The sequence below is a fragment of the Pseudomonas sp. NFR16 genome, assembly GCF_900108875.1.
Taxonomy (GTDB): domain Bacteria; phylum Pseudomonadota; class Gammaproteobacteria; order Pseudomonadales; family Pseudomonadaceae; genus Aquipseudomonas.
The window spans coordinates 421425-475752 of sequence record NZ_FNYJ01000006.1 but is presented as its reverse complement, the minus strand read 5'-3'; the positions used below and the strand labels follow the sequence as shown (position 1 = coordinate 475752).

General features: G+C 61.4%; 55 protein-coding genes and 1 riboswitch. Of the genes, 28 read left to right on the top strand and 27 right to left on the bottom strand.

Going from position 1 to position 54328, the window contains the following annotated elements; all coding sequences use genetic code 11:
• Positions 1-73 precede the first annotated feature (73 nt).
• A complete protein-coding gene (locus tag BMZ10_RS23340; protein WP_093467867.1) occupies positions 74-619 on the bottom strand; it encodes a VOC family protein in 546 nt (181 codons plus the stop codon).
• 58 nt (positions 620-677) lie between these two features.
• Positions 678-1430 carry an SDR family NAD(P)-dependent oxidoreductase gene (locus BMZ10_RS23335; protein WP_093467864.1) on the bottom strand — a complete coding sequence of 251 codons (753 nt, stop codon included), beginning with the start codon at positions 1428-1430 and terminating at the stop codon, positions 678-680.
• 109 nt (positions 1431-1539) lie between these two features.
• Here BMZ10_RS23335 and BMZ10_RS23330 point away from each other — a divergent pair, with 109 nt between their 5' ends.
• The 3 genes from BMZ10_RS23330 (at position 1540) to BMZ10_RS23320 (ending at position 3564) form a co-directional block, all read left to right on the top strand.
• Entirely contained in the window at positions 1540-2457 is a 918-nt protein-coding gene (locus BMZ10_RS23330; protein ID WP_093467861.1) for a LysR family transcriptional regulator, read from the top strand.
• A gap of 154 nt (positions 2458-2611) precedes the next feature.
• Positions 2612-3034, top strand: a complete 423-nt coding sequence (locus tag BMZ10_RS23325) for a nuclear transport factor 2 family protein (protein WP_093467858.1) — start codon at positions 2612-2614, stop codon at positions 3032-3034.
• A gap of 266 nt (positions 3035-3300) precedes the next feature.
• A complete protein-coding gene (locus BMZ10_RS23320) occupies positions 3301-3564 on the top strand; it encodes a putative quinol monooxygenase (protein WP_093467855.1) in 264 nt (87 codons plus the stop codon).
• A gap of 92 nt (positions 3565-3656) precedes the next feature.
• Here the strand turns inward: BMZ10_RS23320 and BMZ10_RS23315 are convergent, their stop codons facing one another.
• Together BMZ10_RS23315 and BMZ10_RS23310 are read right to left on the bottom strand one after the other, a co-directional pair.
• The gene (locus BMZ10_RS23315; protein WP_093467852.1) at positions 3657-3983 is read right to left on the bottom strand and encodes a hypothetical protein; all 327 of its coding nucleotides are present in this window, start codon (positions 3981-3983) and stop codon (positions 3657-3659) included.
• A 159-nt stretch (positions 3984-4142) separates the two neighbouring features.
• Positions 4143-4448: a DUF1883 domain-containing protein gene (locus BMZ10_RS23310; RefSeq protein ID WP_256214568.1), complete on the bottom strand. Its 306-nt coding sequence runs from the start codon at positions 4446-4448 to the stop codon at positions 4143-4145.
• A 292-nt stretch (positions 4449-4740) separates the two neighbouring features.
• Here BMZ10_RS23310 and proP point away from each other — a divergent pair, with 292 nt between their 5' ends.
• Positions 4741-6243 (top strand): glycine betaine/L-proline transporter ProP, encoded by a 1503-nt coding sequence (gene proP / locus BMZ10_RS23305; RefSeq protein WP_093467846.1) that lies wholly within the window; start codon positions 4741-4743, stop codon positions 6241-6243.
• Positions 6244-6274: 31 nt separating this feature from the next.
• On the opposite strand, the gene BMZ10_RS23300 is transcribed toward proP, so the two are convergent.
• Positions 6275-6970 (bottom strand): tRNA (adenine(22)-N(1))-methyltransferase, encoded by a 696-nt coding sequence (locus tag BMZ10_RS23300; RefSeq protein ID WP_093467843.1) that lies wholly within the window; start codon positions 6968-6970, stop codon positions 6275-6277.
• A gap of 390 nt (positions 6971-7360) precedes the next feature.
• Between BMZ10_RS23300 and BMZ10_RS23295 the strand changes: the two genes are divergently transcribed.
• Both BMZ10_RS23295 and BMZ10_RS23290 read left to right on the top strand, forming a co-directional pair.
• Entirely contained in the window at positions 7361-8215 is an 855-nt protein-coding gene (locus BMZ10_RS23295; protein WP_093467840.1) for an alpha/beta fold hydrolase, read from the top strand.
• Positions 8216-8224: 9 nt separating this feature from the next.
• On the top strand, positions 8225-9259 hold the full coding sequence (locus tag BMZ10_RS23290) for an alcohol dehydrogenase (RefSeq protein WP_093467837.1): 1035 nt from the start codon (positions 8225-8227) through the stop codon (positions 9257-9259).
• Between the two features lie 87 nt (positions 9260-9346).
• Here BMZ10_RS23290 and mntP read toward each other — a convergent pair whose 3' ends face one another.
• Both mntP and BMZ10_RS23280 read right to left on the bottom strand, forming a co-directional pair.
• The gene (mntP, locus tag BMZ10_RS23285) at positions 9347-9913 is read right to left on the bottom strand and encodes a manganese efflux pump MntP (protein ID WP_093467834.1); all 567 of its coding nucleotides are present in this window, start codon (positions 9911-9913) and stop codon (positions 9347-9349) included.
• Positions 9912-10085, bottom strand: a riboswitch (yybP-ykoY riboswitch). It overlaps the preceding gene by 2 nt.
• Positions 10086-10258: 173 nt before the next feature.
• Positions 10259-10738 (bottom strand): VOC family protein, encoded by a 480-nt coding sequence (locus BMZ10_RS23280; protein WP_093467831.1) that lies wholly within the window; start codon positions 10736-10738, stop codon positions 10259-10261.
• Positions 10739-10891: 153 nt separating this feature from the next.
• Between BMZ10_RS23280 and BMZ10_RS23275 the strand changes: the two genes are divergently transcribed.
• A complete protein-coding gene (locus tag BMZ10_RS23275; RefSeq protein WP_093467828.1) occupies positions 10892-11251 on the top strand; it encodes a hypothetical protein in 360 nt (119 codons plus the stop codon).
• Positions 11252-11446: 195 nt separating this feature from the next.
• A complete protein-coding gene (locus tag BMZ10_RS23270; RefSeq protein WP_093467825.1) occupies positions 11447-12844 on the top strand; it encodes a sugar porter family MFS transporter in 1398 nt (465 codons plus the stop codon).
• A 65-nt stretch (positions 12845-12909) separates the two neighbouring features.
• Here the strand turns inward: BMZ10_RS23270 and proB are convergent, their stop codons facing one another.
• The 6 genes from proB to BMZ10_RS23240 are packed head-to-tail and all read right to left on the bottom strand — an operon-like array spanning position 12910 to position 19361.
• Complete coding sequence (gene proB / locus BMZ10_RS23265; RefSeq protein ID WP_093467822.1) at positions 12910-14013, bottom strand: glutamate 5-kinase; 1104 nt, start codon at positions 14011-14013, stop codon at positions 12910-12912.
• A 49-nt stretch (positions 14014-14062) separates the two neighbouring features.
• Positions 14063-16108, bottom strand: a complete 2046-nt coding sequence (phnN, locus tag BMZ10_RS23260) for a phosphonate metabolism protein/1,5-bisphosphokinase (PRPP-forming) PhnN (protein ID WP_093467820.1) — start codon at positions 16106-16108, stop codon at positions 14063-14065.
• Between the two features lie 5 nt (positions 16109-16113).
• Complete coding sequence (nadC, locus tag BMZ10_RS23255; protein WP_093467817.1) at positions 16114-16950, bottom strand: carboxylating nicotinate-nucleotide diphosphorylase; 837 nt, start codon at positions 16948-16950, stop codon at positions 16114-16116.
• Between the two features lie 44 nt (positions 16951-16994).
• Positions 16995-17726 (bottom strand): ABC transporter permease, encoded by a 732-nt coding sequence (locus BMZ10_RS23250; RefSeq protein ID WP_093467814.1) that lies wholly within the window; start codon positions 17724-17726, stop codon positions 16995-16997.
• Between the two features lie 5 nt (positions 17727-17731).
• Complete coding sequence (locus BMZ10_RS23245) at positions 17732-18481, bottom strand: ABC transporter permease (RefSeq protein ID WP_177182202.1); 750 nt, start codon at positions 18479-18481, stop codon at positions 17732-17734.
• 31 nt (positions 18482-18512) lie between these two features.
• The gene (locus BMZ10_RS23240; protein ID WP_093467809.1) at positions 18513-19361 is read right to left on the bottom strand and encodes an ABC transporter ATP-binding protein; all 849 of its coding nucleotides are present in this window, start codon (positions 19359-19361) and stop codon (positions 18513-18515) included.
• Positions 19362-19965: 604 nt separating this feature from the next.
• Here BMZ10_RS23240 and BMZ10_RS23235 point away from each other — a divergent pair.
• The 4 genes from BMZ10_RS23235 (at position 19966) to BMZ10_RS23220 (ending at position 23837) form a co-directional block, all read left to right on the top strand.
• Positions 19966-20952: an ABC transporter substrate-binding protein gene (locus tag BMZ10_RS23235; protein WP_093467807.1), complete on the top strand. Its 987-nt coding sequence runs from the start codon at positions 19966-19968 to the stop codon at positions 20950-20952.
• 169 nt (positions 20953-21121) lie between these two features.
• On the top strand, positions 21122-22498 hold the full coding sequence (locus tag BMZ10_RS23230; RefSeq protein ID WP_093467804.1) for an iron-containing redox enzyme family protein: 1377 nt from the start codon (positions 21122-21124) through the stop codon (positions 22496-22498).
• A gap of 44 nt (positions 22499-22542) precedes the next feature.
• Positions 22543-23496 (top strand): methyltransferase, encoded by a 954-nt coding sequence (locus tag BMZ10_RS23225; RefSeq protein ID WP_371266149.1) that lies wholly within the window; start codon positions 22543-22545, stop codon positions 23494-23496.
• Positions 23497-23510: 14 nt separating this feature from the next.
• Positions 23511-23837 (top strand): hypothetical protein, encoded by a 327-nt coding sequence (locus BMZ10_RS23220; protein WP_093467797.1) that lies wholly within the window; start codon positions 23511-23513, stop codon positions 23835-23837.
• 307 nt (positions 23838-24144) lie between these two features.
• On the opposite strand, the gene BMZ10_RS23215 is transcribed toward BMZ10_RS23220, so the two are convergent.
• Both BMZ10_RS23215 and BMZ10_RS23210 read right to left on the bottom strand, forming a co-directional pair.
• A complete protein-coding gene (locus BMZ10_RS23215; protein ID WP_093467794.1) occupies positions 24145-25047 on the bottom strand; it encodes a manganese catalase family protein in 903 nt (300 codons plus the stop codon).
• A gap of 323 nt (positions 25048-25370) precedes the next feature.
• Entirely contained in the window at positions 25371-25871 is a 501-nt protein-coding gene (locus tag BMZ10_RS23210) for a YciE/YciF ferroxidase family protein (RefSeq protein ID WP_093467791.1), read from the bottom strand.
• A 331-nt stretch (positions 25872-26202) separates the two neighbouring features.
• Between BMZ10_RS23210 and ligD the strand changes: the two genes are divergently transcribed.
• The 3 genes from ligD to BMZ10_RS23195 all read left to right on the top strand — a co-directional run bounded on the left by ligD (position 26203) and on the right by BMZ10_RS23195 (position 30692).
• Entirely contained in the window at positions 26203-28806 is a 2604-nt protein-coding gene (ligD, locus tag BMZ10_RS23205) for a DNA ligase D (RefSeq protein ID WP_093467788.1), read from the top strand.
• Between the two features lie 198 nt (positions 28807-29004).
• Positions 29005-29487 carry a DUF2938 domain-containing protein gene (locus BMZ10_RS23200; RefSeq protein WP_093467785.1) on the top strand — a complete coding sequence of 161 codons (483 nt, stop codon included), beginning with the start codon at positions 29005-29007 and terminating at the stop codon, positions 29485-29487.
• Between the two features lie 143 nt (positions 29488-29630).
• Complete coding sequence (locus tag BMZ10_RS23195) at positions 29631-30692, top strand: SDR family oxidoreductase (RefSeq protein ID WP_093467782.1); 1062 nt, start codon at positions 29631-29633, stop codon at positions 30690-30692.
• Between the two features lie 48 nt (positions 30693-30740).
• Here BMZ10_RS23195 and bla read toward each other — a convergent pair whose 3' ends face one another.
• The 4 genes from bla to BMZ10_RS23175 form a co-directional block, all read right to left on the bottom strand.
• A complete protein-coding gene (bla, locus tag BMZ10_RS23190) occupies positions 30741-31613 on the bottom strand; it encodes a class A beta-lactamase (protein WP_256214564.1) in 873 nt (290 codons plus the stop codon).
• A 213-nt stretch (positions 31614-31826) separates the two neighbouring features.
• The gene (locus BMZ10_RS23185) at positions 31827-32033 is read right to left on the bottom strand and encodes a hypothetical protein (RefSeq protein ID WP_093467779.1); all 207 of its coding nucleotides are present in this window, start codon (positions 32031-32033) and stop codon (positions 31827-31829) included.
• Positions 32034-32074: 41 nt separating this feature from the next.
• Positions 32075-34132, bottom strand: coding sequence for a 2Fe-2S iron-sulfur cluster-binding protein (locus BMZ10_RS23180; protein WP_093467776.1), 2058 nt, complete (start codon positions 34130-34132; stop codon positions 32075-32077).
• 64 nt (positions 34133-34196) lie between these two features.
• Positions 34197-34820 (bottom strand): glutathione S-transferase family protein, encoded by a 624-nt coding sequence (locus BMZ10_RS23175; RefSeq protein ID WP_093467773.1) that lies wholly within the window; start codon positions 34818-34820, stop codon positions 34197-34199.
• 23 nt (positions 34821-34843) lie between these two features.
• On the opposite strand from BMZ10_RS23175, the gene BMZ10_RS27790 reads away from it, so the two are divergent.
• Both BMZ10_RS27790 and BMZ10_RS23170 read left to right on the top strand, forming a co-directional pair.
• Entirely contained in the window at positions 34844-34984 is a 141-nt protein-coding gene (locus BMZ10_RS27790) for a hypothetical protein (protein WP_177182201.1), read from the top strand.
• Positions 34985-35119: 135 nt separating this feature from the next.
• Positions 35120-36412, top strand: coding sequence for an MFS transporter (locus BMZ10_RS23170; RefSeq protein ID WP_093467770.1), 1293 nt, complete (start codon positions 35120-35122; stop codon positions 36410-36412).
• Here BMZ10_RS23170 and BMZ10_RS23165 read toward each other — a convergent pair.
• Genes BMZ10_RS23165 through cydP form a run of 5 tightly spaced genes read right to left on the bottom strand, consistent with a single transcriptional unit; the run spans position 36400 to position 39777 of the window.
• On the bottom strand, positions 36400-36702 hold the full coding sequence (locus tag BMZ10_RS23165) for a cyd operon YbgE family protein (RefSeq protein ID WP_177182184.1): 303 nt from the start codon (positions 36700-36702) through the stop codon (positions 36400-36402). The two genes, BMZ10_RS23170 and BMZ10_RS23165, sit on opposite strands and share 13 nt — an antisense overlap.
• Complete coding sequence (cydX, locus tag BMZ10_RS23160) at positions 36692-36808, bottom strand: cytochrome bd-I oxidase subunit CydX (protein WP_093467764.1); 117 nt, start codon at positions 36806-36808, stop codon at positions 36692-36694. The genes BMZ10_RS23165 and cydX overlap by 11 nt, the downstream gene beginning before the upstream one ends.
• 29 nt (positions 36809-36837) lie before the next feature.
• Positions 36838-37980 carry a cytochrome d ubiquinol oxidase subunit II gene (gene cydB, locus BMZ10_RS23155; protein ID WP_093467761.1) on the bottom strand — a complete coding sequence of 381 codons (1143 nt, stop codon included), beginning with the start codon at positions 37978-37980 and terminating at the stop codon, positions 36838-36840.
• Positions 37981-37990: 10 nt separating this feature from the next.
• Complete coding sequence (locus tag BMZ10_RS23150; protein ID WP_093467758.1) at positions 37991-39583, bottom strand: cytochrome ubiquinol oxidase subunit I; 1593 nt, start codon at positions 39581-39583, stop codon at positions 37991-37993.
• Positions 39580-39777 (bottom strand): cytochrome oxidase putative small subunit CydP, encoded by a 198-nt coding sequence (gene cydP, locus BMZ10_RS23145; RefSeq protein ID WP_093467755.1) that lies wholly within the window; start codon positions 39775-39777, stop codon positions 39580-39582. Before cydP ends, BMZ10_RS23150 begins: the two co-directional genes overlap by 4 nt.
• 326 nt (positions 39778-40103) lie before the next feature.
• Between cydP and BMZ10_RS23140 the strand changes: the two genes are divergently transcribed.
• The 9 genes from BMZ10_RS23140 (at position 40104) to BMZ10_RS23100 (ending at position 48339) form a co-directional block, all read left to right on the top strand.
• Complete coding sequence (locus BMZ10_RS23140; RefSeq protein ID WP_093467752.1) at positions 40104-40580, top strand: PAAR domain-containing protein; 477 nt, start codon at positions 40104-40106, stop codon at positions 40578-40580.
• Positions 40581-40678: 98 nt separating this feature from the next.
• On the top strand, positions 40679-42514 hold the full coding sequence (locus BMZ10_RS23135) for a PAAR domain-containing protein (RefSeq protein ID WP_093467749.1): 1836 nt from the start codon (positions 40679-40681) through the stop codon (positions 42512-42514).
• The gene (locus BMZ10_RS23130; protein ID WP_093467746.1) at positions 42507-43178 is read left to right on the top strand and encodes a DUF2931 family protein; all 672 of its coding nucleotides are present in this window, start codon (positions 42507-42509) and stop codon (positions 43176-43178) included. Before BMZ10_RS23135 ends, BMZ10_RS23130 begins: the two co-directional genes overlap by 8 nt.
• An 8-nt stretch (positions 43179-43186) precedes the next feature.
• Positions 43187-43858 (top strand): DUF2931 family protein, encoded by a 672-nt coding sequence (locus BMZ10_RS23125; RefSeq protein WP_093467743.1) that lies wholly within the window; start codon positions 43187-43189, stop codon positions 43856-43858.
• An 8-nt stretch (positions 43859-43866) separates the two neighbouring features.
• Positions 43867-44538 (top strand): DUF2931 family protein, encoded by a 672-nt coding sequence (locus tag BMZ10_RS23120; RefSeq protein ID WP_093467740.1) that lies wholly within the window; start codon positions 43867-43869, stop codon positions 44536-44538.
• 8 nt (positions 44539-44546) lie between these two features.
• Positions 44547-45218: a DUF2931 family protein gene (locus BMZ10_RS23115; protein WP_093467737.1), complete on the top strand. Its 672-nt coding sequence runs from the start codon at positions 44547-44549 to the stop codon at positions 45216-45218.
• A gap of 233 nt (positions 45219-45451) precedes the next feature.
• Positions 45452-46234: a substrate-binding periplasmic protein gene (locus BMZ10_RS23110; RefSeq protein ID WP_093467734.1), complete on the top strand. Its 783-nt coding sequence runs from the start codon at positions 45452-45454 to the stop codon at positions 46232-46234.
• A 2-nt stretch (positions 46235-46236) separates the two neighbouring features.
• On the top strand, positions 46237-47583 hold the full coding sequence (locus tag BMZ10_RS23105) for a GGDEF domain-containing protein (protein ID WP_093467731.1): 1347 nt from the start codon (positions 46237-46239) through the stop codon (positions 47581-47583).
• A gap of 18 nt (positions 47584-47601) precedes the next feature.
• Positions 47602-48339, top strand: coding sequence for a substrate-binding periplasmic protein (locus BMZ10_RS23100; protein ID WP_093467728.1), 738 nt, complete (start codon positions 47602-47604; stop codon positions 48337-48339).
• Between the two features lie 2 nt (positions 48340-48341).
• Here BMZ10_RS23100 and BMZ10_RS23095 read toward each other — a convergent pair whose 3' ends face one another.
• Positions 48342-48953 carry a glutathione S-transferase family protein gene (locus BMZ10_RS23095; RefSeq protein ID WP_093467725.1) on the bottom strand — a complete coding sequence of 204 codons (612 nt, stop codon included), beginning with the start codon at positions 48951-48953 and terminating at the stop codon, positions 48342-48344.
• 293 nt (positions 48954-49246) lie between these two features.
• Here BMZ10_RS23095 and BMZ10_RS23090 point away from each other — a divergent pair, with 293 nt between their 5' ends.
• On the top strand, positions 49247-50890 hold the full coding sequence (locus tag BMZ10_RS23090; protein ID WP_093467722.1) for a phosphoethanolamine transferase: 1644 nt from the start codon (positions 49247-49249) through the stop codon (positions 50888-50890).
• Positions 50891-50896: 6 nt separating this feature from the next.
• On the top strand, positions 50897-51730 hold the full coding sequence (locus tag BMZ10_RS23085; protein WP_093467719.1) for an AraC family transcriptional regulator: 834 nt from the start codon (positions 50897-50899) through the stop codon (positions 51728-51730).
• Here the strand turns inward: BMZ10_RS23085 and BMZ10_RS23080 are convergent, their stop codons facing one another.
• Both BMZ10_RS23080 and BMZ10_RS23075 read right to left on the bottom strand, forming a co-directional pair.
• The gene (locus BMZ10_RS23080; RefSeq protein ID WP_093467716.1) at positions 51731-52318 is read right to left on the bottom strand and encodes a LysE family translocator; all 588 of its coding nucleotides are present in this window, start codon (positions 52316-52318) and stop codon (positions 51731-51733) included. It abuts the gene before it with no gap.
• A 201-nt stretch (positions 52319-52519) separates the two neighbouring features.
• Positions 52520-53989, bottom strand: coding sequence for an MFS transporter (locus BMZ10_RS23075; protein ID WP_093467713.1), 1470 nt, complete (start codon positions 53987-53989; stop codon positions 52520-52522).
• Between the last annotated feature and the right edge of the window lie 339 nt (positions 53990-54328).

Below are 54328 nucleotides of genomic sequence, written 5' to 3'. Positions count from 1 at the left end.
AGCGGCAGCAAACCCGGCGAACGCGGTTTTTCGGATGCACCGCAGCCAATGGGTGGGGGGCAAGCAGCCCGTTTCAGCTGGCGGCCGGAAGCGACACCAGTTCCAGTTGCGAACCCCATGGCGTCAGCACGTAGAACCAGCGGATGCCGTCGGGGTTGGTGATCGGCTCGTTGAGCACTTTAAGCCCTCGGGCTTTGACGACGGCCAGGCTGCGGTCGATGTCGGTGGTGCGCAGGGCAATGTGGGTCGCGCCGATATCGTCTTCGTGGGGTGGCTGATGATCGATCTGCGGGCCCTGATACTGGAACAGCTCGATCTTGGAGCCGCCGGCAAGCTGCAGCATGGTGAAGCGCTGCAGTTCGCTGGACTCACGCCAGTTGAAACTGGCTTTCCATTCGGCGGGAATCGCGCCCGGACGCACGTCGGAGATGACTTTCGCGCCCACCAGATCGTTGAAGAACGCCGTCGCCGCGTCGATGTCCGGCACGTTGATGCCGACGTGATCGATCACCGACGCTTGCAGCGAAGGCGTCACGGGGCTTGCGGTGGCTGGCGTCGCGGCGTGCGCGGTGGTGAAGGCAAAGGTCAACGCGAGTGCTGCAAATGCGGCTGTTTTCATGTGTGTGTCCCCCAAAAGTCTGGGCAGGACGGCGCCGGGCGCCGTCTCGCGGGTTGGCTTAGATCTGAGCCTGACCACCATCGACGAACAGCTCGATGCCATTGACGAAGCTGGCGTCGTCGGAGGCCAGGAACAGCGCGGCGCTGGCGATTTCTTCGGGGTTGCCGACTCGGCCCATCGGCACTTGCGAGGCGAGGTAATCGAGCAGGCCTTGCTGTTGGGCGGCATCGGGGCCCGCCAGGTCAACCAGGCCCGGGGTTTTGGTGGCGCCGGGGCTGATGGTGTTGACGCGGACGTTGCGGTCCTTCAGGTCCAGGATCCAGCTGCGGGCGAAGGCCCTGACAGCGGCTTTCGAAGCCGAGTAGACGCTGAACGCGGCGGTGCCTGAGCTGCCGGCGGTAGAGCCGGTCAGGATCACCGAGGCGTTCGTTGCCAGCAGCGGCAGCGCTTTCTGCACCGTGAACAGCACGCCCTTGACGTTGCGGTCGAAGGTGTCGTCGTAGTGCGCTTCGGTGATCTCGCCCAGGGGCAGCATCGAACCGCCGCCTGCGTTGGCGAACAGCACGTCGAGGCGTCCTTGCTCGGCAGAGATCTGCTCGTACAGGGCGTCGAGCTGTTCAAGACGTGTCGAGTCGACCTGTACGCCAGTGGCGTTGCCGACCAGCGCAACGGCCTTGTCGAGTTCGGCCTGGCGGCGGCCGGTGATGTAAACGTAAGCGCCTTCTGCGGCGAAGCGTTGAGCGGTGGCCAGGCCGATGCCGGTAGTGCCGCCGGTGACCAGTGCGATTTTGCCTTCGAGTTTGCGAGCCATGATGTTTCTCCAGTTTTCGTCAGTAAGTGGTTGCGATGTGGGAGAAGCTTATCGACGGCTAAAACATTTCAAAATAGAATTGTCCGAAACCCATCGTTGCAGAAATGAAATGAGCAAACTTCCTGATTTCGAAGGTTTAGCGATGTTCGCCAAGGTGGCGGAAGAAGGATCGTTCGCCGCCGCAGCCCGGCTTATGGGTGTCTCGGTGCCGACCGTGTCCAGAGCCGTGGCGCGCCTTGAGGAACGCCTGGGCGGGCGGCTGTTCAATCGCACCTCCCGGCAACTAGCGCTGACCGAGTTCGGCGCGAGCATGGCCGCCAAGGCTGGAGAGATTTACCGACAGGCCGAGGAAGTCGAAAGCGAAGCGCAGGACCTGTCGGTGCAGCCGCGCGGACTGATCCGCCTGGCGGTGCCCATGTCGTTCGGCCTGCGCTGGGTCGCGCCACTCATGCCGAAACTGGTGCGCCAGTACCCGGAACTGTCGGTGGACCTGCACCTGTCCGACGCGACGGTCGATCTGATCGCCGAAGGTTTTGATGCCGCGTTGCGCATCGCGGTGATGCCCGATTCTTCACTGGTTGCCCGTCGGCTCTGTGCCGTCACCCAATTCCTCGTGGCGTCACCTGCCTACATCAAGGCTCACGGGCGCCCTGCGCATCCGCGGGAGCTGGCAGGCCGTCCTTGTCTGAGTTATGCGTACCGGGCGCGCAGTCAGGTCTGGCGCTTCACCCATGAAGACGGTACTGAGGAAGACGTGGTGCCGAACGGTCCACTGCGAGTGACCAACTCGGACGCGCTGATTCCCATGTTGCTGGAAGGGATGGCCGTCGCCGAACTGCCGGAATTCATGGCCAGCGAATTCCTGGCCGACGGCAGACTGGAGGCGCTCTTGCCGGAATGGAGCATGACTCGCGGCGGCTTGTACTTCGTCACGCCTTCGGCGCGGACCCGTCCGGCGAAGATCAAGGCGCTGTCCGACTTTTTCGCCAAGCACCTCTCGGCACCGACGTGGCGCTGGCCCCGTTGATCACGCGCCATCGTCCAGCGCCCATTCATCATTTCATAAATGAAACGATGAGTTGCCATAGTTTCTATTTTTGTCACCTCGCATTTTCCGTACCTTGACGCCTGTCGGCGCGATTTCGCGGCCGACCTGACCCCCCTGGCTCAAGGAGATGATCATGAAAAACGCCGTGCAACTGCTGCAGATGTACCTGGAATCCATTCAAGACCCACACGCCGCCGCGGCATTTTTCGCAGACAATGGTGCGCTCGAACTGCCCTACCTTCAATCGCTGGGCATCACCCATCGCGTGCAGGGACCCGCTCAGATCGAAGCGTTCATTGCCTCGCTGCTGGCTAAAGTCCCGGATTTCCGCTTCAAGCGCGTGCGCTTTCTGATCGACACGCCTGATCAGGCCTTCGCCGAATACGACGTCGAGGCGCTGGTCCCGGCAACGGGCCGCCTGTACCTGCAGTCATACGCCGGACGGCTGGTGGCCCACGAGGGCAAGATCCAGCTGCTGCGCGAATCGCTGGACACCGTTGCTGCGGCGAAGGCTTTCGCGCCTGCCGATCCCGTGACCTCAGACGACGTCCGCTGACCCGGCCTGCCCCCTCGCCAGCCCGCGCGGCGCCATCGCGGCGTGGTCATGACCGCTGGCAGCGCGCTATCCACCCCCCTGTTTCGAGCCGGTTATACGAAGGTCTGTATCGTCTATGCGCATCGACTATGGCAGCGACAGGGCGACTGCCGGATCATGATCCCAGTCCCATCACCGTCGTGCGCCACCGTCAATCGCCCGACTCCAACCGCGCCAGCCGCCTTCAGGGGATCACCATGAATGCTCACGTGTCATCCAGAGTCGTAATGATTCAGACCCGCCCAGGTTTCTCGGCCAGCTGTGCGCAGTTGATGCAGGATTCAGTGCGGCGCGCCCGGAGCATCGAAGGGTGCGTGGACTGCCAGCTGCAGGCACATCAGCCTGATCCGGGACGCTGGACCATCCGGGGCGCGTGGAGCAGTGAAGACTCGATGCTCGCCAGTCTCGCGCAGGTGTTTCAGCCGGCGTTCGACAACCTCATCGCCAGCAACACATTGCTGTCCATCCGGATCAGCGAAGAAGATTTCTGAGCGTCCAGCACGGCCAGGATCGCCGCATCCTCGGCCCCATCACCGACGCTTGTAGCGGCTTCAGCCGGCAACCACCGTCCGGTGTTGCCGGGTCACACGCATTCCTTCGCCGCACGGCCAAAGCCGGAAGCCATCAGGCTGCGTTCGTAGACGAAAACCTTCCCGCCGGATGAGGCTTTGTAAGCCTCGATGACGTTGTCCGCAGCGACGGTACTCGGCACGGTAATCCGGTAATGCCGTTGAGGCTGGGACAGGATCGGGCTCATCGAACGACCTTGCAGTTTAGGCACGACGCACGCCGCGAACTGTTCGGGGGACTTGCTGGTTTCAAGCGTCAGCGTCGGCTCGTTGGGAGCGCTGGCACACCCTGCCAGAAGCGAGCAGGCAATCAGGGTGGCGGAGGCGAATACGGTGCGCATGGGCGGTGTCCTGTCAAAAATTCTGCCGTTCGGGCAGGGTCTTCATTTGCAGGCCATTGTCCAGTTCAGGCGCCGAAACTGAACTCGTAAAGCGTGATGCTCACTATCGATATCGCCAATGACTGCCCGCGCCAGCGCAACAGGCGCAATCCCGTTCGCTCAGCGCTGCAGACGCGAAGCGGAGCGGCGGACGATCTTGATCGAATGCTTGATGTTGGGTTTGCGCGTGACGCTGATGGCGCGCTGGGTGACGGTGTCGAGGGTGATGTTCCAGAAGCCGGTGCTCGGCACGACGATTTTCGCCGGGAAGCGATCAAACGCGCCGCCATGGTAGGTGTGTCGCCCACCATTCTTGAAACTGCGAAAATTGGCGTCGTTCATGAGGCGGATGTTGCAGGTGTTCGAACATTCGATCACCACAATGTCGTCTTCATTGAGGTGCTCGCGCTGGTGAATGAATTTCACGGGGGATTCCACAGGAGTTGTAACCGGGGCGCAAGAATACCACGGCGGGACCTGCCCTTGCCTGGCACCACCCGTCATCGTCGGACAGCGACATGACGGAGAAACCCGAATCGCTGGTCGCGGTTTCAACGCGATGAAATCTCGGCCCACAGTGAATTTTTTGCCTTGCCCTCGTATCTGATCGAAAACAGCGTGCCACCAAAACAATGGCATCGACCTGCCGGGATTTCTGACCCGGGCAGGCTCGGCACCGGCGGATTGCAGTACGACAGATCAGCGACAGAGTGTTCTCATGAAATTACGCAAGAAAAAAATCAGCCCCATCGGCTTGCAAGACATCACCATCGTCGACGACGCCAAGATGCGCAAGGCAATCACTGCCGCCGCACTGGGTAACGCGATGGAGTGGTTCGATTTCGGTGTCTACGGCTTCGTGGCCTACGTGCTTGGCAAGGTTTTCTTCCCTGGCGCCGACCCCAGCGTGCAGATGATCGCGGCACTGGCGACCTTTTCGGTGCCTTTCCTGATACGGCCGCTGGGCGGCCTTTTTTTCGGCGCATTGGGCGACAAATACGGACGACAGAAAGTCCTCGCAGCGACCATCGTGATCATGTCCCTGAGCACGACAGCCATCGGACTGATCCCCTCCTACGCATCGATCGGCATCTGGGCGCCGATTCTGCTGTTGCTCGCCAAGATGGCGCAGGGCTTTTCAGTCGGCGGCGAATACACCGGCGCTTCGATTTTCGTCGCCGAATACGCCCCGGACCGCAAGCGCGGTTTCCTCGGCAGCTGGCTGGACTTCGGCTCGATCGCGGGTTTCGTGCTCGGCGCCGGTGTGGTCGTGTTGATTTCCACCGTCATCGGTGAGGATCAATTCCAGGAATGGGGCTGGCGTCTGCCCTTCTTCCTTGCGCTGCCACTGGGCATGCTCGGCCTGTATCTGCGTAACGCGCTGGAAGAAACCCCGGCGTTCCAGCAGCATGTGGAAAAGCTGGAGCAAGGCGACCGAGAAGGTCTTTCAGGCGGTCCGAAGGTGTCGTTCAAGGAAGTGGCAACCAAGCACTGGCGCAGCCTGATCACCTGCATCGGCATCGTCGTGGCGACCAACGTCACGTATTACATGCTGCTGACTTACATGCCCAGTTATCTGTCGCACAACCTGCACTACAGCGAAAACCATGGCGTGCTGATCATCATCGCGATCATGGTCGGCATGCTCTTCGTTCAGCCGCTGATCGGCTTCGTCAGCGACAAGATCGGCCGCAAGCCTTTCATCGTGATCGGCAGCATCGCCCTGTTCATCCTGGCGGTCCCGGCATTCATGCTGATCATCAGCGGCAAGATCGGCCTGATCTTCGCCGGTTTGCTGATACTCGCCGTGGTGCTCAACTTCTTCATCGGCGTCATGGCGTCGACGCTGCCCGCGATGTTCCCGACCCACATCCGCTACAGCGCGCTGGCGAGCGCGTTCAACGTGTCGGTGCTGATCGCCGGCCTGACGCCGACAGCCGCAGCGTGGCTGGTGGAAAGCACCGACAACCTGTACATGCCCGCCTACTACCTGATGGTGATCGCGGTCATCGGCTTCGTCACCGGCATCACGATGAAAGAGACTGCCAACAAGCCGCTGCGTGGCGCTGCGCCTGCGGCCTCTGACATCGAAGAAGCGAAGGAGCTGTTGCAGGAACATCACGACAATATCGAGCAGAAAATCGAGGACATCGACGCGCAGATCGCCGAGCTCGAAGCCAAGCGCAAGGAGCTGGTCCAGCAGCACCCGCGCATCAACTGAGGCCCGCCACGGGTCGGGCCTCTTCCAGGGTTCAGCCCAGCAGCTCAGTGATCCAACGCACATGAGCCTGAAGTTCGTTGAGCTTTTCCTCGGGCACCGCCCCGCGGGCCCGGGCGAATTGCTCAAGGGTGCGTTGCCTGAGGCGCAATACGCGCCGCCATTTTTCCAGAAACGCCGGGCTGCGCGCCTGCAACTGCACAGGGCCGAAGTACAGCTCATGGGCGGTGTAGGTCACGTGGCCCTGACGCTCGGCGACGATGATTTCGTAGTCGAAGCGATTCTCCCGCAGCACTTCCTCCCATACGATTCGATAGCCGTTTTCCATCAACCAGCAGCGCAGTGGCTGCTCGCCGCCGTTAGGCTGAAGGATCAACCGTTCGCGGCCATTGAGGCGGGCTTTGCCGGCCTCGAGAATGTCGCGAATCGTCTCCCCGCCCATGCCGCACAGGCTGATCGCAGTGATCCGGTCATCCGGCTCGATCGCGGCCAGACCGTCTGCCAGACGCACCACGACCGCCGCCTCCAGCGCGTTGTCGCGCACCACGCGCCGGGCGCTGTGGAAAGGCGTTAACGCCACCTCCCCGGCCACGGCCATCGCGATGACGCCGCGCAACACCAAGGCAACCGGCAAGTAGCCGTGATCCGAGCCGATGTCGGCAAGCCGTGCACCCGCCGGTACCAGCGCCGCGACGCGCTCCAGCCGTCTGGACAATGTCTGTTCGTTCAACCGCCGCTCTCCTCACCGCTTGCGCCCGACGCCCTGCATCGGATCGGCGGCGATTCTGGCGGGCAACGCCCGTCATTTCAAATGGCACGCACGATTGCCCGACCGCTACCGACCTTGAAAAAACCTAGTCCAATGTATAGGCGAGGAGATAAATACGATGGGATAGAGTGATTGGCAGGCACTTGATTGAGAACGCGTGCAGGGCAGATAACGAACGCACTGCTGCATCGCTATGTATCGCGCTCATAAAGTTTCGCGAACGCGCGCATCGCTTAACAGATTTTCCTTTTTAATCATAGGCTTATTGAAGTAACGCTTACTGCAAGCGAAGAACCTGGCGTCATTTCCACCGCACACCCATGACATTCAACAAGAACGGACGACTTCACCATGACCGAACATTCGTTGAGCACTCAGGCCACAACCCGGTTCATCGAAATCAGCGGCAGGACACTCGCTTATCGGACCTTCGGCAGCGGTACGCCGCTGCTGCTCTGCGTGAGGTTCCGCGGGACGATGGATTCATGGGACCCGCTGTTTCTCGACTGCCTGGCGGATCAGGGTTTTCAGGTCACGGTGTTTGACTACAGCGGCCTGGGTCAGTCCACCGGTGAGCGCAGCTACAGCCCCGCGTCGCTGGCCAAGGATGCCATCGAACTGATCGCAGGGCTGGGCCTGGGCAAGGTGGTGATCGGCGGCTGGTCCGTAGGCGGCATTGCTGCGCAAATCGTCCTGGCCCAGGCACCGCAACGGGTCAGTCATCTGGTGCTGCTGGCAACCGCACCGCCCGGCCAGCTGGTCAAACCGGGCGAGGCGCTGTTCTACGAACTGGCCAAGCGAGACAACGATTTCGACGACTTCGTCAGCCTGTTTTTCGAGCCTGCATCGGCCTCCTCCAAGGCTGCCGCCGAGCGCTCCTGGGAACGTTTGTCCGCACCCCGCAAGGACGCAAGTCCGGCCGTGCCATTTGAATGGGCAGGCGCGCAACTGGGCGAAGGTCCGAAGAATCCGGTATTCCCGGTGGACGCCATCCTGCAATTGCTGAAAAGCACGACTGTGCCGGTGCTGCACATTGGCGGCGACCATGACATCGCCTTCCCGGTCGAAAACTGGCACGCGCTCAGCGGCCAGTTGCCGACCCTGCAACTCATCACTTTCCCGCGTGCCGGACACGGTCCGCAGCTCCAGTATCCCCGCGCCGTGGCACGTCACATCGGCGCATTCGTCGGCTCTGACTCTGAATAAAGGTGACCCATGACAACCTCTCTGACATACCGCGCCATCGTCGCGACCGCCCCTGGCCAACTGGAACTGGTCGAACGGCCGATACCCGATCCGGGTCCCGGTCAGGTCCGCATTCGAGTTGAGGCCTGTGGGGTCTGCCACTCCGACAGCGCGACAGTGGAAGGCCAGTTCCCCGGCATCAGCTACCCGCGTGTGCCTGGACATGAAGTCGTCGGTCGCATCGATGCACTGGGCGAAGGCGTCCAGGGCTGGAGCGTCGGCCAGCGCGTGGGCGTGGGCTTTCTGGCGGGCGAAGACGGCAGTTGCCCGTCCTGCCGACATGGCGATCCGGTGAACTGCCACAACCCGGTCATCTGCGGCATTACCATCGATGGCGGCTACGCCGAAGTGATGCTGGCCGAAGCCCGCGGTCTGGTCAGCGTTCCAGAGGAACTCGACGCAGCCGAAGCCGCGCCGTTGCTGTGCGCAGGCCTGACCACATTCAATGCGCTGCGCAATTCCAAGGCACGGCCAGGTGACGTGGTGGCGATTCAGGGTCTGGGCGGACTGGGTCATCTGGGCGTGCAGTTCGCGCGCAAAATGGGCTTCCACACGGTTGCCATCGCGCGCGGCGCGGACAAAGCGGAGCTGGCGCAGTCGCTGGGTGCACATCAGTACATCGACTCCACTCAGGAGAATGTCGCCGATGCGCTGCGCGCGCTGGGCGGCGCGAAGGTGGTGCTGGGCACCGCGCCCAGCGGCAAGGGCATGGCCGAGACGATTTCCGGACTGTCGCCACGTGGGGAACTGATCGTGGTAGCCGTGCCGCCTGATCCGATCACGGTCAACGCCACCGACCTGATCTTCGGCGCGCGCTCCGTCGTCGGCTCACTGACCGGCACGGTTTCCGACAACGAGCAGACGCTGGCCTTCGCCAGTCTTCAGGCGATCCGGCCAATGATCGAGACGTTCCCGCTCGAGCGGGCTCGCGAAGCCTACGACCTGATGATGTCGGCCAAGGTCCGCCTGCGTGCCGTGCTGGTGATGAACCCGGCCAACGCCTGAACCTCGACGCGCCCGACGCAAACGCCCCGCTCAGCATTGATCCGCTGACGGGGCGTTCTTGTTCCAGGGCCGTCGACGCGCAGGGCTTCAGACTGCCGACAGATGCTCATAAAGAATGGTGGCGCCGACCAGCATCAGCACGATGCCGCCGACGATCTCCGCGCGCTTGCCGACGACGTTGCCGAGCACGCGCCCGAGCATCACGCCGATCGTGACCATGACGGTGGTGGCAGCACCGATCGCCAGCGCGGCGACGACAATGTTCACGTTGACGAATGCCAACCCGACGCCGACCGCCAGTGCATCGATGCTGGTGGCGAATGCAGTGATTGCCAGGATGAAGAACGAGTGCTGGTCGGGTTTCTCCTCTTCGGCCTCTTCGTGCTTGAGACCGTTGTAGATCATGTGCAACCCCAGCAGGAGCAGCAGCACGAAGGCGATCCAGTGGTCCCAGTTCTCGACGAAACGGCTCGCTGCCTGGCCGATCCCCCACCCCACGATGGGCGTGATGCCTTCAATCACACCAAAGATAAGGCCGGTGCGCAGCGCTTCGGACAGGCGTGGTTCGTGCAGGCTGGAACCTTTGCCGATCGCGGCTGCGAACGCATCGGTGGACATGGCGAGCGCCAGGAATACGAGGGAAAAAGGATTCACGGTTTACGTCCGGTCGGGCTATGAGTCAACGACGCAACCACACGCCCGACCTTAGGCATGGATGCATCGTCGGTCTCGCCAACCAAACGGTGTTCGCGCCACGGCTGCTGCCGAGAATGTTGACGCGAACGCTCTGGACGGTGGGTCCAGTGCAGGCTACTCCCCAACGGGGCAGCCACTATAACCAGTCAATGTGAAAAAAGTATCAAATCGATTCGTTTATTTTATCGTGGCCTGCCCGCGCCCTTTTTTCTGTGCCCCGAGGTCCAGCTGGGTGATTCGCACGACGGGTACGCCCTCCCCGTACCCGACGTGCAAAGCGCCCACCGACTCCGCGGTGAAACGTCAGCCTTTGCGCGCGGCTTCAATGGCGGCAATGTCTATCTTGGTCATCTGCATCATCGCCTTGAAGGCACGGCTGGCCACGGCGGGATCAGGATCGGCAATGGCAGCGGTGAGCACCCGAGGCGTGATCTGCCAGGACAGCCCCCATTTATCCTTGCACCAGCCGCAGACGCTTGCCTTGCCGCCGTTGCCGACGATGGCGTCCCACAGCCGATCCGTTTCGGCCTGATCCTCGGTCGCGACCTGAAACGAAAAGGCCTCGCTGTGAGTGAAGTCCGGTCCGCCGTTGAGGCCAAGACACGGGATGTTCATCACCGTGAACTCGACGGTGAGGACGTCACCCTTTTTGCCGGCGGGAAAGTCGTCAGGCGCCAGATGCACGGCGCCGACCGCGCTGTCGGGAAAGGTCTGGGCATAGAACCGGGCGGCTTCCAGGGCGTCGCCGTTGTACCAGAGGCAGAGGGTATTTTTATTGTTCATGAGTCGATCTCCGAACAGGGTTGACCTGTCCAGTCTAGCCACGATCAGGCAGGCCGATTTACTCAACCTTTACCTGTTCCAGACCTGCCTTTACACGAATCCGGTGTTTCATACGTCCATGGCGAACCCACTTTCTCGCCAAAGGAGACACCCATGCCTTCGAAGATGACCCAAGCCCTGATCCTGTCCGGCTTACTGGTTGCCGCAGGAACGGCATCCGCGAACGAGCGCGACGTGGTCGTGCCCGTCATCGCCGGAGCAGCCGTAGGTGCAGTCCTGGCGACCGTGATTGCCAGTTCCGGCAGCCACTCATCGCACCGTCACGATTACCGGCCACAGCCGCGTTACCAACCGCGCTACCAGCCGGTTGCCTATGTGCCGGTGCAACGCGTGGAATATCGCCGTTTCGCCCCACCGCCGCCCCACGGCTACTACAACCATGGCCATGACCGCGGCTACAACAGGGGATATGACCGCGGTTACGACCACCCGCGTGGTGACGGTCGCTGGTAAATGCATGCGAGGGCCGGCGTCTGCGATGTCACCGGCCTTCGCCCGTTCTTGAATACGCCGAGCGCTGAAAAACCCCGCTGCCATCGCAACGGAACCGTTTCAGCAGGTTAATGGTCAATCCCCTCAAGGCACGCATCACCGTGCCACCATCGTCTACGCCTACTGCGCAGACGATCGCTGAGTAAAGGATGACGCATGACCACGACAGCTGACACGGCCTCCAGTACAGGCCTCAAACCGCAGACCTACATGGCCGTCATTGCGACCGTCGCCGCGATCGCCGGCGGCCTGTACGGCTATGACACGGGGATCATCTCCGGCGCCCTGCCGCAGATTGCCAATGACTTTCAGCTCGACTATCGCGCTCAGGAATGGGTGACCGCAGCGATTCTGCTGGGCGCGGTGATCGGCGCGATCTGCTCCACTCGCCTGTCGGCCAGCCGTGGCCGACGCACCACCATCATGATCGTCGCGGCGATTTACTGCATCGGCGTGCTCGCCGCCGCGCTGTCGCCCAACGTCTGGTGCCTGGCGGCGGCGCGTCTGGTGCTGGGTTTCGCGGTCGGTGGCTCGACCCAGATCGTACCGACGTACATCGCCGAACTGGCGCCTTCGGACAAGCGCGGGCGGCTGGTGACCTATTTCAACGTCTCTATCGGCGTCGGCATTCTGCTGGCGGCCATCGTCGGCGTGGCCGGCCAGAACCTGTTCGACTGGCGCTGGATGATCGGCATTGCCCTGGTGCCGTCGCTGCTGTTGCTGCTGGGCATGAGCAAGCTGCCGGGCAGCCCGCGCTGGCTGGTGGAGAACGACCGTCGCCGCGACGCGGCTGAAGCCCTGTCGCTGGTGCGCGAGACTCGCCGCGAGGTCAAGGAAGAGATCGCCGACATTCAGGAAGTCGTGGAAAAGCGTGACCAGTTGCCTAACGTCGGCTGGGCCGCGCTGAAGGAACGCTGGGTCAGGCCGGCGCTGGTCGCAGGCCTTGGCATTGCCGCGTTCACCCAGCTGAGCGGCATCGAGATGATGATCTATTACACCCCCACCTTCCTCAAGAACGCAGGCTTCGGCGCTTCGGCTGCGCTGTGGTCGGCCTTGGGGGTGGCGGTGACGTATCTGGTGATGACCTTCGTCGGCAAGATGATCGTCGATCACACCGGCCGGCGCACCCTGAGCCTGGCGATGATTCCGGGCGCGGTGGTCAGTCTGCTGGTGCTGGGTGCGGTGCTGCATTTCAATCTGGCGGGCGACAGTCAGGCCTGGTGGATCATCGGCTGCCTGATCGTGTTCATGGTCTTCAACGCCGGCGGCATTCAGGTGATCGGCTGGCTGACCGGCGCGGAAATCTACCCGATCGCCATCCGCGATCAGGCCATCGGCCTGCATGCCGCCATGCTCTGGGGTTCCAACCTGCTGCTGACCGGCACCGCCCTGACGATGACCCACTGGCTGGGCGTTGGCGGTGCGATGTGGGTGTACGCCGGTCTGAACGCGCTGGCCTGGGTGTTCATCTACTTTCTGGTACCGGAGACCGGCGGACGCAGCCTGGAAGACATCAAGCGCAGCCTGCGCGATGGCACCTTCCTGCCCAAGTGATCCAGCGCCGCCACCGTAGTTTATCTGCGGTGGCAGCCCGGACCATGGGAGGTTCAGGCACCCGTTCAGTTGGCCGCAAATGCCACCAGGTTTTCGCGGCTGATGATGTCCGGCTCGGCGACATAACCGATCTGCCGCGCAAACGCTTCGACGAACTGTCCGCGCAGACGCTGGATCTCCTGGGCACTGTAATTGACCAGCCCCCTTGCCAGCTCGGCGCCGTCCGGGCCTCGGCAGATCACCATATCCCCACGTTGGAACACGCCCTCCACACGCAGGATCATCAACGCCGTGACGCCGCCCTCCTGGGTGATTCCAGTGTAGGAGCCGGCAATCAGTTCAAGTACGCCGCGCATCGGCAATTGGTTGGATAGCCAGCGCCCTCGCGAGGCCGCCGGATGGGTGTCCGAGAGCAGCAAGGTGCCCACCGACCCGCCGCTCGCGATGGCCTCGAGCACACTGCGTCGACGACCGTCGGCAATGATCGTGTGTGCCCCGGAGCGCGCCGCCAGACGCGCCGAACGCAGCCACGAACGCACGTCGTAACCGAAGCGCTCGGTCATGTCGTGGGCGCAGCGATCCAGTGCCGCATCGCCTGCACTGGCCTGGTCGATCAGCGTGTGGGCGGCGTCCGCTGCCAGCGTCAGAAAACCTTCCAGTTCAGTGAGCATGATGTAGGCATCGGCCTGCACCAGATTGACCACCAGGGCGCCAAGGCTGTCGGTGTCGCCAGCGCGGATCCCGTGGCTGGCAATGGTGCCGTTTTCGCTGACCACCGGAATCACGCCCATGCGCAGCAGGACCTGCATCGTGCTGCGGGCGTTGAGGTAGTGCTTGCGATGGGAAAGATCGTCCTGAGTCAGTAGGATCTGCGCCGACTGCAATCCGACGCCCTGCAAGCCGTCGGCCCAGGCATTGGTCAAACGGATCTGCCCGATGGCCGCCAGTGCCTGGGTCTCGTGCAGCGGCAACGGCGCGGCCTGGCTCGAGCCTGCACAGGCGGCGGCGCCGGCCGACACCACGACCACTTCGATGCCCCGCTGACGCAAGGTCGCCAACTGTGCGGCCAAGCGCTGCAGGGCTTCGTGATTCAGGCCGCCTGCGCCGCCGATCAAGCGACTCTCGACATGGACCACCCAGCGCCGGGTCGCGGCTAATTCTTCACGCATACATTCACCTCCGTTGTCAGCCCCTGACGTGTGCAACCCGCGTGCCGACTCACCGCGACGGCGCGATGGTCACGCCGCTGCTCATCTGCGCCAGCACGCTGGCAGACTCAAGATCGGCCGCGTTGGAGCCGTGAATCACGTAGAGGACTTGCCCTTCTGTGACGCTGTCGCCCTGCCTGACCAACAGGTCGATACCGGCGGTCTTGTCCAGTGGCGCGCCCGCACGACGGGCGATTTCGCCAATGCGCCAGCCGTCCAGCTCGGTGACCCAACCCTCGGCGTTCGCATGCACCACGTACGTCATCTTGCCGGGCAGCGCCGGGGTTTTCCTGCCTTGCGCATCGATGATCCGCTCGAACGCGGCGCGCGCGGCACCGCTGCTCAGAAGCGATGCCGCCAGCTCGCGACCGGCTTCGACGTTGCCCACGGCCGGGTCCCAGGCCAGAATCTGCCCGGCGAAAAACACCGCTTTGTCGCGCAGGTCCTGCGGCGCCAGCGGGTCGTTATCCAGCACCTGTCGCACATCTCGCACCTCCAGTGACGGCCCGATGCCCCGCCCGATCGGCCGGCTGCCGTCAGTGGCAAATGCAACGACGGTCAGACCGAGCCCGGCGCCGACGCGCTCGAACAGATCGCCCAACTCGCGGGCCTGTGCCTGGGTCTTGAGCTTGGTGCGAGGGCCGTAGGGAATGTCGACGACCACATGGGTGGATCCGGCGGTGAGCTTTTTCGACAGGATCGAGGCCACCGACCAGCGATTGGAATCGATGCCCAATGGTCGGGTGATGGCGTTCATCACGTCGTCGACCACCGAATGGTTGAGCCGGCCGTTCCAGGCAATGCACGCGCCAGCCTGCTCGACACAGCGCTGCACGTCCTCGACCGTCAGGTCCACCCGCGCCACCGCTTCCATGGCGTCTGCCGTGCCCGCCGCCGACGTGATCGCCCGCGAAGAGGTCTTGGGCATCGCCATGCCGTGGGCGGCCACGATCGGCACCACCAGCAACGTGATGCGACTGCCCGGCACGCCGCCCATGGAATGCTTGTCGACCACGATCGGACGATCCCAGTGCAGCGTGGGCGTGAAGCGGGTCCGCACTTTCGCCAGCGCAATGACCTCGGCGTCTGACAGGCCGCGGGTGGCACTGACCAGAAAGGCGCTGATTTCGCCGTCCGTGTAGCGTCCCTCGATGATGTCGCGCAGCAACATTTCATACTCGGACTCGCCCAGCTCAAGACCCTGGACCTTTTTGACCAGCGCCTGGCGACTGGCTGGCGAAGGCGTCCGACGCAGGGCAATTTCGGCGCCCTCGGCAACATTCCAGTGCGCAAAGGCCTCTTCGCTCAGGCCTATTTCGTCGGCGGCGAGCAAGGTGGCGCTGTCCAGGCCGTGGATCTGCACGCTCAGGGATTTGCCGTCCGCGAGCAGGTCCACCTTCGAGCCGCCCAGGTAATCGGCCGCCGAGAGCACCGCGCTGTGCATCGGCAGGTAAGCGATGCGGTCCAGGCCGGTAGCCAACGGCACCCGACGCAGGCGCAAACGCTGGGAGGCGTTGGCCAGGGCGTGCATGAAACGGGTGATGCCTTGTGCAAGGGTGCCGTCGTTGCTCACGCGCAGGGTTTCGATGTCCACCGGCAGCGGCTCGACTTGCCGCATGACCCGCGCCCGGGCCTGCAGTGCGGTCTCACGTCCTCGGGCGAGGATCCGCGCAGCGAGCACGTCGACGCTGGCCGTGACCTCGACCACCACCAGCCTGGGCACCAGACCGGCCAGTTCGCGGATCATCTTGCGCGAGCCGTTGGCGATGACATTGCGACCGTTGCTCAAAGCCGTCAGCAAATCGGTCGACAGACCGTATGAAAGCCCGTGCGCCTCCCAGGTGATCAGAAACTCCCCGGCGCTCACGGACGATCTGAATTGGTCTTCGGTGACGCCGGTATGGTCCTCGCCCGGCGCGCCCGCAGGGCGGGTGATGGTGCGGCGGGCGAACACATAACGACCGGTCTCACCGAGGTGGGCGCGGGCGCCTTCGATCAATGAATCCTTACCGGCGCCACTGGGGCCGACGACAAAGAAGAAGATGCCCTGCGCCATGTGCCTTACTCCGCCTCGTCCAGACCGATGTCCACGCACACCGCCGCCTGATTGAGCTTGCTGGTCGAAATGTAATCGACGCCGGTTTTCGAGATCGCGCCGATGGTAGACAGGTTGATGCCGCCGGAAGCTTCGAGTTTGGTGCGGCCGTTGACCATTTTGACCGCTTCGGTCATGTCGGCCACGCTCATGTTATCGAGCATGATCACGTCAACGTTCGCTTCCAGCGCCTCGGCGACCTGGGTCAGGCTGTCGCATTCGACTTCCAGCTTGGTCAGCACCGGCAACTGCCGGCGCGCCCGCTGCACCGCCTGGGTGATGCCGCCGCACACCGCGATGTGGTTGTCCTTGATCATTACCCCGTTGTCCAGCCCCAGACGGTGATTCAGGCCGCCGCCGCAGGTGACCGCGTGCTTCTCCAGCATGCGCAGGCCCGGCGTGGTCTTGCGGGTGTCGATCAGGCGCGCCTTGCTGCCGGCCACGGCAGCGACATACTTGGCGGTTTCGTTGGCAATCCCGGACATGCGCTGGACGATGTTCAGCGCAGTGCGTTCGGCGGTCAGCACGCTGCGTGCATTGCCGCGAACGTCGATCATCACCGTGCCCGCTTCGATCTTCTGACCATCCTTGACCCGCACGATCACTTCCAGTGTCGGATCGTAGCGCTTGAACACACGGGCAGCGATTTCGATACCGGAAACGATCAGGGTTTCCCGGGCGTTCATGTAGAAGGCACCGGTTTCCTCCGGCTCGATCATGACTTGCGCGGTCAGGTCGCAATAGCCGATGTCTTCGGTCAGCCAAAGGTCGATGAGTCGGTCAGTCTGGAATACGTCGTACATCGTGATTACCCCTATGTGTGGATACAGTTCGGTGTGAAAGTCGGTTAGCGGTGCTGCAGCTTCTTGTCGAGCAACAGCATCAGGCTGTTGCAGGTGACTGCGATGATTGTGATCAACAGAGCGACCGCCATGATGGTGGGGATATCGCCCAGCCCCATCGCGTTGACCGCCATATAGCCAAGGCCGCGCTGGGAGGCGAACATCTCGCCGATCAGCACGCCCAGCAGGGTCAGTGCAAAGCCCAGCCGGACGCCGGCGACCACCTCCGGCAGGATCGCCGGCAAGAGCACGTGGACCAGCGACTGGATCGGCGTCAGGCGCAGGGTGCCAGCGGTGCGCAGGTAAACCGGGCGCATCTGCCGGATGGCGTTCATGGTGAACAGCAGAATCGGGATCAACCCATGCATCACGCCGAAGGCCACCTTCGATGACAGCCCCAGGCCAAAACACAGCAGCACCAACGGGTACAGCGTGACTTTGGGAATGGCGTACAGGTTGAGCAGGATCGGCTCGGCGACAGCCCCGGCCAGGCGATTCACGCCCAGCAGCACGCCCAGCACAATGCCGCCGATCAGCGCCAGGCCCATGGCGTAGACGAACGCCTTGGCGGTTGCGCCGACGTTGGACCAGAGATCGCCCGTGGCCATCATCGACGCCAGATGGGAAACGGTCATCCACGGTGAGGTCAGCGCACCGGCCCCGATCACCAGATGCAGCACTTGCCAGGCAGCGATCAACGCCACCACCAGAAGAAATGTCGGAAGAATTCTCTGCATGCCGGTCACCGTTGACGACGCGCTTGCAAGCGACGGTCGAAGTAGTTGAGCGCCGCATTGATCAACGTCACGCTGATCAACACCAGCAACATGAGGGCGTACATGTTGTCGCTTTCGAAGTTGTTGTAAGCGAACGCGATGGCGTAGCCGATGCCGGACCCGGACAGAATGAATTCCGACGCGATCACGCCGATGAACGCATACGCCACTGACAGCTTCACCCCGCCGAACAGGTACGGCAGCGCCGCGGGAAGCTCGATGCGCCAGGCGGTCTGCAGGCGCGACATGCGCATCACCACCGCGCTCTTGCGCAGGACGCCGGGAATGCGGTCCAGTCCGGTCAGCGTCGCGGTGATCATCGCGACCACTGCCAGCAGCACCGCGATGGCGATGATCGAGCCGTGACCGACGCCGAAGACCACGATGAACACCGGGTAGAAGATGAACGTCGGCACCGCGTAATAGCTCGCCAGCAGTGGCTCGAGGGCGGCCCGCAGGCGCGGCATCGAATGCACCGCCAGCCCGACCAGAAACCCGCTGACGATCGCCAGCAGCGCTGCCACGGCGATGTTGGTGAAACTGAACAGAATGTCTTTGCCATACACGCCGGTCGAGACGACCGACGCCAGATGGGTGAGCATCTGCGACGGCGCGATCAACACGCTCTGGGGGATGACATGGGTGCGGCACAGTAACTCGATCAGGCCGATGAAGCCTGCGACCAACAGGGCGCGCAATACGCTTTCGATGTTCAAATCGACGTCCTCCGAAAATCGCAGAAGCGGGTCAATGCCGGGCGCCCATGACCTTCATGGTTTCGACCCGCAGCTTGTCCCACAGCCGCGCATTGATTTCGCCGAAGCGTGGCGTCGACACCACTCGGCTGTCGCGGTCACGATCCCAGCCGGTTTCGACCATGTCGATGAACAGTCCCGGCCGCGACGACATGACCCCCACCCTGTCCGAGAGCATCGCGGCCTCGTCCAGCGCGTGAGTGATCAGCAGAACGGTGGCACCGGTTTCACGCCACAGCCGCAGCAGTTCGTCGCCCATCAGCAGACGCGTCTGTTGATCCAGCGCGCCGAAGGGCTCGTCCATCAGAATGAGCCGCGGCTGCATGACCAGCGTGCGCGCGATGCAGACTCGCTGACGCATGCCGCCGGACAGTTGCGCCGGGTAAGCGCCGGCAAAATCCCGCAGCCCCATGAAGCCCAGCGCGTAGGCGACCCGCCGCTCGACCTCGGCGCCCTCGACGCCGCTGCGGCGCAGGCCGAAGGCGATGTTGTCGTGAACGGTGAGCCAAGGGAACGAGGCGTCTTCCTGAAATACCACGCCCACGCCATCCGGCACGCTGGTGATGACTTTGCCCTCGAACATCACCTCACCCGCTGTCGGCCGCGCCAGGCCCGAAAGCACATCCATGAGCGTCGACTTGCCACAGCCCGAAGGCCCCACCACGGAGAAGAACTCGCCTTTGTTCAAGGTCAGATCGATAGGCCCCAGCGCTGCAAACATCTCTTTGGTGCCAGCCTTTTTGAATGAACGAGTCACCTGACTCAAGGTGACATGCGGTGTGCGAGTATCCGGGGCCACCCGCAACGGTTCAACCGACCCGCCTTTCAATGCAAACGTCATTCTTCACTCCTCCAGATCGGCTGGTGAGCCTTGAGCCTGACAAGGCTGAAAGCGTTCAAATTACAACGCATACGCTAGATATGAAGGACTTAGCAAGATAGACGCCAGAATGCTTCATGCCACTTAGAAGTACGGTCTTAATGAAATAAGGCGATTGATTTACATGAATTTATTTATTGAATAAATGTTCAATTAGACGGGCATCTATCGACCAGCCCGGCAACTTTGGATTCCCCATAATGCTCTGCTTTTATCAGGTACACACTACTCGCTCCAGCGTAGTGCCGGATTCGGGCAACTCGCACCAAAGCAGGACGCAACCCACTTTGAACAAAAGAGCCAATATGGCGCACAAAACAATGTGTACGCTCGTTTACTCTTTAGGCGCCGGTTGTGTCGAATATCGGCGCGACATGACCCTTCGATTAACTTTCGCTTTTAAATCAAACAGTTGTCATAACAAAAACTTCGCGCTCAGTCTCGACGCTGATTTGGCCTGCATTTTGCTCTGAGACTTTAATAGCGTACAGAAACTAAAAGAATTCACGCTCAGCCTCATTTCTTGCCATGACCCAAGCATCCGATGCTATTAGGAGTTTCGAGAATGACCGCACAGCAGTCCCGTTTTCGCTCAACCAGAACATTTGCCGCCCTCGGCCTGGCAGCGTTATCGCTGGTGGCGTCATTCGCACGCGCCGATGAAATATCGGTGACGCAGTGGGGCACCAGTCTGTACGGACTGCCGTACGCGGTGGCGATGGAAAACGGCCTGTTCAAGAAAGCCGGTATCGACATCACTGGCATTCTGGGGTCAGGCGGTGGCGGCACCACCGTGCGCAATATCCTGGCGAGCGACACGCCTTATGGTGAAGTGGCAGTGGCAGCCGCGCTCGCCGCTCAGCGTCAGGGGCTGGACCTGGTGATCGTCAACATTGGCACGCGCTCCGTTGCCGAATCTTCGGTGGTCACCGTCAAGGGCTCACCGATCAAGGACATCACCCAGCTGGCGGGCAAGAAGGTCGCAATCACCTCGCCCAAAGGCGTGTCGGAAATGCTCCTGCTGATGTCACTCAAAGCCAAGAACGTCGACGCCGGCAGTGTCACCCGCGTTGCGTCCGGCGGTTACGTCAACGGCCTCACGTTGCTGGATCAGAAAGCCGTGGACGCAGCGGTGCTGATCGAGCCCCTGTCGATCATTCGCAAGAACCAGTACGACACGCTCTATAAATCCAGCGACCTGCTGCCGCCGATGACCACCTCGGTCGGCATCACCACCCGGGAGTTTGCCAAAGCCCATCCCGACAAGCTCAAGGCGATCATCGAAGGCCGGCGAATGGGCGTCCAGGCGATCTACGGCAATCCACAGCAGGCCGCCGACATTCTGGCCAAGAGTTTCAAGCTCGAGCCGGTCATTGCCAAAGAAGCAGTGGACAACATGATTGCCCCGCACATGTGGAGCGAGGGCGATTTCAACCTCACCGAACTGGAACGCATGGCCGACGCCCTGCGCCTCAATGGCGAACTGCAAGGGAACGTCGACTGGGCTGCGATCATGGACAAGTCTTACTTGCCGACCGACCTGCAGAAATAACCCGTTCGTCCAGCGATCCTGCCCATGACAAGCGTCGCGTACGCTGGTCGCGCGGCAGGAGGTCGCTGTCGGTCCGGCGTGTCGGTCATCGACCTCTTTCAAACTCTTTTGAATTATCGCAACTGACCTGTCTCTGACGTACATATCAAGAAAAGTCAGCAGGTCACCCATGACATCGTTACAGCTCCTCTCCGAGCGCTCTGCCACCGCACAGGCGCCGCAGGCGTCGGTCCATTCGCTCTACACCAGCCTTCTGCGCACGCCTGCTGAAGTCAGTCAGGACGCTGTGCGTGGATTTCTTAATCAGCAGCTCGATCAGGCCAAAGGTTTGCCGTGCAACCTGCCCGACGACCTCGACGCCCTGCCCGACTGGGTCAGCGAGAACAGTCGTTCCGTGGCCGAACGCTACGGGCAATATCTGGATGACCGGCGTGCGGGCAAGGGTCGCTCATTCTTCACCAACAAGGCCCATGCGCTGTACTTCCTGCAGCACGTTGCGCCGAGCAAACTGGTAGATGGGGCGTGGCTGTATGGCACTGTGAAGCACGCCGACGACTGGCGTTATCATGGCCTGATTCGCACCTACCTCGAAGAACTGGGCGACGGCGACCCAGCGATGAACCACGTGCTGCTCTACCGCAATCTGCTCATCGAGAATGATTGCGCTGCCGACGCGACGCTGGCCGATGAGCTGTATCTGCAGGGCACGATCCAGTTGGCGCTGGGTCAGTTGTCGGACGAATTTCTGCCTGAGGTGATCGGTTACAACCTGGGCTATGAACAACTGCCGTTGCATTTGCTGATTACCTCGTTCGAGCTGAGCGAGCTGGGCATCGATCCGTACTATTTCACCCTGCACGTCACCATCGACAATGCCAGCACCGGTCATGCGCACAAGGCTGTGCAAGCGGTGCTGGACCTGTTGCCCACTGACGAAAGCCGTTCGACATTCCTGGAGCGGCTGCGCGCCGGTTATCTGCTCAACGACCTGGGCAAGGGCTCGGGCGATGTGATCGAGGCGTTCGACCTGGAACAGGAAGTGGTTGCCATGCTCGAAGCCAAAAGCACCTTCGGCCAGCACATGCACTCCGATTACTGCCGACTGGAAGGTCGCACAGTGAACGAGTGGCTCGCCACACCCGGCCAGAGCCGGGAGTTTCTGACCGCGCTGGAAAATCGCGGCTGGATCAAGCGTAACCAGGATCCGCAGGACAGCCGTTTCTGGCAATTGATCGACGGTCCCGGCTCGGTGATGTTCGGCGTGTTCAACGGCTATGAGATGCAGCTGCTGCGGGACTGGATCGCAGGCGAGTGGCAGGCCGGCGACCCGGCGCGCAAGGCCAACCCGTTCCGTACGCGCTTCCGCCGCAAAGCCATGGCGGCAACCCCCGCCGTTGTCCCCGACATCAAGCCTGAGGTGGCCACCGTGCAGCCTATGGAAAAGCTGATTGCGCTGATCGCTCCCGATTCGCACCCCACGCCCGACGGGCTGGCGGCGACCCGAACCTTTGCCCAGCAACTTTCCCATGGAAGCCTGACACGATGAATCAGACCTACACCCTCGAACCGAACCCGGACACCGCCGAGGTCGTGAACGCAGAGCGTTTGAACGAAACCCACGATCTGGCGCTGCTCCAGTTGGGTCAGTACCTGCAGGCTGAAAACTATACATTCGTGACCGTCACGCCTCTGACCCATGAGCGCGTCAATCAGCGTGAGGAAAATCGCACGGCGCGTAGCCTGCGGGATATTTTTGGCTGGAGTCGTTCATTCGAAAACGGCCTTCTGCCTGACGAACGCATTCAGCCGCTCCTCGCCAGCGGCGTCCTGCGCGCGCACGCCGGCATGTGGACCAGCGACGTGCGCTGGTCGAGTCTGGACGGTCTGCTGTTCGTGCACTCCAGTTTCCCCACCGTCGCCCATGATTCGGTGTTTTTCGGGCCGGATACCTATCGCTTTGCCCAGGCAATTGAAGAGCATCTGCGCACCTCGACCCACCCGATCCGTACTGCCGTGGACATCGGTTGCGGCAGCGGTGTCGGTGCAATCCTCATTGCCAGGGCGCGTCGCGATGCCCAAGTGCTTGCGGTGGACATCAACCCGACGGCGCTGCGTTTCACCGCCGTGAACGCTTCGCTGGCAGGCACCGATAACGTATCGGCCTATCACAGCGACATCCTGGCAGGCACTACGGGCGAGTTCGACTTGATCGTGGCCAACCCGCCGTACATGCAAGACACCCAGCAGCGCGCCTATCGACACGGCGGCGAGCACCTGGGCTCGGAGCTGTCGGTGCGCATCATAACGCAGGCAATCGAACGGCTGACGCCCGGCGGCAGTCTGGTGCTGTACACCGGCGCGCCAAGCGTCGAGGGCGTCGACCTGTTTCTGCAACAGGCGCGTCCTCTCATTGATCGGGCGGATCTGGCATGGTCATACCGCGAGATGGACCCTGACGTTTTTGGCGAAGAACTCGACACCGAGACCTACCGCAAGGCCGAGCGAATTGCCGCCGTGGTCTTGACCGTGACCAAACGGCGCTGACACAAGGCGAGCCGGTGAAATACCCAACTACGCCGGACGGCCGCTACTTCGTGGTCAGTGGCCGCCTCTGGCGTTGTTCCAATCCCTCCCTCTCCGCCGATGACCGACAGCAGCGAGTCCATGAGCTGATGGTCGCCCGGCAGGCAGTGAAGACCGCGAAACGTGCGCAGGACGACGCGGCACTCAAGGCAGCCCGGGCTCAGGTCAATGCCGCGAAGATCGCGCTCGGCGAACGCGGCCCGGTGTGGTGGCAAGACGGTGCCCCGGATTTCAACCGTTTCAAGGTCGACAACACGCCCTACAGCGCCTGGTATCAGGCGCTCCCCGGCGAAGCGAACTGATCGGGCGACAAGGCGAATTTCGGCCAAAAAAAAAGCCCGCGCATGACGCGGGCCAATACGCACGCACTGCTATGAACGCAGCTGACCCTTCTTGAATTTCTGAATGAATAACGCGGTGTGCAGACCACGAGTCAGGGCCGTGGCCTGAGACTCGAAGCTGCGGGCACTGCGATCGAACTCATCGGCCACTCGGTCATCGGTCCGTGGTACCAGGTTTTGGCTGCTTCGGGCGCTGGGTGCCATGGGTCGAATCCTCGCTATCAGGAAATGAAAAAGGCCGCAGCATCACGCTGCGGCCCACGCATACTTACAAGACCGGGTCGTTCTGCGAGTCGGCGCCCTGGCCATAGCCTGAGCCCAGATCGGCACCGGTGACCGGATCGGCGTCCAGATCGGATTTGGTGCGCTCTTTCATCATGGTCAGCGTGACCGACTCGTCCTCGCTCAAGTCCACCGAAGCGGTGCCGTCGCCGCCGTCCACCGCCGGATGCGGGTTCTCGACGTACTCGAACTCGGCATCGCTGTTCCATGGACCGCGAACGTTCGGCTCGCCGTTCGACATGCTGAAGTAGGTGCGGCTGAACTCCGGCATTCCCGGCAGCTTGCCCTGCGGGAAGTTGGGCTGAATGGAATGCAGCGCCTTCTCGAACGACAACTGGTGAGCAATTTCACGGGTCATCAGGAAGCCCAGCGCGTCCTTGATGCCAGGGTCAGTAGTGACGTTTATCAAGCGCTCGTACACGATCTTCGCCCGCGCTTCGGCGGCGATGTTCGAGCGGAAATCCGCCGTTGGCTCACCGATGGTGTCAATGTACGCAGCCGTCCAGGGGACCCCGGCCGAGTTCACCAGTGGCGCACCACCGCCGTAAAGCAGACTGGTGATGTGCGAGTCATTGCCTGCGCCGTTGAGGTCGCGATAGAGCTCGCCCTCTGCCTGAACGCCTTCGGCCATCTTGCCTTTGGCGCCCTTGTTGAGCATGACGATAATCGAGCCAATGATTTCCAGGTGGCTCAACTCTTCTGTCGCGATGTCCAGCAGAAGATCCTTGCGGCCTGGATCCTCCTCTGCCAACGCCTGGGTGAAGTAGCGAGTGGCGGCGGCAAGTTCGCCCTGCGCGCCACCAAATTGCTCGAGGAGCAAGTTGGCCAGGCCAGGGTTAGGTTCGGCGACACGGACGGTGTATTGCAGTCTTTTGTTATGCAGAAACATGGTTCATTCCTTCTTAGGCTAAGATCGGGTTCAACTCGTTTTCAGGCGATAACAACGCGTACAACTATCGCGGACATTTAAAAGAGGTTAAGAGCAACGCTCATATCATCAGAGGGTCAGCCACTGTCGCAATTCAGCCAACCCTCTAACGTGACGACCGACGGACAGGTTGAGAAAGTTGAATACGCCGAGTTAAATACCGACCAATGGTAATAGGCCGACGCTCTAACTCAATCGAGTGCTTCACGGGCCGCAAACGTACAATCAATCAACAGCAACCGATTCGCCGGGAGCAGTCCACTCGGAATTCCGCAAGCGCGTCTTTATTTCTTGGCCAGGGTCGCCGCCTGATTACCACCTTGCTCGGCAATCGCCGACAACTTCTCGTCAGCGGCTTTTTCCTCGGCCAGTGTCTGCGCCAGCAAGTCAGCCGCCTCGGTCATGCCCAAGTGTTTAGCCATGGCGATCAATGTGCCGTAACTGGCAATCTCGTAATGCTCGACCTTCTGGCAGGCACCGATCAGAGCGGCATCCAGCACTTCGCCCTTTTCGATTTCCTCGAGCAGTTCCTTGCTTTCCTCGACCAGCCCTTCCATTGCCACGCACTTCATGCGCTTGAGTTTCAGCCCTGCCTGCTCGACCAATTGATCGATGCGTTCGATCTGGCCCTGCGTTTCTTCCAGATGCGAGGTGAACGCCTCTGCAAGCATGGGATTGGTCGACGCCCGAGCCAGGCGTGGCAATGCCTTGGTGATTTGTTTTTCTGCACTGTAGACATCCGACAGTTCATGAATAAACAGATCGTCAACGGTTGTTCTAGCCATGGTCGATTCCTCGTCATGTGACGTTGGTGGTTAGTTGAGCGCGGGCGAACACTACGGCCTGCTAAATAACTCGACTGACGCCTGGCTTCGTCTGTTCTCGCCATTTACAACCAGGCCGACGAAAGGCGTAAGTCCAACTTTTCGACGACCGCTCGATAATGAGCAGCGAACGATTCATACACCGCTTAGTCGGAATTCCTTTTGCGCTTCATGCAGGCGCTTGAATATGCTTGTCAGGCCGCACACCTTCGATCTGTCTGTCGGAACTGCCGGACAACGGCGCGCTCATGAGTACTGCAGTTGAACATTTGTTCGGGCGAAGGGTTGAGACATGAGTGACGCACTTCAGGAATACAACCGCAAACGGGATTTCGATGCCACGCCGGAACCTTCCGGTGAGCCACGTCAAAAAAGTGCCCGCAAGCGCGCGTCGAAAAAGAGCGGCGATGCGCATGCGCTGCAATTCTGCATTCAGAAACACGACGCCACCCGGCTGCACTATGACTTCCGACTGGAGCTCGACGGCACGCTCAAAAGCTGGGCCGTTCCTAAAGGGCCGTCGCTGGACCCCAAGGCCAAGCGCCTGGCGGTTCACGTGGAAGACCATCCGATCGACTACGCCACGTTCGAGGGCAGCATTCCTGAAGGCCACTATGGCGCAGGCGATGTGATCGTCTGGGACCGGGGCATCTGGAAACCGTTGTCCGACCCGGCAGAAGCGTATGCCAAGGGCCGCTTGAAGTTCGAATTGCAGGGCGAAAAACTCAGCGGCGTCTGGAATCTGGTCAAGACGCACATTCCGGGCAAGCAGGAACAATGGTTCCTGATCAAACATCAGGACGAGTTCTCACGCCCTGAATCGGAGTTCGATATCGTCAAAGCGCTGCCGGACAGCGTGCTCAGCGAGCGCACCCTTGTGCCCCGCAAACGTGGGGCCAAAGCGGCCGATCCCAAGCCGGTGACCAAGGTGCCCGCCGCACGCAAGAAGAAAGCCGACACGGTGTTGTCCGAAGCGCGCGCGGCTGCGCTTCCCGACAGCATCAAGCCAGAGCTGGCGACCTTGGTTGAGTCGGCACCGGAAGGCGAATGGCGTTACGAAATCAAGTTCGACGGCTACCGGGTGATGGCGCGAGTGGACAGCGGCAAGGTGCAACTGTTTACCCGTAACGGCCATGACTGGACCCACAAATTGCCCCGCCAGGCCGAGGCCATTGCCAGCCTCGGGCTGGAATCTGGGTGGCTGGACGGCGAAATGGTCGTCGCCAACGATGAGGGCGTGCCGGATTTCCAGGCGTTGCAGAACGCCTTTGAAGCCGGGCGCAGTGGCAACATCGTGTATTACCTGTTTGACCTGCCGTACCTCAACGGCATGGACCTGCGTGAGGTGCCATTGGAACAGCGTCGTGCGGCGCTGGCGAAGGTGCTGGAGCGCAGCGAGGATGGGGTCCTCAGGTTTTCCGAAGATTTTGGGGAGGCACCGGACGCGCTGCTCAACAGCGCCTGCCAGATGAAAATGGAAGGGCTGATCGGCAAGCGTGTCGGCAGCCCCTACGTTTCGCGTCGCAGCAACGACTGGATCAAGCTCAAGTGCAAACGGCGGCAGGAATTTGTCGTGGTGGGTTACACCGACCCCAAGGGCGCGCGCAGCAAGTTCGGCGCCCTCATGCTGGGTCTGCACGACGCCGACAGCGGCGAATTGCGCTACGCCGGAAAGGTCGGCACCGGCTTCAACGAGGACACGCTCAACACCCTCTACCAGCAGTTGCTGCCGCTGGAGATTCCTCAGGCGGCGGTGGTCAATCCGCCAACGGGTTTTGAAGCCAAAGGGGCACACTGGCTCAAGCCGCAATTACTCGCAGAAGTGGCCTTTGCCGAGATCACCAAGGAAGGGTCCGTCAGACACGCCGTGTTTCACGGCCTGCGCACCGACAAGCCTGCGCGGTCGATTACAGAAGAGCGCCCTGCTCCGGTCACTGAAGGCAAGGCCGCCAAGGGCAAGGCCGCCAAGCCTCGCATGGCCGAACCCGCGCCTCCCGTCGAAGCACCGGCCACCTCCGGAAAGATCAGGCTGACCCATCCCGAGCGGGTCATCGATCCCACCAGCGGCGCCACCAAGCGCGATCTCGCTGATTATTACATTGGCATTCGCGACTGGTTGATGCCGCAACTGGCCCAGCGGCCAGTCGCGCTGGTCCGGGCGCCGGAAGGCATCACCGGCGAGCTGTTCTTCCAGAAGAACGCCGATCGCCTGGCGATTCCGGGGGTCGAGACCATGGGGAAAGCATACACGGGCCATCCGGTGATGCTGCTGAACACGCTCGAAGCGCTGATCGGTGCGGTGCAGATGAGCACCATTGAACTGCACACCTGGAACGCCGTCGCAGGCGATCTGCAACGTCCCGACCGCTTCGTGCTGGATCTGGACCCGGATCCGGTGCTGCCATGGAAAAGCATGGTGGAAGCGACCCAGCTCACGCTCGCCGTGCTGGACGAACTGGGCCTGGAATGCTTCCTCAAGACCAGCGGCGGCAAAGGCATTCACTTGGTCGTGCCGCTGACGCCCAAGGACGACTGGGACGCGGTGAAGACGTTCAGCCATGCCATCGTCAAACACATCGCCAAGCTGCTGCCCGATCGGTTCTCTGCGGTGTCCGGACCGAAGAACCGCGTGGGCCGCATCTTCATCGACTACCTGCGCAACGGGCTGGGCGCAACCACCATCTGCGCGTACTCGCCGCGCACCCGCGAGGGTCTGCCGGTGTCGGTGCCGATCTTTCGGGAAGAACTGCTGGAGATCAAAGGCGCGAACGTCTGGAACATCCACAACATCCATGAGCGGCTGGGCGAGCTCGACACCGATCCGTGGGCAGGCCTGGATCAGGTGCAGCAAACCATCACTTCCGAGATGCGCCGGCGCGTTGGCCTCAAGGGCTGAAGCGGCGCGCTGTCCCACGGGGCGGTGCACGCCAGGACTCACGCCAGGCCTTGCGCGCCCCGAATGCCATGACGGCGACGCCGACACGCGCTACATTCTGCTGTGGTCCGCAGCCCCAAGCACCTCGCCGCGAGCAACTCTGCTAACGTGGGCCGCCACTGCGACCGCATTGATCACAGACCACGCCCAAGGAGAGTCATGTTCGAATTCATCAGTCTGGCCATTCTCATCGGCATCGGCGGCACTGCGTTGCTGGATCTCTGGGCCCGCTTGCTCAAGGCCGTGTTCGGCCTGCCGACGCCGCCGTGGCATCTGGTCGGACGCTGGTTCGCCAGCATGCGCAACGGTCAGTTCGTCCATCGCAACGGCATCGGCGATTCGCCACAGGTCCACAACGAGCTGGCCATTGGCTGGGTCATGCATTATGTGGTCGGCATCGTCTTCGCCGCCGCACTGCTGCTGATCTGGGGCGTGCAGTGGGCCCATTCACCGACATTCACACCGGCGCTGATCGTCGGTCTGGTCACCGTGGCGGCGGGCTGGTACATCCTGCAGCCGGGCATGGGCGTCGGGGTGGCCTGCAACCGGGCACCGCAACCGAACGTGGCGCGCCTGCAAAACATTGTCGGGCACATCGTCTTCGCCCTCGGCATGTATGTCACGGCGCTGCTGGTGGGCTGATCGCTCACGCTTGCTGAACGGATCCGGCTGAACCTCTGGACGACGATGGGGTTCTGAAACATCAGCAACCATCGTCAGGCCGCTTCATGGGTTTTACCGTTGCGGCCTTCCCGATTCACTGCCTTTCGTTCAAGGAGACATTCATGACTCAAACGGCCTTGGTCGTCGGTGCCAGCGGCATCGTCGGCAGCGCAACCACTCGACTGTTGCTCGACAACGGCTGGCAAGTCGCCGCCCTCTCCCGCCACCCGGAACAGGCACCGGGCATCATTCCGGTCGCCGCAAACCTTCAGGATCCGGCCTCGCTTGAGACAGCGCTCGCCGGCATCAAGCCCACTCACGTGTTCATCACCACCTGGTCGCGTCAGGCGACGGAGGCGGAGAACATCAGGGTCAACGCCGCCATGGTGCGCAACGTGCTCAATGCCCTCAGCCCCCAGAAAAGCGTGCAGCACGTCGCGCTGGTCACCGGCCTGAAGCACTACCTGGGCCCGTTCGAGGCCTACGGCAAAGGCTCGCTGCCACAGACGCCGTTCCGTGAAGAGCAAGGCCGTCTGGACGTCGAGAACTTCTATTACGCCCAGGAAGACGAAGTGTTCGCGGCCGCCGAACGCGACGGTTTTACCTGGAGCGTGCACCGTCCCCACACCATCACCGGCGTTGCGGTGGGCAATGCCATGAACATGGCAACCACCCTTGCGGTGTATGCCTCGATCTGCAAAGCCACCGGTCGGCCGTTCGTGTTTCCTGGCTCGCGGGTGCAGTGGGACAGCCTCACCGACATGACCGACGCCCGTCAGCTCGCCAAACAGCAATTGTGGGCGGCGACTACCCCGGCAGCGGCGAATCAGGCATTCAACGTCACCAACGGCGATGTGTTTCGCTGGAAGTGGATGTGGGGCCAGATCGCCGGTTACTTCGGGCTTCACCCGGCCGATTTCCCGGCCGACGTGTCGCCGCTGGAAAAACAGATGGCCGACGACCAGGCTGCCTGGGCTGACATCGTGCGTAAGAACGACCTCAAGGAAGCCGACATCAGTCGCCTGATTTCGCCTTGGCACACTGATGCCGACCTTGGCCGCCCGATTGAAGTGGTGACCGACATGTCGAAAAGCCGCGCGCTGGGTTTCAAAGAATTTCAGGCCAGCGACCAGGCGTTTTTCGATGTCTTCGACGAGCTGCGCGCACAGCGGCTGATTCCGTAAACCGCTGTTTGTGCGTCGGCACGGCGCCGCTCCGGCAACGAGCGGCGCTTAAACGGACGCCACCAGCCTGCCGACATCGGCGATCAGCGCATCGAGCTGGTCGCTGCTCCCCCTCGCGTCGCTGCAGTAGACGGTCACAATGATCGGCGGGCGACGCGGCGGCCATATCACCGCCACATCGTTGCTGGCGTTCCGGGCATTCGAACCGGTTTTGTCCCCCACCCGCCAGCCTTCGGGCAAACCGGCGCGCAGCTTGTCGTCGCCGGTCTTGTTGTTCACCAGCCAGGCAATCAACTGATCGCGCGAAGCCGGCGACAGGATGTCGCCGAGCACAAGCCGGTTCAACGTTTGCAGCATGGCGTGAGGCGTGGTGGTGTCCTGCAAGTCGCCCGGGCGGTTTTCATTGAGCTCGGGTTCGCGACGATCGAGGCGAGTGGCCGGATCGCCAATCGTCCGCAGCCATGCGGTCAGCGCCTGCGGGCCGCCGAGACTGTCCAGCAGCAGATTGGCCGCCGTGTTGTCACTCAACGTGATCGCCGCTTCACACACCGAACCGACACTGAGGCCGCTGCCATCGGCATGTTTTTCCGTCGTCGGCGAATATGGCACCAATTGCTCTTTGCCATACACCAACAGGCGCGACAGGTCCTCTTGCTGGCGATCGACACGGGCCAGCACGCAGGCAACGGCCAGGCACTTGAAGGTGCTGCAGAGGGCAAAACGCTCGTCACCGCGATGGCTGATCATGCGTTCGCTGGCGGTGTCGAAAATGGCGACGCCAAGGCGTCCGCCATGCCGGCGCTCGAGTGCCGCCAGTCGCTGTTCAAGGGAAATGCCGGCGCCGCCAGCCAGTGAAGGAATCATCAGCAACGAGGGACCCACCAGCAGGGTCGCGCCGATCAGGGTTCTGCGTGTAATCAAAATCTACATCCTTGTATTGGCAGATGCACAACCCGAAGACCAGCAATGCCGGCTTGTCCCCGACGCCAGATGAACCGGGCCGCTGATCCCAGCGCTGATACGGGTTAGAAAGAAACGCCGCCCATCATCAGATTTCTCGCCGTGCGATTGCAACCCCTGCGTCCGGGTCGTGCGCGGGATTGTCCTGCCCCATCCCGAGACTGGCCGAGCAGTTTATTGCCGCTGCCGATGGAAGCTGGACACCGACAGCACCCAGGTAATCAGCCGGGCGGTAGCGGGGTTGTCGTTGTCTTCATGGCTCGCCGCCAGTTCGCCCGCCAGCGAAGCCAGCGATTGTGGCAACAGCCATGAAACCTCCTGCTCGGTGGCCTGAAACGAACCCGGACTGTCTTCTTTCTCGAACGCTGGCCATTCACTCATTTCGGCGACTCCTCAAACCTGTCCTGCACACGCATGGATGTTTACAGATCGAGCACCAACGGCCCTTGGGCCGGGACTGCGCAGCAGATCAGCACGTGGTCGCTGTCCGGCATTTCGGCCGGAGGGACCGGGTAATGCACCTGGCCACTGACGAGCCGGGTCTTGCAGGTGCCGCATGAACCGCCGCGGCAACTGTATTCAGGGTTCAGACCACGGCTTTCGGCCAGTTCCAGAAGACTCCCGCCCTCAGGTTGCCAACGGGCTTCCTTGGCGGACCTTTCGAACAGCACCGGCACCGATGTCGTGGCGGCGGGCGGTTGCTGCAAAGCGCTCGTCTGCTCGTCACGGGTGCGCTTGAGGCTGGACGGCCCGAAGGTTTCGGCGTGAATCCGTTCATCGCGAATGTGCATGGCCCGCAAGCCGTCATACAACGCCTGGGTGAAGCTGGTCGGCCCGCAGACGTAAAAGTCGAAATCGTTGAACGGCAACAGCGCTTTGAGCAGGGTCAGGTCAATCCGCCCTGTCGCGTGGAAGTCTTGACCCGCGCGAGCGCCGCTTTCCGGCTGACTGAGCACGCGCAAGGCGGTCAGCTGGTTTCCAGCCTCCGCAATGAGTGTGTCCAATTCCTCGCGAAACGCCAGATCCACCAGACGACGTGCACTTTGAATGAACCATGTCGCACGCCCTCCCCGTGTCCGTTTGCCTTCGTAAATCACCTCGCGCAGCATCGACAGCATGGGCGTCACGCCAATGCCCGCCCCCAGCAGCACCAGCGGCCTGGGCTCTTGCGGATCGACAACGAAACTGCCCTGCGGCGCACGCGCTTCCAGCACATCGCCCACCCGTACCCGATCATGCAGATGCGCCGAAGCCAGGCCCTCACGCTTCACGCTGATGCGGAAAAAATCATCGGACGGCGCGCTGGACACGCTGTAAGTCCGGATCAGCGGCCTGGCCTGATCCGCCAGGTTCAGGCGCAACGGCAGATGCTGCCCGGCCTTGAACGCCGGCAGGCCGGCGCCATCGGCAGGTTCGAAGTAAAACGAGCGAATGCCGGCGCTTTCATCCTCGATGCGCGTCACCCGCAGCGGCCGCCATTGATCGCGCAATGCATCGGCCTGCAGCCGGGCCGCGGTCTGCTGCCAGTCACCGGTCATCAGACTGTTGGGCGAAAACCCTTGAAACTCCCAGCGCGAGCGCAGGGCCGCAGGCCGACGGACCACGGCCTCGACCTGCACTTGCCAGAGCCGCTCGGCGCCTTGAAACGCGGCGATTTCCGGGCCATCGAGAATCAAGGTGACGCGTCCGGCCAGTTGCAGCAGATCCCCTGTGGCAAAGTCGATGAAGACCAGGCCAGCCTTGGGATTGAGCTTGAAATTGCCCAGCGTGTTGAAGTGCAGGTTGCCGGCGAAATCCGGGATGGTCAGCACGTCGCCTTCGACCCTGACGAACCCGGCCTGACCGCCGCGATGAGAAACATCCACCGAGCGATGCGGCTGCTCGCCTTCAAGATCCACGTAACTGGCGACAAAAAAGGTATCGGCGCCCCGGATCATCGCCACCGCCGCTTCATCCAGTGCAGTCATGCGTTGCACCGGCGCACGCTCGGCCACGTACGGCAGAGCGACTTGCTTGAGCTCGCGCAGCTGAATGTATTGCGGGCAATTGCCGAAAGAGTGCTCGACTTCCACCGAAAAACCGCCATCACCGACTGCAGTGATGTGCCCGTTGATGCGGTTGCGGCGCCGGGTGTGCAGATCGATGCCCAGCATCCCGAGCGCCGTCCCGGGTGCGAACGCCGAACCCATCGGGTCATCGGCGTCCGGCAAGCGGGCGATGTCCAGGCGGCGCGGATCGGGAGAATCGATGAAGCCGGCATCGGCGTCGATCAGGCTCGCCCAGGGCCAGCCTTGCGCATCCACCGCCCCGACTAGCAGGTACGGCAAGTGCTCATAGAACTCGCGGTGCTGGTCGGGCATGTAGTCACGGATGACACGCTTACCTTGAGATTCCATCCGCTCGGCCACGCCGATCGTCGCTTGCAGCGCCCGCTCGCCGTCATGCCAGGGTGATGGTTTGTTCGATGCGATGTCATTCATGGCACAACCTCCTCGGATCAAGCAGTGCGGGGCCGTCAGGGCCGAGCGTGGGTGGCGAAGGTGATCAGGCTTGAAGGCCTGCGGCAGTACGCGGCATCGGCACGAAGCCTTCCAGCGCTTCGATGCGGTCAAGCCAGGCCAGGACGTTCGGGTACGCTCGCAGCGAAACGTTACCTTCCGGCGCGTGGGCGATATAACTGTAGGCGGCTACGTCGGCGATGGTGGGATGATCCGCGGCCAGGAATTCACGACCTTGCAGATGCTCGTCGATGATTTTCAAGACGGCGTGGGCGCGTTCGATGGTGTCCTGCGGATCGAAGGCTGCACCGAATACCGTGATCAACCGTGCTCTGGCCGGACCGTTATTGATCTGGCCCGACGCCGTCGACAGCCAGCGTTGGACTTCAGCGGCGATGACCGGGTCGGCCGGCAGCCATTTGCCGGATGGATCGTAGGTCTTGGCGAGGTAAACCAGAATGGCGGTCGAATCGGCGATGACCACGCCGTTGTCGTCGATCACCGGCACTTGGCCGAACTTGTTCAGCGCCAGAAATTCCGGGGCTTTCTGGGCACCGTTGGCCAGGTCGACAAAGTGCTCCTCTGGCTTGAGGCCCAACAGCGACAACATCAGCTGTGCACGGTGCGAGTGGCCGGAAAGCGGAAAGTGGTAGAACTTGATTGTATTCATGATGGCGCTCCAGGTTTGTTTGGTTGGAAGAACTGGAGCCGATGCTGCGCTTTACCGTTACTGCTGTGAATAACCAGAAAACGCAACCGAGCATTTCAGCTGCTGAAATGATCTCTGGATTTCCTGGCATGCGCATCTGCGCCGCGGCCCGCTTCTCTGTTTAGTCAACCTGCGAACGGAGTCCTGAATTCGAAACAATTTGAAATAAGTCCTTGACGAAGATGCCCCGGATACGACCTCATATTGGCGTACGTCCATACTCTTGATTTGGCACTCTCTACCTGCTTCGGGGAACACTCATGGTCTCGTCTGTCCTGGCGGCAACGCTGTCTCGTCGCCGCATTCACTACAGCTGGGTCGTCCTGGCGGTTACCTTTCTGACCATGCTCGTAATGGCGGGCGCTGTGGGCGCGCCGGGGGTTTTCATCAGGCCGCTGGAAGCTGAATTCGGCTGGGACACTGCCGAGATTTCCTCCGCGCTGGCGGTACGCTTCGCGCTGTTTGGCCTGGTCGGTCCGTTTGCTGCGGCGTTCATGAACCATTTCGGCGTGCGCAAGGTCGTGCTGACGGCGTTGACGCTGGTGGCAAGCGGCATGGTGCTGTCGCTGTTCATGACCCAGTTCTGGCAACTGGTTCTGCTGTGGGGCGTTGTGGTGGGGTTCGGCACCGGTCTGACCGCCATGGTGCTCGGCGCAACCGTCGCCACCCGCTGGTTTTCCCGGCATCGAGGGCTGGCCATGGGCTTGTTGTCAGCGAGCTCCGCGACAGGTCAGTTGGTGTTCATGCCGATGCTGGCCAACCTCACCGAGCATTTTGGCTGGCGTACCGCACTGGCCTGCATCTGCACGGCGATCATCATCGCGGGCGTCGCCGTACTGGCACTGATGCGCAATCGGCCTGCCGACTTGCAACTGCCGCTGTACGGCGAGACCGAAATCCAGCCCGCCGCCACCAGCACCCATGATTTCATTCAGTTGCTGCTGACACCCTTGAGCGTGCTGCGCGAGGTGGCGAAGAGTTGGACCTTCTGGGTGCTGTTCATGACCTTCTTCATCTGCGGCGCCAGCACCAACGGCCTGATTCAGACGCACTTTATCACCATGTGCGGCGACTTCGGCCTGGCCGCGACCACGGCGGCGGGCATGCTGGCGGTGATGGGGATCTTCGACTTTTTCGGCACCATCGGCTCCGGCTGGCTGTCGGATCGCTTCGACAACCGCTGGCTGTTGTTCTGGTATTACGGGTTTCGGGGCATGTCGCTGGTGCTGCTGCCGTTTCTCGACTTCACGGTGTTCGGCCTGTCGATCTTCGCCCTGCTCTACGGCCTGGACTGGATCGCGACCGTGCCGCCGACGGTGAAACTGACCGCGCAGAAATTCGGCGCAGAACGCGCCAACATCGTCTTCGGCTGGGTATTCGCCGGCCATCAACTGGGCGCGGCATTCGCAGCCTTCGGTGCCGGCTGGACACGCAGCCACTTTGCCACGTACCTGCCGGCGTTTTTCATTTCAGGGCTGCTCTGCGCAGTGGCTGCATTGATTGCCCTGTCCATTGTCCCTGCGGTGAAAGCGGCGAAGGCTCAGACCCACTGACGCGCCTGGGCCAGGACGACAACGCCCAGGCCCATCAGTCCCCAGGCCAGCAGCGGGTGAAACGCCCCCCGCCAGGCCAGCGCCCGCGGTTTGAAACCGACGCCGTGAACATAACCGCCGGCCACGCCCCACATGATCAGCATCAGCATGCCGTGGGAATAATGGCCGCTGGCATCGAGCATCGACGCGGGATGAATCATCAGCACCAGGCTCAACGGAATCGCCAGAAGCAGCGACAGCGCCCTGCCCAGGGCGTGTCGGAACGGTGCGTTCAGCACATCAGTTGTCACGGCCGTTCTCCAGCGCCTTGCTGTCCGCTGACTCAAGCCACAACGCATTGATGATGCCGAAGCTGCAGGCCAGCAACACGCCGAGAATCCAGGCGAAATACCACATGAGAAGGTCTCCTTGTCCGAGGGTCGGGCTCAATACAGGCCGTGAGGGTCGTGATCGATGTGGGCGGTGGTGACCTTGCCCCACATTTTGGCGTAGCACCAAAGGGTGTAAGCGAGGATCAGCGGCACGAAGATCAACGCGGCGACCAGCATGATGCCCATGGTTTTATGGCTGGATACGGCGTCCCACACCGTCAGGCTGGAAGCCGGGTCGAGGCTGGACGGCATGACGAACGGGAACAGCGCAAAGCCTGCCGTGCACAGGGCACCGACGATGGCCAGGCTGCTGCCCAGAAACGCCGTGCGCCCCTGCCCCGCACTGGCGCCGAGCAAGGCCAGCAGGCCGCCGAACACACCCAGCAGCGGCGCGATGACCGTCAGTGGATGCTGGTGATAGTTGGCCATCCAGCCGTGGTTGTCGGCATCGACAGTCTTGCTCAGCGGATTGAGCGCTGCGCCGGCATCGAACGCCGAGGTGATGCTCAGGCCCTGAATGCCACCGAGCAGCAGCCAGACGCCCGCCCCGATGAACGACAGCAGAAACACCAGCGCCAGTAGCTGCGACGCGCGACGTGAACGACGGCCGACCGCGCCCTCGGTGCGCATCATCAACCAGGTGCCGCCATGCAGACCGAGCATGCTCAGGCTGACCACACCGGCCAGCAGGCCAAACGGACTCAATAACTGCCAGAAATTGCCCAGATAGCTCGAGCGTAGGTTTTCATCGAAGCGGAACGGCACCCCCAGCAGCAGGTTGCCGAAGGCCACGCCGAACACCAGCGACGGCACCAGCCCGCCGGCAAACAGCCCCCAGTCCCAGCTTTGCCGCCAGCGGGTGTTGTCCAGTTTGCTGCGGTAATCGAAGCCCACCGGGCGCACGAACAAGGCGAACAACACCAGCAACAGCGCCCAGTACATCCCTGAGAACGCTGCGGCGTACACCAGCGGCCAGGCCGCGAACAGCGCGCCACCGGCCGTGATCAGCCAGACCTGATTGCCTTCCCAGTGCGGCGCAATGGTGTTGATGACCACTCGCCGCTCGTTGTCGGTGCGACCGACGAAAGGCATCAGCATGGCCGCGCCCAGGTCGAAGCCGTCGGTCAGGGCAAAGCCGATCAGCAGCACGCCGACCAGCACCCACCAGATCAGTTTGAGTGTCTCGTAATCGAACATCGTGTGTTCCTCAGGCCAGCGCCGGTTGTTGGGCAGGTGCGGACAAGTCGCTGTCGCGCTGTTCGAAGTGGTAACGACCGGTGTGCAGGCTGCTCGGGCCCAGGCGGGCAAACTTGATCATCAGGTACATTTCGATCACCAGCAGCAAGGTGTAGAAGGTCACCAGCGCCACGATCGAGCCGATCACATCTCCCGAAGACAGCGTCGACGCCGACAGGTGAACCGGCAGCACCTCACCGATCGACCAGGGCTGACGGCCGTGCTCGGCCACCCACCAGCCGGTCTGTGTGGCAATCCACGGCAGCGGCAGGCTGAACAGCGCCCACTTCAGCAACCAGCGCTTGCTCGACTCGTTCTTGCGGGCAGAAGCCCAGAAGGCGCAGATGAACAGCGCCAACATGAGCGAGCCGCTCAGCACCATCACGCGAAAGGTCCAGAAGATCGAAGCCACGTGCGGGATGGAGTCCAGCGCCGCCTGTTTGATCTGCTGCTCGTTGGCGTCGACCACCTTGTCGGTGTACTTCTTGAGCAACAGGCCATAACCGAGGTCTTTCTTCACCTCGTTGAAGGCATCGAGGGTCTGCTGGCTCTTGTCACCGGCGCGCAGTCTGCCCAGCAGGTCGTAGGCGACCATGCCGTTGCGGATGCGGCCCTGATGCTCGCTGACCAGATCCTTGATACCGGTGACCTGCTTGTCCACCGAGCGGGTGGCGATGATCCCCATCACGTACGGGATCTTGACCGCGTAATCGGTGCGCTGGGTTTCCTGGTTAGGCAGGCCGAACAGCGTAAAGGCGGCTGGCGCAGGTTCGGTTTCCCACTCGGCTTCGATGGCGGCCAGCTTGGTTTTCTGCACATCGCCGATCTCGTAGCCGGACTCGTCACCCAGGATGATCACCGAGAGGATCGACGCCATGCCGAACGCCGACGCGATGGCGAACGAGCGCCGCGCAAATCCGGTGTCGCGGCCCTTGAGCAGGTACCAGCTGGAGATCGCCAGGACGAAAATCGCACCGGTCACATAGCCGGATGCCACGGTGTGAACGAACTTCACCTGCGCCACCGGGTTGAACACCAGGTCACTGAAGCTGGTCATTTCCATGCGCATGGTGGTGAAGTTGAACTCCGCGCCGACGGGGTTCTGCATCCAGCCGTTGGCGATGAGAATCCACAGCGCCGACATGTTCGAGCCGATCGCCACCAGCCAGGTGACCGACAGATGCTGCACGCGGCTCAGCCGGTCCCAGCCGAAGAAGAACAGGCCGATGAAGGTCGATTCGAGGAAGAACGCCATCAGCCCTTCGATCGCCAGCGGCGCGCCGAAAATGTCGCCCACGTAATGGCTGTAGTAGGCCCAGTTGGTGCCGAACTGAAACTCCATGGTCAGGCCGGTGGTCACGCCCAGGGCGAAGTTGATGCCGAACAGCTTGCCCCAGAATTGGGTCATGTCCTTGTAGACCTGTTTGCCGGTCATGACGTAGACCGACTCCATGATCGCCAGCAGGAACGTCATGCCCAGTGTCAGGGGTATGAACAGAAAGTGGTACAGCGCGGTCATCGCGAACTGCAGCCGAGAGAGGTCGACGACTGATTCCGAAATCATTTTGGGTTCTTCTCAGGAGATACGGGAGGGGCGCCCAATACATGCAGGCCGGCTTGCACCCCGTCATCCTTGACCTCGACCGGCGCGTCGAACCAGACGCAGCGGATTCCCATCAACAGGACGAGTTTGATCAACAGGATCAGACCGATTTCTTTCGCCAGCGGGTGTTTGAGGAACGCGAGAGGACCGGGCATGTTGAGGACTCGTCGGGGTGCAGGGTATTTTTCCTACAGCCAAGTCCGAGACCGTTGATCCAGATCAAAAAGTGCCGCGTGTGCTGGTGTGGCAGAACGCCACAGGTCTAAACATCCCGCCCCCAGAATCACTCCACACCGATAACAAATAGCGTGCTTCTGTAGGAAACGAAGCGTTCGTTTTACGGACTTGCCCTACGACAAGAGCGGCTCCGCGCAGCCACCGCATCCTCGTTTTTTATCCACCATAGCCGTCAGCATCCTTCAATCACCGCTCGCACGGCTGGGCGAAGGCCTCCCATCATTGATGGCTATGGAACCTGGCGATGAATCAGTCCCAACCCCTGACTTACAACAACGACGTCACTCCCGAATACCTGCGCACGCTCGACAAGGAACCCCTCACCGAAGAGCAGATCGTCGGCTTCGCCGAATCCGCCATTCTTGCGCTTCGCAAGTCAGAGGCGTATGTGGCAGCGCATCCACCCATTGCCATCTATCGGGTTGCCACGCAAGGCAGCCAGACCCGCGACGGCGGCGTGATCAGCCGGGCATCGTCCGCTGTGACCTGCACCCGAGAAGGCGTGACACTGCGGATGGCCCAGATCGGAGATGTGGTCAGTTACCCCGATGGCAGCACCGCAACGATCATCACGGGCGCCGGTAAAACCCGCATGAACGTGGCGGTCGTGGGCAGCCAGCTGAGCAATGGGGATCAGATCATCAACACGCTGGATCACGGTTGGCTTTTCATCGAACGCGAAGGCGTTCCGCTCCCCGCTGACTTCCTGCCGAACGTCTGAAACAGCAGCGAGCCGCCTGATGGACCCTGTGTCCTCAACCGTCACCCCAACGCAATTTTCAACCGCATGGAAGCGCAGCCCATCAAGGATCGGGATTTATGGCGACAGGTTATTTCATTCGTAAGCATGACCGGACCACCTGCGGTGGATTCGTTGTCGAGGCGCACCCTGGCTTGGACATCTACGGCATTGATCACTGCCGCGAAGGGGACAGGGTCACGTGCGGCGTAGATGGCAATACTTACCGGATCCTCGGAGGAATCTCTCACTTCACCAGCTACGGTCGCCGCGTGGCAGGCACACTGGACAGCATCAGCTCCTGTCCCTGCCGCGCTCGCTTGAAGGCCTCTCACTTTGCATCCTGCTATGAAAATCACGAAGCCGAGGCATCGTCCGCGAGGGACATCCATACCGTTTCGGCCACGCCGACCGCGCCCGCTCAGCAGCGAAAAAACGATTTCGTGGATGAAACATATGAGGAGGAAGAGGAAGAAGTCGAGCTGGAGCAACTCATCACCCTGCGCGTCGGGATGTTCTTCGACGGCACCGGCAACAACCGCACGAACAGCGAACAAGCGTTCCGCTGCTTTGCCCGCGACCTTGGCCTTGAAGACGCCGCCGAGGACATTCGACGCTTCTGTGCCATGCAAGGCTACGACGGTCATGGCAGCGCACCGGACGACAGTCGCGGGAATGACAGCAGTAATGTGGCGAAGCTTTATGATTTGTATCAGAACGACAGTGAAGAACGGATAGGTGATGATGTAGTCATCGCTTCATTTCCAGTCTACATCGAAGGCATCGGCACCAGCAGTACCGCAGGCGACTCAAGGTTTTCTCAAGGAACAGGGCTAGGCGCACAGGGCGTGAGAGCTCGGGTGGAACAGAGCCCAGAACTGCTCTCAGAAATTCTCAGTACTTTTCAAGAAAACAATCCAGACAAACGCGTCGAAAAGATCGAGTTCGACATTTTTGGCTTCAGTCGTGGTGCCGCAGCGGCGAGGGACTTCGCCAACGAGGTCCTCAAAGGCGCCCGCAGTATTGTCGCCAACGTCCTTCCTGCCGGATCACCTGTTCTGGCCGAGGGGTTCGCATGGCGGCACGAGATCGACTTCTGCATCAATTACATCGGCATCATCGATACCGTCGCCGCTATTGCCGCGCATCTGCACGGCGACTTCAGCGGCAACAACGCGAATAACCCAGGCATCGACGTCCGCCTGGCACCTGACGCGGCCAGAAAGATCGTTCACCTCGTCGCTCAGGATGAGCGCCGCTATAACTTCTCGCTGAATCAGGCGGGCAGTGCCGACATCGTGCTGCCCGGCGTGCATTCCGACCTCGGCGGCGGCTACCGACCCGATGTCACGGAGCGAGTCCTGCTAAGCCGTCCACAATTCAGCGACATCGACCCGGCATCGGCCGTAACGACTGCGCTCAGTTACCAGCTAGCAGTGGCGGACCTGCGCAAACTGCAAAGCCAATACGCCAAGTACGGCCTGTCGCTGAGAATCCGTACATGGGAACGGGAGATCGCCAGTCGCGCCAAGGGTGATCTCCAGAGGGCCAAGCGGATTTACGCGGCTGTCAGCTCCGAGCGAACGGTCCACAACGATCTGTCCCTCGTTTACTTGCGGGTCATGCGCGAACTGGGCGTGCAGAATGGTGTGCCGTTCGATCCCATAGATGACAGCAACCCCCGGCTCGCATTGCCCGAACCGCTTGTTCCTGTCAGCGAGAAGCTCATCAACTACGCCTTGGGGAACACACCTACCCACGGCCTGACCGCAAGCGAAGAGGCGCTCATCTATCGTCGCTACGTCCACATCTCCGCCCATTGGAACCCGGTGAATGACTGGTTCAGCGGCACGGAAATCGTGTTCATCAATCGGCCCGGTGAATCTGACTTACGCACGGTTCATCCCAATGATTAGGATCACCTCCTTTGTGATAATGGCGCTCCTGCTCAGCGGCTGCACTGCGCACAGCCGCTCCATGCCCTACGAAGCCTGGCGTCTTGGCTTTTTCGCACCTGCCTATATGGAGGTCTGGATTGAAACCGCTGACGTATTCGATGGCTCTGGACTGGTCTATGTCCAGGCTGTCAGCGGAGTCCCTGCAATCAGTTATCCACGAGCTTTCAGCACCGGTATTCCAACGGTTTTCAAAGGAAAGCCGAACGGTTGGCCGCAGCACATGGGGTGGGGAAAAGGAAAATACGTCAGAGGAGCTGACCTGCCCAAGCAGATCTACGTACGCTGGCAATCGTTGGTCGAACCCCAGACCTACCACACCCGCATCGATATCCCGGAGTCAATACGGGAGATCATGCGTAAAGGGGAACGAACTTTCTGCCGAGCTACTGCGAAATGGATCACCGGTTATCGCAAAGCCATCGTCATCGGCCTCGCACCGGGCGGCATCGCAAAGGCTTGGGTAACCGGACCTTGCCTTTCTCCAATTGAAGTTACGCGCGTGCAAGCCAAGGTCGATCCAGTCGGCCCATATGATGGCAAGTCAGGCGGTAAACACCGCCCTCTCTCACCGACGTCCAAAGCCTACATCGAGAAATTCGGTGTGCCCTACGGCTCGTGGTGAGATCAGGGATGAGTAAGCTTTTAGTGGCTGCGACCCTGTTACTGCTGCTGGATGGCTGCACTGCACACAACCGCTCCATGCCCTACGACGCTTGGCGTCTGGGGTTTTTCGTTCCTGACTACATGGAGGCCTGGATAGAAACTGCTGACGTGTTCGACGGATCCGGGCTGGTCTATGTCCAGGCTGGAAGCGGGGTCCCTGCGATTAGCTATCCGCGAGTTTTACGTAAAGAGGTGCCAAGTAAATTTCGAGGTGATCCTAGAGGTTGGCCTGAACGACCTGGATGGGGTGCGGGCAAGTACGTCACCGGGGCCGATCTGCCGAGGCAGATCTACGTTCGTTGGCAGTCACAGGTCGAACCTCAGACGTACCACACGCGCATCGACATCCCGGAGTCGATACGAAACATCATGCGCAAAAAAGAAAAAACGTTTTGTCGATTCACCGGAAAAATGGAAGTCCAGTACCGCGAAGCCATCGTCATCGGCCTCGCACCGGGTGGCATCGCAAAGGCCTGGGTGACCGGACCTTGTCTTTCACCAATCGAAGTGGCGCGCGTGCGAGCCAAGGTCGATCCGGTCGGCCCATATGATGGCAAGTCAGGCGGTAAATACCGTCCTCTCTCACCAACGTCCAAAGCCTACATCGAGAAATTCGGTGTGCCCTATGGCTCGTGGTGAGGTCAGGCATGAGTAAACTTTTAGTGGCTGCGGTCTTGTTACTGCTGCTCAGCGGCTGTGCCACTCATAATCACTCGATGCACTACGACGCCTGGCGCTTGGGTTTTTTTGCCCCTGATTACATGGAGGTCTGGATCGAGACCGCGGATGTATTCGACGGCTCCGGATTGGTATATGTCCAGGCCGGAAGCGGATTGCCGTCCATCGGTTACCCGCGTGCACTTAGCAGGGGAATACCGGAGGTGTTCAGAGGCGACCCTAAAGGTTGGCCCGGCCGTGTCGGTTGGGGCGCGGGTAAATACGTCAGGGGCGCTGATCTTCCCAAGCAAATCTACGTTCGCTGGCAATCACTGGTGGAACCGCAGACTTACCACACCCGCATCGATATCCCGGAGTCAATACGGGAGATCATGCGTAAAGGGGAACGAACGTTCTGCCGAGCTGATGGGAAGTGGATCACTGGTTATCGCGAAGCCATCGTCATCGGTCTCGCACCGGGCGGTATCGCAAAGGCTTGGGTGACCGGACCTTGTCTTTCACCAATCGAAGTTACGCGCGTGCAAGCCAAGGTCGATCCGGTCGGCCCATACGATGGCAGGGCTGGCGGTAAACATTACCCTCTCTCACCGACGTCCAAGGCCTACATTGAGAAATTCGGTGTGCCCTATGGCTCGTGGTGAGATCAGGGATGAGTAAGCTTTTAGTGGCTGCGGCCGTGTTACTGCTGCTGGATGGCTGTACTGCGCACAGCCGCTCCATGCCCTACGACGCCTGGCGCTTGGGTTTTTTCGTCCCTGACTACATGGAGGTCTGGATTGAGACCGCCGATGTATTCGACGGCTCCGGATTGGTATATGTCCAGGCCGGAAGCGGATTGCCGTCCATCGGATATCCGCGTGCACTTAGCAAGGGAATACCAGAGGTGTTCAGAGGCGATCCTAAAGGATGGCCAGACCGTGTCGGTTGGGGCGCAGGTAAATACGTTAGAGGTGCCGACCTTCCCAGGCAGATTTACGTCCGGTGGCAATCGCTAGTTGAACCTAAGACGTACCACACGCGTATCGACATCCCGGAGTCGACACGAAAAATCATGCGCAAAAAAGAAAAAGCGTTTTGTCGATTCACTGGAAAAACGGAAGTCGAATACCGCGAAGCCATCGTCATCGGCCTCGCACCGGGCGGCATCGCAAAGGCTTGGGTGACCGGACCTTGTCTTTCACCAATCGAAGTTACGCGCGTGCAAGCCAAGGTCGATCCGGTCGGCCCATACGATGGCAGGTCTGGCGGTAAACATTACCCTCTCTCACCGACGTCCAAGGCCTACATTGAGAAATTCGGTGTGCCCTATGGCTCGTGGTGAGGTCAGGAGCGCTCAATCGTCACACGTGAAATTCGACTCGCTATTCGTTGAGGGGGCTCTAGGTTCAGTTCCAGGACCTTGGCCCCCCTCAACCACAGGATGAACGGCAGATAACCGTCTCAAGTGGCGGATTTTTCAGCCGATATCCTGATGTGCAAGGCAGTCTGGTCATGTTGATCCGTCCTGTTGGGATCGGAAAACAGTCGCTACTGCAGTCGCTGAGGTAGCCGTCCATGACACTTCAATCGCTCGTTCACACCATCGGCCGCGTGCTTTTGCGCGCGCTGGGCCTGTGTCTGTGTGTCAATCCGGGCGCGGGCGGCGCATTGGCCGAGCCCATACGCGTGGTCACCGAGGAGCTGCCGCCCTACAACATGACCCGCGACGGCGTTCTGACCGGCATGAGCACCGAGGTGGTGCAGGCGGTTCTCAAGCAGGTGAACGTGCAGGCGACCATTCAATCCATGCCATGGGCACGGGCTTACGATCTCGCTCTGCATGACCCGAACGTGCTGATTTACTCCATCACGCGTACGCCGGAACGTGAGCCGCTGTTCAAATGGGTCGGCACCATCGCGGCCTCGCGCTGGTTCATCTATTCCTCCGCCAACCATCCGGTCAGCCTCATGGACCTGGAGGACGCCCGTGACTGGCAGACCGCGACGGTCAACGAAGACGTCGGCGAGCAATACCTGATCGCCAATCGCTTCGTCGTCGGTCAGCAATTGCAGTCCAGCAATCGTTACGAACTCAATTACCAGAAGCTGCAGACCGGTCACGTCGACCTGTGGATCTCCGACGAACTCAATGCTTATTACATCGCCCGCCAGGCCGGTGACGACCCGGAGCGCACGCTGGTGCAATCTTTGCGTGTGCAGGCGCTGGAAGAAACCGGAGGGTTCAACATGGCGTTCAGTCCCGGAACGTCGGATGCGACCGTGCAACTGTTTCAGGACGGATTGAAGGCGATCCGTGAGAACGGCACCTACGACGCCATCGCGCGTAAATGGGATTGAGCATGCTTGCGGAGTCCGAATCGAACCCGACCCAGACCACCGAGGCGCGACCGCGCAGCGGCTCGCTGGCGCGCCGACTGGTACTGGCCACGCTGGCGTTCTGCATCCTGTTCACCCTGGCGACGGTCACGGTGCGAACCTGGTTCGCCTGGAATACCAACCTTGCCAACATGACCGCCGAACTGAGCCTGATCGATCAGGTGTTTCAGGGCACGTTGTCCAAAGCCGTCTGGGAGATGGACAGTGAAGCCCTGCAGGCGCAGATCGACAGTGTGGCAACGGCCGCACCGGTAGGCCGGGTGGAGCTGCGCATCCTGCGCCCGGGCCGTTCGCCCGAAGTGGTCGAGCGCCAGCATGCGGGGCACGCCGGATCGGTGCTGGCCCCTGCCCTGCGCCGGCAATTGACGGTCAGTCCTTACGCGGGCGCCAGCGAGGTGGTTGGCGAGTTGACGATCGAGGGCGACGAGAGCCTGCTCTGGAAACGCCTGTGGAAAGAGGTCGGCATCATCATGCTGACGCAGATCATCCAGTCGCTCGCGCTGGCGGGGTTGATCATGGGCATGTTCAACCGCTCTGTGACATTGCACGTGCGGCGCATCGCCCGGCATCTGGAGCAATTGACGCCGCAGAACCTCAAGACGCACCTGTCGCTGGAGCGCCGCGGCAAGGCCGGTGACGAACTTGACCTGCTGGAAGCCGGGGTCAACGACCTGCAAGACAAACTGGCCAACCACCTCGAGCGCCAGGCCCGCGACGAGATCGCGCTGGCGGCCAGCCGCGACCAGTTGGCCGAGCTGGTAGAGCAACGCACGGCGCAGTTGAAAGCGGCGAACATCCGCCTGGAAGCGCTGACCCGCTTCGACCCCTTGACCGGCCTTGCCAACCGCCGGCACTTCGACGAACTCAAGGAACTGGAATTCAACCGCGCACTGCGCCACGGACTGCCGTTTTCGGTGCTGATGTGCGACGTCGATTTTTTCAAGTTGTACAACGACACCCATGGCCACGCGATGGGCGATCAGTGCCTGCGCGAAGTGGCGTTGACCATGAGCGCGCTGTTTTCCCGCTCGGGCGAGTTGGTCGCCCGACTGGGCGGCGAAGAATTTGCCGTGCTGCTGCCCGGTCAGGACGCGACGCAGGCGCTGGCGTCGGCCGAGCGCTTGCGTGGGCTGCTCGTCGACCGGCAATTGCCCCACGGCGCGTCGCCTGTCTCGCCCTTCGTCACGTTGAGTGTCGGCGTCGCCGAACTCGACACGACGGCCATGGAGCGCTTCGACCAGTTGTTGCAAAGTGCCGACCGCGCACTGTATCGGGCCAAGAGCCAGGGCCGTAATCGTTGCGAGATCTGATCAGGGAGAGGAAGTGACATGGGAAATATTCAACGCCACTGCACGGTTCTGACCGTCAGCCTGCTGGCCTGGATCTGCCTTCAGGCCAGTGCGGCGACGCTGCAGGTGGTCACCGAAGACTCTTCCTACAGTTCGCTGGAGAACGGCAAGGTCAGCGGCGTGGCGAGCGAGATCGTCGAAAAGACCCTCGCCAGGGCCGGCATCACCGATTACCACATGGCCCTGTACCCGTGGGCCCGCGCCTACGACATGGCGCGTCTGGAACCCAACGTGCTGATTTACCCCATCATCCGCAGCAGCGAACGCGAGCCGTTGTTCAAATGGGTGGGCGAACTGGATCAGGTCATGCCGATGTTCTACAAGCTGCGCGCTCGCAAGGACATCGCGGTCGCAACCCTGGAAGACGCCAGAAACTACAGCGTCGGCGTGGTGCGGGACGACTCGCGCCAGGAGTTTCTGGAGAGCAAGGGTTTCAACAAGATGGTGGTCTCGGCGACCAATCTGGACAACTTGCGCAAGCTGCTCAGCGGCCAGGTGGCGCTGGTACCGCTGCCTGAACGGGAAGCGCGGGAGCAATGCAAGGACCTGAACATCGCCTTCGAGGAGCTGGAAGCCGTTTACACCCTCGATGAGCTGTCCAAAGGCCTTTACGTCGCACTCAGCGCCGCGACCCCGGAAGACACCGTCAAACGGATCGCGGCAGCGTTTGCCCAGTTGAAAAACGACGGCACCGTGGCGAAGCTGCTTGCCCGGTAAGATCAAACCATCGGCAGCGACTTGAATATCTCCAGCGTTTCCGCGCGGGCGCTGAACTGCGCCAGCAGCGGGTAATCCGCGGGGCTGACCTGATCCGGCACTGCCATCTGGATAAACGACCAACCCACCGCGATGCTGATGCCGTCCTGCCCGATGTCGGCGTCCGCTAGCAAGGGCTGGCGTTCGAGCTCCCGCTCAAGCTCGGCGCAGGCCGTCTTCAACTGAGCACTGACCCGCTCAACCCAAGGCGCATGTTGAATGTCGGCAGGCCGCAGGTTGCGCTCGTAATAGATCTGCACCGCTTTTTCACAGGCCACCAGGGCAAGCCCGGTCAGGCGCAGCGTGCGCACGCGTTGAGCGGGTTCGGCAGGCATCAGGCCCTCGCCCGGCCCTTTGAGAAATTCGACATAATCGAGGATCAGGCTGGACTCCATGAGCACCACGCCGTCGTCGGTGACCAGGGTCGGCGCCTTGATTACCGGGTTGATTTCCCTGAACCGTTCCATCCCGCGAAAGACCGACACTGATTCGTGCTCGAACGCGATCCCCAGACGTGTGAGGCTGACGGCGACCCGTCGTACATACGGCGAATCCAGCATACCGATGAGCTTCATCAAACCTCCTCCATCTGCCTCGTGAATACCTTGTGGCGTGCTTGCCGCTTTTGAGTTTTCGCAGGCTAGCAAACCTGTTTCGACGCGCAATGCCCTGCGCGGAAAAAAATAGTAGGCGGCCTGACAGGCTGTCCACACTTCGTTCACGAACTCTTCACAATCGCTCTGAAAAACTCCGCCCGATATTCCGCTCTCCTATCAATCTGCCTGCTTGTGACGGGCGTTCCATACGTGCGGCCGTAAGGACACGACCAGCGGAACGCGCGCCAGGCCTGCGTCGAGTAGTCGCTAATATGGAAATGCGTTCAGTGGTCAGACCCGTCACCTCCACCCGCCTCGTCATGCTGTTTTCGCTCTGTCTGGTCGCCTTCTATAACCTCGCCACCTGGCACGCCCTGCTGGGGCTGACTCAGCTGCAAGGCCTCAAGGCCGTCGCATTCTACGCGTCGTTCGGGTTGTTCCTCTGGGCGGCGATCACCTTGCTGCTGATGCCGTTCTCGTTCCGCCCCACGCTCAAACCCGTGCTGAGTCTGGTCGCCCTGGGCTCCGCCGCAGCGGCGTACTTCATGAACGATTACGGCATCAGCATCGACACGGTGATGATGCAGAACGTGCTCGAGACCAACCCCGGTGAAGTCAAAGCACTGCTCAGTGGCCAATTGTTTCTCTATCTGGGTCTGCTCGGCGTACTGCCGATCGCGCTGATCTGGTGGCTGCCGGTGACCTATCGCCGGGTCTTGCCGGGGCTGGTCAACAAGGTGCTGGTGTGCATCGGCTGCATTCTGCTGATCGCTGCCGCCGTGGGTCCGTTCTATTCGACCTACGCGCCGATCTTTCGCGACGAAGACAAGCTGACTCACTTCATCAACCCGACCAACTACCTCTATGCCCTCGGCAAACTGACCAAGCAGACGGTGGCGATCAAGGAAACGGTGCAGATCCAGACCGTTGGCGCCGACTCGGTGCTCAGCCCCGAAGCGCAACAGCGACCGAAAAAGAGCCTGATGATTTTCGTGGTCGGGGAAACGGCGCGCGCCGATCATTTCTCGCTCAATGGCTACGGGCGGGAAACCAACCCGGAACTCAAGCAACAGGACATCCTCAATTTCACCCATGTCGCCTCTTGCGGCACGTCGACCGCCGTGTCGGTGCCATGCATGTTCTCGCGGTTCTCGCGCACAGATTACAGCGACAAAAAGGGCAAGACTTATGAAGGTCTGCTGGACATGCTGCAGCGCGCGGGCCTCAAGGTGCTGTGGCTGGATAACAACAGCGATTGCAAGGGCACCTGCCTGCGCGTGCCGCACAGCGACGTTCCGAAGAACCAGCCGAGCGCGTTCTGCGACGGCCAGAACTGCCTGGATGAATCGCTGCTGGTCGGCTTGCAGGACTACATCGACTCACTCAAGGACAACGCGATCATTGTCCTGCATTCCGACGGCAGCCACGGCCCGGAGTACTACGACCGTTACCCCAAGGCGATGGAACGCTTCACGCCGGTCTGCCATACCAATCAGTTGGGCAGCTGCACCTCGGATGAGCTGAAGAACGTCTACGACAACACGATTCTGTACACCGATCACTTCCTCTCGCAGACCATCGAACTGCTCAAGCGCAATCAGGACAAGGTCGACACCTCGATGATCTACGTGTCCGACCATGGCGAATCACTCGGCGAAAACGGCATTTATCTGCATGCCGCGCCGTACGCCATCGCCCCTGAAGCACAGACCCACGTGCCGATGGTGATGTGGTTTGGCAAGCAGACGCTGGAAGATGCCAGCATTGATCGCAATTGCCTGATGGCCAAGCAGAATCAGCCGGACCTGAGCCATGACTACATGTTTCATTCGGTGCTAGGCTTGCTCGGTGTCAACACCATTGAGTACCAGCCTGCGCTGGACATTTTCCGCAGCTGCAAACACGCCAGAGGATGACCTGACATGGCCCTTCAGAACCCGGTGATCAACGCTGAAACACCGGTGTTCTGGCGGGACCCGCAACTACCTTTCATTCAGGCCCGCTCGATCGCCGACGGCCGCAAGGTCTGTTACGCGCGTCATTCGCACGAGGTGTTCTCGGTCGGTGCGATCACTGCCGGACAGAGCACCTATCTGCACGAGAAGACCTGTCAGACCATCGCCAGCGGCACGGTCGTGCTGATGAATCCTGGCGATGTTCACGCCTGCAACCCTATCGACGACCAGCCGTGGTCTTACATCATGCTGTACGTCGATGCGGCCTGGCTGAGCCGGATCCAGCACGCGTGTGGCGTCAGCGAAGACCAGGGCTTTCAGCCGATCGCCGCCACTCATTGCGACGATCCGCAGCTGTTTAACGCGCTGCTGCGCCTGCACCGCGTGCTCATCGATCCGCACACCCAGACCATGGCCCGCCATGAACAAGCCATCGCCTTCTTCACGCAGATGCAAGAGCGTCTGGGTGGGGGTCGGCCGCCGGTGAGAAAGGCCGGCGCCAGGATCGAACGCGCCGCTCATTACATCAACGCACATTTCTTGCAGCCGATCCGGCTGGAAGACATCTGTCAGGCCGCCAATCTGTCGGAGGCCTATCTGATTCGCGCCTTCGAGCAGCACTTCCACATGACGCCCCATGCGTACCTGATCAACCGGCGCATCCAGCACGCCCAGACGCGACTGCTCGAGGGCGAGCCGATTGCCGCTGTTGCTCAGCGCAGCGGCTTTGCCGATCAGGCGCATTTTCAGCGGGTGTTCAAAAAGCATCTGGCGGCCACGCCCGGGCAATATCGCCAGTAATCACACATAGAGCAGCGAGACGGCGCAGCCAGCCAGCAAGGTCGCCATGCTGCGATTGAACATGCGTATGCGCCGGGAACTGCGCAAGTAAGGGCCCAGAAACGCACCGGCGTACGCCCAACACGCCACCGACAGGTAGCAGACGATGAGGTAGATCAGCGCAAACAGGCCGATCAGCCGAGCTTCGCCATCGGCCACGAATGCGCCCATCCCCGCCACTGCTGCCAACCAGGCCTTGGGGTTGAGCCATTGCATGGCCGCCCCCCTGAGCAACGAGGGCCGACGCGTGGGCTTGCCGACCTGCAACTGGCCGTCGTCCATCGCCAGTTTCCACGCCAGATAGATCAGGAACGCCATGCCCGCCCAGCGAATGAGATCGGTGAGCATCGGGTATCGGACGAGCACTTCGTGCAGCCCGAAACCCGTGAACACCAGCAGCAAGACGAAGCCCACCGTGGCGCCCGTCACATGGCGCAAGCTTGCGGCGAGACCGAACTGCGCCCCGCAGCTGAGCGCCACCACATTCACCGGCCCCGGAGAAATAGACGCCGCAAGGGCGAAGGCCGCCATGGAAATCATCAGGTTCATTGCTGCAACTCTCTGCTCACTGGATGAGCGCGAACCTTAAGTGGCGAGCGTCGCAGGCGTATTGAAGAAAACTGACCAGTACGGTGTGCAGCACACAGCTGACTGCCCATCCATGGACAAGCACCTGCACCAACGCCAGCGACGTTCGCGTATCCGCTGCGCTGGAGCCCGCTGGGCGATGGCCTCGGATCGAGCGCGCTGTCAATCACTCGCCTGAGACAGCGGCCGTGCGACCTGCTCCAGGGATTTGCGCTCTGAAGAGACGCCCCAGATCGCCTGCACCGCCGCAGCCAACAACATCAACGCCGCACCGATCAGATAGCCGATGAACACCGGGCCGCGCTCATGGCTGTCGATCAGCCTGCCGAACAGCATCGGGCCGACGATGCCGCCCAGAGCCGTGCCGAACGCGTAGAAAACCGCGATGGCCAGCGCGCGGATCTCCAGCGGAAAGGTTTCGGCGACGGTCAGGTAAGCCGAACTGGCCGCCGCGGAGGCGAAGAAGAAAATGATCATCCAGGCGATCGCCTGCTGGGTCACGTTCAACACGCCCTGCTCGAACAGGTACCCGCTGATGCACAGCAGAATCGCCGAGACGGCGTACGTCAGGCTGATCATCACGCGGCGGCCGATCACATCGAACAACCGCCCCAGCAACAGCGGCCCACAGAAGTTGCCCAGCGCAAGCGGCAGCACGTACCAGCCGATCGACGCCGACGGCACTTGATAGAACTCAGTCAGCACCAGTGCGTAGGTGAAAAAAATGGCGTTGTAGAAAAAAGCCTGAGCGGTCAACAGCGTCATGCCGACCAGCGCCCGTTGCCGATAGGTATTGAACAACGTGTCGAAGATCTCCCGCAGCGGCGTGTGGTCTCGGGCATGCAGGCGCAGAGGTGGGCCGCTGGGCGCCGGCAGCGCGTGACCCTGCTCGCGAAAACGCCGCTCGATGTTCTCGACGATGCTCTGCGCTTCTTCGCTCTGGCCATGAATCAATAACCAGCGCGGGCTCTCGGGCAGCCACAGTCGCATCAGCAGAATCACCAGTCCCAGCACCGCGCCGATCCCGAAACACAGACGCCAGCCCAGGTCCGCGCCGATCCAGCCGGGGTCCAGCAACAAGATCGACCCGCCCGCCCCCAGCGCAGCGCCGATCCAGAACGTGCCATTGATCGTCAGGTCGACCCAGCCGCGAAAACGCGCGGGGGTGAACTCCTGAATCGTCGAGTTGATGGCCGTATACTCGCCGCCGATGCCCATTCCGGTCAGAAACCGGAACAGCATGAAGCTCCACAGGCTGAAAGAAAACGCCGTGGCCGCAGTCGCGCTGATGTACAGCGCCAGCGTGATGAAGAACAGCTTGCGGCGCCCGAGCCGGTCGGTCAGCCAGCCGAAAAACAGCGCACCGAGCACCGCGCCACAGATATAAGCACCGCCCGCCAGGCCAATGTCCGCATTCGTGAGGCGCAGCACCGGGCTCTCCTTCAACGCCCCGGAGACGGAACCCGCGAGCGTGACCTCAAGACCATCGAGCAACCAGGTGATGCCCAGGGCAAACACCAGCAACGTATGAAACCGGCCCCACGGCAGCCGGTCCAGCCGCGCCGGCAGATCGGTCTCGAACAGCCGACCCTTGGCCTGCTCCGTTTCGGATTGAACGCCGGTGATAGCCATGCCTGATCCTTGCGCCGATGATCGGAGTGATCTTTGGGTTGAGAGTCAGGCCAGGGGCCGGGAGTTCAGCGGATTGCTGCGCAGGGCGCAGTAACGCATAACAGCCGCGTCGCTGGAGGATGCGCGGTATGAGTGTGAGTGAGCTTGCTCACGATGAGGGCGTTTCTGCTGGTAGAGATTGGGTGGCTGAACTGAAGCTTTCGCGGACAAGCGCGCTCCTACAGGGGTTTTGTGGTGTTTGGCTGAGCTGCGTCACACCGCTAATAAGGTAGGAGTGAGCTTGCTCGCGATGAGGGCGTCTCTGATGGAGGAGATTGGGTGGCTGACATGAAGCCTTCG

What these genes read in the sequence shown, in the direction of transcription:
- BMZ10_RS23180 (WP_093467776.1), bottom strand. Translation starts at nt 34,132, where the DNA reads ATGAATGACATCGCATCGAACAAACCATCACCCTGGCATGACGGCGAG.
- BMZ10_RS23340 (WP_093467867.1), bottom strand. Translation starts at nt 619, where the DNA reads ATGAAAACAGCCGCATTTGCAGCACTCGCGTTGACCTTTGCCTTCACC.
- BMZ10_RS23335 (WP_093467864.1), bottom strand. Translation starts at nt 1,430, where the DNA reads ATGGCTCGCAAACTCGAAGGCAAAATCGCACTGGTCACCGGCGGCACT.
- phnN (WP_093467820.1), bottom strand. Translation starts at nt 16,108, where the DNA reads ATGGCGCAGGGCATCTTCTTCTTTGTCGTCGGCCCCAGTGGCGCCGGT.
- BMZ10_RS23120 (WP_093467740.1), top strand. Translation starts at nt 43,867, where the DNA reads ATGAGTAAACTTTTAGTGGCTGCGGTCTTGTTACTGCTGCTCAGCGGC.
- BMZ10_RS23240 (WP_093467809.1), bottom strand. Translation starts at nt 19,361, where the DNA reads ATGACGTTTGCATTGAAAGGCGGGTCGGTTGAACCGTTGCGGGTGGCC.
- BMZ10_RS23130 (WP_093467746.1), top strand. Translation starts at nt 42,507, where the DNA reads ATGATTAGGATCACCTCCTTTGTGATAATGGCGCTCCTGCTCAGCGGC.
- BMZ10_RS23250 (WP_093467814.1), bottom strand. Translation starts at nt 17,726, where the DNA reads ATGCAGAGAATTCTTCCGACATTTCTTCTGGTGGTGGCGTTGATCGCT.
- BMZ10_RS23320 (WP_093467855.1), top strand. Translation starts at nt 3,301, where the DNA reads ATGATTCAGACCCGCCCAGGTTTCTCGGCCAGCTGTGCGCAGTTGATG.
- cydB (WP_093467761.1), bottom strand. Translation starts at nt 37,980, where the DNA reads ATGTTCGATTACGAGACACTCAAACTGATCTGGTGGGTGCTGGTCGGC.
- BMZ10_RS23215 (WP_093467794.1), bottom strand. Translation starts at nt 25,047, where the DNA reads ATGTTTCTGCATAACAAAAGACTGCAATACACCGTCCGTGTCGCCGAA.
- BMZ10_RS23270 (WP_093467825.1), top strand. Translation starts at nt 11,447, where the DNA reads ATGACCACGACAGCTGACACGGCCTCCAGTACAGGCCTCAAACCGCAG.
- BMZ10_RS23195 (WP_093467782.1), top strand. Translation starts at nt 29,631, where the DNA reads ATGACTCAAACGGCCTTGGTCGTCGGTGCCAGCGGCATCGTCGGCAGC.
- BMZ10_RS23170 (WP_093467770.1), top strand. Translation starts at nt 35,120, where the DNA reads ATGGTCTCGTCTGTCCTGGCGGCAACGCTGTCTCGTCGCCGCATTCAC.
- BMZ10_RS23330 (WP_093467861.1), top strand. Translation starts at nt 1,540, where the DNA reads ATGAGCAAACTTCCTGATTTCGAAGGTTTAGCGATGTTCGCCAAGGTG.
- BMZ10_RS23140 (WP_093467752.1), top strand. Translation starts at nt 40,104, where the DNA reads ATGAATCAGTCCCAACCCCTGACTTACAACAACGACGTCACTCCCGAA.
- BMZ10_RS23090 (WP_093467722.1), top strand. Translation starts at nt 49,247, where the DNA reads ATGGAAATGCGTTCAGTGGTCAGACCCGTCACCTCCACCCGCCTCGTC.
- proB (WP_093467822.1), bottom strand. Translation starts at nt 14,013, where the DNA reads ATGCGTGAAGAATTAGCCGCGACCCGGCGCTGGGTGGTCCATGTCGAG.
- BMZ10_RS23085 (WP_093467719.1), top strand. Translation starts at nt 50,897, where the DNA reads ATGGCCCTTCAGAACCCGGTGATCAACGCTGAAACACCGGTGTTCTGG.
- cydP (WP_093467755.1), bottom strand. Translation starts at nt 39,777, where the DNA reads ATGCCCGGTCCTCTCGCGTTCCTCAAACACCCGCTGGCGAAAGAAATC.
- BMZ10_RS23150 (WP_093467758.1), bottom strand. Translation starts at nt 39,583, where the DNA reads ATGATTTCGGAATCAGTCGTCGACCTCTCTCGGCTGCAGTTCGCGATG.
- BMZ10_RS23175 (WP_093467773.1), bottom strand. Translation starts at nt 34,820, where the DNA reads ATGAATACAATCAAGTTCTACCACTTTCCGCTTTCCGGCCACTCGCAC.
- BMZ10_RS23095 (WP_093467725.1), bottom strand. Translation starts at nt 48,953, where the DNA reads ATGAAGCTCATCGGTATGCTGGATTCGCCGTATGTACGACGGGTCGCC.
- BMZ10_RS23295 (WP_093467840.1), top strand. Translation starts at nt 7,361, where the DNA reads ATGACCGAACATTCGTTGAGCACTCAGGCCACAACCCGGTTCATCGAA.
- BMZ10_RS23100 (WP_093467728.1), top strand. Translation starts at nt 47,602, where the DNA reads ATGGGAAATATTCAACGCCACTGCACGGTTCTGACCGTCAGCCTGCTG.
- BMZ10_RS23235 (WP_093467807.1), top strand. Translation starts at nt 19,966, where the DNA reads ATGACCGCACAGCAGTCCCGTTTTCGCTCAACCAGAACATTTGCCGCC.
- BMZ10_RS23115 (WP_093467737.1), top strand. Translation starts at nt 44,547, where the DNA reads ATGAGTAAGCTTTTAGTGGCTGCGGCCGTGTTACTGCTGCTGGATGGC.
- ligD (WP_093467788.1), top strand. Translation starts at nt 26,203, where the DNA reads ATGAGTGACGCACTTCAGGAATACAACCGCAAACGGGATTTCGATGCC.
- BMZ10_RS23280 (WP_093467831.1), bottom strand. Translation starts at nt 10,738, where the DNA reads ATGAACAATAAAAATACCCTCTGCCTCTGGTACAACGGCGACGCCCTG.
- BMZ10_RS23230 (WP_093467804.1), top strand. Translation starts at nt 21,122, where the DNA reads ATGACATCGTTACAGCTCCTCTCCGAGCGCTCTGCCACCGCACAGGCG.
- cydX (WP_093467764.1), bottom strand. Translation starts at nt 36,808, where the DNA reads ATGTGGTATTTCGCCTGGATTCTCGGCGTGTTGCTGGCCTGCAGCTTC.
- BMZ10_RS23290 (WP_093467837.1), top strand. Translation starts at nt 8,225, where the DNA reads ATGACAACCTCTCTGACATACCGCGCCATCGTCGCGACCGCCCCTGGC.
- BMZ10_RS23105 (WP_093467731.1), top strand. Translation starts at nt 46,237, where the DNA reads ATGCTTGCGGAGTCCGAATCGAACCCGACCCAGACCACCGAGGCGCGA.
- BMZ10_RS23185 (WP_093467779.1), bottom strand. Translation starts at nt 32,033, where the DNA reads ATGAGTGAATGGCCAGCGTTCGAGAAAGAAGACAGTCCGGGTTCGTTT.
- BMZ10_RS23135 (WP_093467749.1), top strand. Translation starts at nt 40,679, where the DNA reads ATGGCGACAGGTTATTTCATTCGTAAGCATGACCGGACCACCTGCGGT.
- BMZ10_RS23075 (WP_093467713.1), bottom strand. Translation starts at nt 53,989, where the DNA reads ATGGCTATCACCGGCGTTCAATCCGAAACGGAGCAGGCCAAGGGTCGG.
- BMZ10_RS23315 (WP_093467852.1), bottom strand. Translation starts at nt 3,983, where the DNA reads ATGCGCACCGTATTCGCCTCCGCCACCCTGATTGCCTGCTCGCTTCTG.
- nadC (WP_093467817.1), bottom strand. Translation starts at nt 16,950, where the DNA reads ATGTACGACGTATTCCAGACTGACCGACTCATCGACCTTTGGCTGACC.
- BMZ10_RS23125 (WP_093467743.1), top strand. Translation starts at nt 43,187, where the DNA reads ATGAGTAAGCTTTTAGTGGCTGCGACCCTGTTACTGCTGCTGGATGGC.
- BMZ10_RS23325 (WP_093467858.1), top strand. Translation starts at nt 2,612, where the DNA reads ATGAAAAACGCCGTGCAACTGCTGCAGATGTACCTGGAATCCATTCAA.
- BMZ10_RS23110 (WP_093467734.1), top strand. Translation starts at nt 45,452, where the DNA reads ATGACACTTCAATCGCTCGTTCACACCATCGGCCGCGTGCTTTTGCGC.
- BMZ10_RS23275 (WP_093467828.1), top strand. Translation starts at nt 10,892, where the DNA reads ATGCCTTCGAAGATGACCCAAGCCCTGATCCTGTCCGGCTTACTGGTT.
- BMZ10_RS23080 (WP_093467716.1), bottom strand. Translation starts at nt 52,318, where the DNA reads ATGAACCTGATGATTTCCATGGCGGCCTTCGCCCTTGCGGCGTCTATT.
- BMZ10_RS23200 (WP_093467785.1), top strand. Translation starts at nt 29,005, where the DNA reads ATGTTCGAATTCATCAGTCTGGCCATTCTCATCGGCATCGGCGGCACT.
- proP (WP_093467846.1), top strand. Translation starts at nt 4,741, where the DNA reads ATGAAATTACGCAAGAAAAAAATCAGCCCCATCGGCTTGCAAGACATC.
- BMZ10_RS23210 (WP_093467791.1), bottom strand. Translation starts at nt 25,871, where the DNA reads ATGGCTAGAACAACCGTTGACGATCTGTTTATTCATGAACTGTCGGAT.